Annotated in this window: 58 protein-coding genes and 1 tRNA gene (2 of these 59 cut by a window edge); 17 read left to right on the top strand and 42 right to left on the bottom strand. The window is 59.3% G+C overall.

The genetic code is table 11. The features are described from left to right. Together HUW52_RS20790 and HUW52_RS20795 are read right to left on the bottom strand one after the other, a co-directional pair. Positions 1-278: the 5' portion of a hypothetical protein gene (locus HUW52_RS20790; RefSeq protein WP_175554774.1), read on the bottom strand. The gene continues 118 nt to the left of window position 1, outside the view; the window shows 278 of its 396 coding nt (coding positions 1-278); its start codon is at positions 276-278; its stop codon lies off the left edge, out of view. A 249-nt stretch (positions 279-527) separates the two neighbouring features. Next, complete coding sequence (locus tag HUW52_RS20795) at positions 528-1,403, bottom strand: LysR family transcriptional regulator (protein WP_175554775.1); 876 nt, start codon at positions 1,401-1,403, stop codon at positions 528-530. A gap of 111 nt (positions 1,404-1,514) precedes the next feature. On the opposite strand from HUW52_RS20795, the gene HUW52_RS20800 reads away from it, so the two are divergent. The 3 genes from HUW52_RS20800 (at position 1,515) to HUW52_RS20810 (ending at position 4,830) form a co-directional block, all read left to right on the top strand. Continuing rightward, on the top strand, positions 1,515-2,714 hold the full coding sequence (locus HUW52_RS20800) for a YbfB/YjiJ family MFS transporter (protein ID WP_175554776.1): 1,200 nt from the start codon (positions 1,515-1,517) through the stop codon (positions 2,712-2,714). A 60-nt stretch (positions 2,715-2,774) separates the two neighbouring features. Next, positions 2,775-3,773, top strand: a complete 999-nt coding sequence (locus HUW52_RS20805) for an NAD(P)H-quinone oxidoreductase (RefSeq protein ID WP_175554777.1) — start codon at positions 2,775-2,777, stop codon at positions 3,771-3,773. Between the two features lie 112 nt (positions 3,774-3,885). Continuing rightward, complete coding sequence (locus HUW52_RS20810) at positions 3,886-4,830, top strand: alpha/beta hydrolase (RefSeq protein WP_175554778.1); 945 nt, start codon at positions 3,886-3,888, stop codon at positions 4,828-4,830. Here HUW52_RS20810 and HUW52_RS20815 read toward each other — a convergent pair. Beyond that, a complete protein-coding gene (locus HUW52_RS20815) occupies positions 4,827-6,638 on the bottom strand; it encodes an ABC transporter ATP-binding protein (protein ID WP_175554779.1) in 1,812 nt (603 codons plus the stop codon). The genes HUW52_RS20810 and HUW52_RS20815 overlap by 4 nt on opposite strands. Positions 6,639-6,861: 223 nt before the next feature. On the opposite strand from HUW52_RS20815, the gene HUW52_RS20820 reads away from it, so the two are divergent. Continuing rightward, positions 6,862-7,275, top strand: a complete 414-nt coding sequence (locus HUW52_RS20820; protein WP_175554780.1) for a VOC family protein — start codon at positions 6,862-6,864, stop codon at positions 7,273-7,275. Positions 7,276-7,332: 57 nt separating this feature from the next. Here the strand turns inward: HUW52_RS20820 and HUW52_RS20825 are convergent, their stop codons facing one another. The 5 genes from HUW52_RS20825 to HUW52_RS20845 form a co-directional block, all read right to left on the bottom strand. Further along, on the bottom strand, positions 7,333-7,662 hold the full coding sequence (locus HUW52_RS20825) for a hypothetical protein (RefSeq protein ID WP_016987808.1): 330 nt from the start codon (positions 7,660-7,662) through the stop codon (positions 7,333-7,335). A gap of 151 nt (positions 7,663-7,813) precedes the next feature. Continuing rightward, positions 7,814-8,839, bottom strand: coding sequence for an RNA 3'-terminal phosphate cyclase (rtcA, locus tag HUW52_RS20830; RefSeq protein ID WP_175554781.1), 1,026 nt, complete (start codon positions 8,837-8,839; stop codon positions 7,814-7,816). 8 nt (positions 8,840-8,847) lie between these two features. Next, the gene (locus HUW52_RS20835; RefSeq protein WP_175554782.1) at positions 8,848-9,636 is read right to left on the bottom strand and encodes a nucleotidyltransferase domain-containing protein; all 789 of its coding nucleotides are present in this window, start codon (positions 9,634-9,636) and stop codon (positions 8,848-8,850) included. A gap of 14 nt (positions 9,637-9,650) precedes the next feature. After that, entirely contained in the window at positions 9,651-10,877 is a 1,227-nt protein-coding gene (locus HUW52_RS20840) for an RtcB family protein (RefSeq protein ID WP_150729427.1), read from the bottom strand. A gap of 336 nt (positions 10,878-11,213) precedes the next feature. Then, complete coding sequence (locus HUW52_RS20845) at positions 11,214-12,761, bottom strand: RNA-binding protein (RefSeq protein WP_175554783.1); 1,548 nt, start codon at positions 12,759-12,761, stop codon at positions 11,214-11,216. 205 nt (positions 12,762-12,966) lie between these two features. On the opposite strand from HUW52_RS20845, the gene rtcR reads away from it, so the two are divergent. Continuing rightward, positions 12,967-14,568: an RNA repair transcriptional activator RtcR gene (gene rtcR, locus HUW52_RS20850; protein WP_175554784.1), complete on the top strand. Its 1,602-nt coding sequence runs from the start codon at positions 12,967-12,969 to the stop codon at positions 14,566-14,568. Positions 14,569-14,668: 100 nt separating this feature from the next. Next, positions 14,669-14,947, top strand: coding sequence for a hypothetical protein (locus HUW52_RS20855; RefSeq protein WP_008079695.1), 279 nt, complete (start codon positions 14,669-14,671; stop codon positions 14,945-14,947). A gap of 8 nt (positions 14,948-14,955) precedes the next feature. On the opposite strand, the gene HUW52_RS20860 is transcribed toward HUW52_RS20855, so the two are convergent. From HUW52_RS20860 to HUW52_RS20900, 9 genes are all read right to left on the bottom strand, one after another. Continuing rightward, positions 14,956-16,773, bottom strand: coding sequence for a glycosyl hydrolase family 28 protein (locus tag HUW52_RS20860; protein ID WP_175554785.1), 1,818 nt, complete (start codon positions 16,771-16,773; stop codon positions 14,956-14,958). Positions 16,774-16,786: 13 nt separating this feature from the next. Then, complete coding sequence (locus HUW52_RS20865) at positions 16,787-17,155, bottom strand: 5-carboxymethyl-2-hydroxymuconate Delta-isomerase (protein ID WP_175554786.1); 369 nt, start codon at positions 17,153-17,155, stop codon at positions 16,787-16,789. 23 nt (positions 17,156-17,178) lie between these two features. Next, positions 17,179-17,955 (bottom strand): ABC transporter ATP-binding protein, encoded by a 777-nt coding sequence (locus HUW52_RS20870; RefSeq protein ID WP_175554787.1) that lies wholly within the window; start codon positions 17,953-17,955, stop codon positions 17,179-17,181. Between the two features lie 10 nt (positions 17,956-17,965). Further along, entirely contained in the window at positions 17,966-18,805 is an 840-nt protein-coding gene (locus HUW52_RS20875; protein WP_026000816.1) for an ABC transporter ATP-binding protein, read from the bottom strand. Between the two features lie 11 nt (positions 18,806-18,816). Further along, entirely contained in the window at positions 18,817-19,734 is a 918-nt protein-coding gene (locus HUW52_RS20880) for an ABC transporter permease (RefSeq protein WP_038364768.1), read from the bottom strand. 62 nt (positions 19,735-19,796) lie between these two features. Next, positions 19,797-21,407, bottom strand: a complete 1,611-nt coding sequence (locus HUW52_RS20885) for an ABC transporter substrate-binding protein (RefSeq protein WP_175554788.1) — start codon at positions 21,405-21,407, stop codon at positions 19,797-19,799. A gap of 46 nt (positions 21,408-21,453) precedes the next feature. Then, the gene (locus tag HUW52_RS20890) at positions 21,454-22,467 is read right to left on the bottom strand and encodes an ABC transporter permease (protein WP_371929264.1); all 1,014 of its coding nucleotides are present in this window, start codon (positions 22,465-22,467) and stop codon (positions 21,454-21,456) included. 84 nt (positions 22,468-22,551) lie between these two features. Continuing rightward, positions 22,552-24,162: an ABC transporter substrate-binding protein gene (locus HUW52_RS20895; protein ID WP_175554790.1), complete on the bottom strand. Its 1,611-nt coding sequence runs from the start codon at positions 24,160-24,162 to the stop codon at positions 22,552-22,554. Between the two features lie 72 nt (positions 24,163-24,234). After that, positions 24,235-25,389 (bottom strand): mandelate racemase family protein, encoded by a 1,155-nt coding sequence (locus HUW52_RS20900; protein WP_008079679.1) that lies wholly within the window; start codon positions 25,387-25,389, stop codon positions 24,235-24,237. Between the two features lie 360 nt (positions 25,390-25,749). On the opposite strand from HUW52_RS20900, the gene HUW52_RS20905 reads away from it, so the two are divergent. The 3 genes from HUW52_RS20905 to HUW52_RS20915 all read left to right on the top strand — a co-directional run bounded on the left by HUW52_RS20905 (position 25,750) and on the right by HUW52_RS20915 (position 28,303). Continuing rightward, entirely contained in the window at positions 25,750-26,475 is a 726-nt protein-coding gene (locus tag HUW52_RS20905; RefSeq protein ID WP_034152649.1) for an oligogalacturonate-specific porin KdgM family protein, read from the top strand. A gap of 95 nt (positions 26,476-26,570) precedes the next feature. Beyond that, complete coding sequence (locus HUW52_RS20910; protein WP_175554791.1) at positions 26,571-27,413, top strand: NAD(P)-dependent oxidoreductase; 843 nt, start codon at positions 26,571-26,573, stop codon at positions 27,411-27,413. Further along, positions 27,410-28,303: an SMP-30/gluconolactonase/LRE family protein gene (locus tag HUW52_RS20915; protein WP_175554792.1), complete on the top strand. Its 894-nt coding sequence runs from the start codon at positions 27,410-27,412 to the stop codon at positions 28,301-28,303. Before HUW52_RS20910 ends, HUW52_RS20915 begins: the two co-directional genes overlap by 4 nt. A 4-nt stretch (positions 28,304-28,307) precedes the next feature. Here HUW52_RS20915 and HUW52_RS20920 read toward each other — a convergent pair whose 3' ends face one another. Then, positions 28,308-29,063 carry a FadR/GntR family transcriptional regulator gene (locus HUW52_RS20920; RefSeq protein ID WP_038364752.1) on the bottom strand — a complete coding sequence of 252 codons (756 nt, stop codon included), beginning with the start codon at positions 29,061-29,063 and terminating at the stop codon, positions 28,308-28,310. A 198-nt stretch (positions 29,064-29,261) separates the two neighbouring features. Here HUW52_RS20920 and HUW52_RS20925 point away from each other — a divergent pair, with 198 nt between their 5' ends. Then, positions 29,262-30,404 carry a polysaccharide lyase family 1 protein gene (locus tag HUW52_RS20925; protein WP_175554793.1) on the top strand — a complete coding sequence of 381 codons (1,143 nt, stop codon included), beginning with the start codon at positions 29,262-29,264 and terminating at the stop codon, positions 30,402-30,404. 245 nt (positions 30,405-30,649) lie between these two features. On the opposite strand, the gene gspF is transcribed toward HUW52_RS20925, so the two are convergent. Genes gspF through gspG form a run of 7 tightly spaced genes read right to left on the bottom strand, consistent with a single transcriptional unit; the run spans position 30,650 to position 38,784 of the window. Next, positions 30,650-31,861 carry a type II secretion system inner membrane protein GspF gene (gene gspF, locus HUW52_RS20930; protein ID WP_175554794.1) on the bottom strand — a complete coding sequence of 404 codons (1,212 nt, stop codon included), beginning with the start codon at positions 31,859-31,861 and terminating at the stop codon, positions 30,650-30,652. Continuing rightward, positions 31,861-33,267, bottom strand: a complete 1,407-nt coding sequence (gene gspE, locus HUW52_RS20935; protein ID WP_175554795.1) for a type II secretion system ATPase GspE — start codon at positions 33,265-33,267, stop codon at positions 31,861-31,863. Before gspE ends, gspF begins: the two co-directional genes overlap by 1 nt. Then, positions 33,264-35,633 carry a type II secretion system secretin GspD gene (gene gspD / locus HUW52_RS20940; protein ID WP_175554796.1) on the bottom strand — a complete coding sequence of 790 codons (2,370 nt, stop codon included), beginning with the start codon at positions 35,631-35,633 and terminating at the stop codon, positions 33,264-33,266. Before gspD ends, gspE begins: the two co-directional genes overlap by 4 nt. Beyond that, positions 35,630-36,172 (bottom strand): type II secretion system protein GspM, encoded by a 543-nt coding sequence (gene gspM, locus HUW52_RS20945; RefSeq protein WP_175554797.1) that lies wholly within the window; start codon positions 36,170-36,172, stop codon positions 35,630-35,632. The genes gspD and gspM overlap by 4 nt, the downstream gene beginning before the upstream one ends. Further along, entirely contained in the window at positions 36,165-37,343 is a 1,179-nt protein-coding gene (gene gspL, locus HUW52_RS20950; protein ID WP_175554798.1) for a type II secretion system protein GspL, read from the bottom strand. The genes gspM and gspL overlap by 8 nt, the downstream gene beginning before the upstream one ends. Then, positions 37,340-38,326, bottom strand: a complete 987-nt coding sequence (gspK, locus tag HUW52_RS20955; RefSeq protein ID WP_175554799.1) for a type II secretion system minor pseudopilin GspK — start codon at positions 38,324-38,326, stop codon at positions 37,340-37,342. The genes gspL and gspK overlap by 4 nt, the downstream gene beginning before the upstream one ends. A gap of 8 nt (positions 38,327-38,334) precedes the next feature. Further along, entirely contained in the window at positions 38,335-38,784 is a 450-nt protein-coding gene (gspG, locus tag HUW52_RS20960; protein WP_116031066.1) for a type II secretion system major pseudopilin GspG, read from the bottom strand. A 146-nt stretch (positions 38,785-38,930) separates the two neighbouring features. On the opposite strand from gspG, the gene gspI reads away from it, so the two are divergent. After that, complete coding sequence (gspI, locus tag HUW52_RS20965; RefSeq protein ID WP_175554800.1) at positions 38,931-39,317, top strand: type II secretion system minor pseudopilin GspI; 387 nt, start codon at positions 38,931-38,933, stop codon at positions 39,315-39,317. A 6-nt stretch (positions 39,318-39,323) separates the two neighbouring features. On the opposite strand, the gene HUW52_RS20970 is transcribed toward gspI, so the two are convergent. Continuing rightward, positions 39,324-39,755, bottom strand: a complete 432-nt coding sequence (locus tag HUW52_RS20970; protein WP_016984956.1) for a type II secretion system protein N — start codon at positions 39,753-39,755, stop codon at positions 39,324-39,326. A 114-nt stretch (positions 39,756-39,869) separates the two neighbouring features. On the opposite strand from HUW52_RS20970, the gene HUW52_RS20975 reads away from it, so the two are divergent. From HUW52_RS20975 to HUW52_RS20985, 3 genes are all read left to right on the top strand, one after another. Then, a complete protein-coding gene (locus HUW52_RS20975) occupies positions 39,870-40,331 on the top strand; it encodes a GspH/FimT family pseudopilin (RefSeq protein ID WP_175554801.1) in 462 nt (153 codons plus the stop codon). Then, positions 40,328-40,939 carry a type II secretion system protein J gene (locus tag HUW52_RS20980; protein WP_175554802.1) on the top strand — a complete coding sequence of 204 codons (612 nt, stop codon included), beginning with the start codon at positions 40,328-40,330 and terminating at the stop codon, positions 40,937-40,939. The genes HUW52_RS20975 and HUW52_RS20980 overlap by 4 nt, the downstream gene beginning before the upstream one ends. Before the next feature lie 77 nt (positions 40,940-41,016). Then, a complete protein-coding gene (locus tag HUW52_RS20985) occupies positions 41,017-41,574 on the top strand; it encodes an NADAR family protein (RefSeq protein WP_175554803.1) in 558 nt (185 codons plus the stop codon). Between the two features lie 98 nt (positions 41,575-41,672). On the opposite strand, the gene HUW52_RS20990 is transcribed toward HUW52_RS20985, so the two are convergent. The 10 genes from HUW52_RS20990 to thrS all read right to left on the bottom strand — a co-directional run bounded on the left by HUW52_RS20990 (position 41,673) and on the right by thrS (position 50,765). After that, positions 41,673-41,912, bottom strand: coding sequence for a YceK/YidQ family lipoprotein (locus HUW52_RS20990; RefSeq protein ID WP_175554804.1), 240 nt, complete (start codon positions 41,910-41,912; stop codon positions 41,673-41,675). Between the two features lie 1,400 nt (positions 41,913-43,312). Then, positions 43,313-43,389 (bottom strand) — tRNA-Pro (locus HUW52_RS21000). Positions 43,390-43,477: 88 nt separating this feature from the next. Then, positions 43,478-43,834 carry a MerR family transcriptional regulator gene (locus HUW52_RS21005; RefSeq protein ID WP_003179985.1) on the bottom strand — a complete coding sequence of 119 codons (357 nt, stop codon included), beginning with the start codon at positions 43,832-43,834 and terminating at the stop codon, positions 43,478-43,480. Continuing rightward, on the bottom strand, positions 43,815-44,117 hold the full coding sequence (ihfA, locus tag HUW52_RS21010; protein ID WP_002553164.1) for an integration host factor subunit alpha: 303 nt from the start codon (positions 44,115-44,117) through the stop codon (positions 43,815-43,817). Before ihfA ends, HUW52_RS21005 begins: the two co-directional genes overlap by 20 nt. Positions 44,118-44,120: 3 nt before the next feature. After that, on the bottom strand, positions 44,121-46,499 hold the full coding sequence (gene pheT, locus HUW52_RS21015) for a phenylalanine--tRNA ligase subunit beta (RefSeq protein WP_175554806.1): 2,379 nt from the start codon (positions 46,497-46,499) through the stop codon (positions 44,121-44,123). 26 nt (positions 46,500-46,525) lie between these two features. After that, a complete protein-coding gene (pheS, locus tag HUW52_RS21020) occupies positions 46,526-47,542 on the bottom strand; it encodes a phenylalanine--tRNA ligase subunit alpha (RefSeq protein WP_003226365.1) in 1,017 nt (338 codons plus the stop codon). A 109-nt stretch (positions 47,543-47,651) separates the two neighbouring features. Then, positions 47,652-48,008 (bottom strand): 50S ribosomal protein L20, encoded by a 357-nt coding sequence (rplT, locus tag HUW52_RS21025; protein ID WP_007913489.1) that lies wholly within the window; start codon positions 48,006-48,008, stop codon positions 47,652-47,654. A 28-nt stretch (positions 48,009-48,036) separates the two neighbouring features. Beyond that, the gene (gene rpmI, locus HUW52_RS21030) at positions 48,037-48,231 is read right to left on the bottom strand and encodes a 50S ribosomal protein L35 (RefSeq protein ID WP_002553160.1); all 195 of its coding nucleotides are present in this window, start codon (positions 48,229-48,231) and stop codon (positions 48,037-48,039) included. 60 nt (positions 48,232-48,291) lie between these two features. Then, on the bottom strand, positions 48,292-48,843 hold the full coding sequence (gene infC, locus HUW52_RS21035) for a translation initiation factor IF-3 (RefSeq protein ID WP_170947229.1): 552 nt from the start codon (positions 48,841-48,843) through the stop codon (positions 48,292-48,294). Next, positions 48,843-50,765, bottom strand: a complete 1,923-nt coding sequence (gene thrS / locus HUW52_RS21040) for a threonine--tRNA ligase (protein WP_007913488.1) — start codon at positions 50,763-50,765, stop codon at positions 48,843-48,845. Before thrS ends, infC begins: the two co-directional genes overlap by 1 nt. A 371-nt stretch (positions 50,766-51,136) precedes the next feature. Between thrS and HUW52_RS21045 the strand changes: the two genes are divergently transcribed. Both HUW52_RS21045 and HUW52_RS21050 read left to right on the top strand, forming a co-directional pair. Continuing rightward, positions 51,137-51,439, top strand: coding sequence for a hypothetical protein (locus HUW52_RS21045; RefSeq protein ID WP_095111728.1), 303 nt, complete (start codon positions 51,137-51,139; stop codon positions 51,437-51,439). A 290-nt stretch (positions 51,440-51,729) separates the two neighbouring features. Beyond that, a complete protein-coding gene (locus HUW52_RS21050) occupies positions 51,730-51,942 on the top strand; it encodes a cold-shock protein (protein WP_003179963.1) in 213 nt (70 codons plus the stop codon). 72 nt (positions 51,943-52,014) lie between these two features. On the opposite strand, the gene HUW52_RS21055 is transcribed toward HUW52_RS21050, so the two are convergent. Both HUW52_RS21055 and HUW52_RS21060 read right to left on the bottom strand, forming a co-directional pair. Beyond that, positions 52,015-52,329 carry an I78 family peptidase inhibitor gene (locus HUW52_RS21055; RefSeq protein WP_016984945.1) on the bottom strand — a complete coding sequence of 105 codons (315 nt, stop codon included), beginning with the start codon at positions 52,327-52,329 and terminating at the stop codon, positions 52,015-52,017. 169 nt (positions 52,330-52,498) lie between these two features. Further along, the gene (locus HUW52_RS21060) at positions 52,499-52,804 is read right to left on the bottom strand and encodes a hypothetical protein (protein WP_175554807.1); all 306 of its coding nucleotides are present in this window, start codon (positions 52,802-52,804) and stop codon (positions 52,499-52,501) included. Positions 52,805-52,935: 131 nt separating this feature from the next. Between HUW52_RS21060 and HUW52_RS21065 the strand changes: the two genes are divergently transcribed. Beyond that, complete coding sequence (locus HUW52_RS21065; protein WP_016984943.1) at positions 52,936-53,142, top strand: hypothetical protein; 207 nt, start codon at positions 52,936-52,938, stop codon at positions 53,140-53,142. 33 nt (positions 53,143-53,175) lie between these two features. Here HUW52_RS21065 and HUW52_RS21070 read toward each other — a convergent pair whose 3' ends face one another. The 4 genes in view from HUW52_RS21070 to HUW52_RS21085 are tightly spaced (at most 31 nt apart) and all read right to left on the bottom strand, a layout consistent with a single transcriptional unit that may run on beyond the window. Continuing rightward, a complete protein-coding gene (locus tag HUW52_RS21070) occupies positions 53,176-54,204 on the bottom strand; it encodes a nucleoside hydrolase (protein WP_175554808.1) in 1,029 nt (342 codons plus the stop codon). A 31-nt stretch (positions 54,205-54,235) separates the two neighbouring features. Then, positions 54,236-54,640, bottom strand: a complete 405-nt coding sequence (gene rbsD, locus HUW52_RS21075) for a D-ribose pyranase (protein ID WP_016984941.1) — start codon at positions 54,638-54,640, stop codon at positions 54,236-54,238. Beyond that, a complete protein-coding gene (gene rbsK / locus HUW52_RS21080; protein ID WP_175554809.1) occupies positions 54,637-55,554 on the bottom strand; it encodes a ribokinase in 918 nt (305 codons plus the stop codon). Before rbsK ends, rbsD begins: the two co-directional genes overlap by 4 nt. 24 nt (positions 55,555-55,578) lie before the next feature. Continuing rightward, positions 55,579-56,181: the 3' portion of a LacI family DNA-binding transcriptional regulator gene (locus HUW52_RS21085; RefSeq protein ID WP_016984939.1), read on the bottom strand. It continues 417 nt past the right edge of the window; only the last 603 of its 1,020 coding nucleotides appear in the window; its start codon lies off the right edge, out of view — the gene reads right to left on this strand; it ends in the stop codon at positions 55,579-55,581.

Here is a 56,181-nt window from a genome sequence, read left to right on the forward strand (position 1 = left end):
AAGTGCGCCCCCACGACGACGGTGATCATTCCGAGAAAATGGACGGCTGTCGTCGCCCAGTAATGCGCCTTCACTGTCGAGGCTTGTTTGATGGCTTCTTTTGAGTCTTCGGCGATTTTTTGTACGCCGTCCCACATCAAATCGTACCGTTTGTCCCTCTCCGCCTGAGTCAAAAGATAAGCATCGATTTTTGCCGACACACCCTCGAACCGAGCATCCATCCTCGTCTCAATGGTCTCGATCCTGGCATTGAACTCTTCACGGCTTATAGCGTTCATGGTTTGAGCATTCCGACCTTTACTCGATAGATCACTGATTGGATTTTTACTGAATTCCGTGGTTCTCAATTCGGCACCTTCCTGGGTTTACCAATACCTTCCCTGGTATCAATATCAGTGCGAGCCCTGCGCCCCTCACCGACATGCCGAAACAATAGGCCCCATCCAACAGGCTCACAAGCCGGGAGGTTCTGCCTCTGGTGTAGGCCGTTTCGTCAGAGGTTGTAGCCCTGCCAAAACAGCATCTACCTACTCATTCTCCGACGCGAACACGTCGACAATCTGCTCAATCACCGCCCTCACCCGCGCGGTATGGCGCAGGTCCGCATGGGTTACCAGCCATACCTCATACGGGAGCGGCGTAGTGCGCTCCGGCCAGAGCCTGATCAGGCCATCGCGCGCGCCCATGTACACCGGGATTTCTCCTACACCCAACCCTGCGGCAATCGAACGACGGACGAGCAAACTGGAACTGAGGCTGGCGACGATCCGACCGCGACTCATTGGCTCCGACACCAGCGTCAGGTCCTTTTTGCCTTGCAGATACGGTTGATAAACCACCAGGTCATGCCCTTCAAATGCCGTGCCCGGCGGCGGTACTCCATTGGCGTCTATATAGGCTTGAGAGGCGAACAGCCCCACTGGCCATCGGGCAATTCGCCGGGCGATCAGGTCAGGGTTGTCCGGCCGGGTGTTGCGCACGGCGATATCCGCCTCACGCTTGGCCAGGCTAAGGATTTGCGTGGACGCATCCAGTTGCACTCGCACGTCCGGGTGCTGCTCGTGCAAACGGGCAATCGCCGGGATCAGAAAATCGATGGCCAGCGAATCTGTGGTGCTGACGCGTACAGTTCCAGTCAGGCGATCGTCCAGGCCTTGAATCTGCCGCTCCAGTTCCAACGCCGAATGCTCCATCTTCTCCACGCTTTTGAGCGCCGCTTCGCCGACGGCCGTCAACGCGTAGCCGTCGGAGGTGCGTAAAAACAACGTCGCGCCCAGAGACTTTTCCAGCGCCGAGATCCGCCGCCCGACGGTCGCCTGATCGACCCCCAGAATCCGTGCGGCCCCGCGCAGTGTCGATTCGCGGCAAACGGCGAGAAATACCCGTGCGTCATCCCAATTCATGCTGTCTCCCAATGATGCAAATTCGCATCGCTGTGCCGCTTAATCGCTGCATTAACGCAGCAACGATAGCCGATATGCTGAACGCCATAAACCTTCCGCGAGATCGCTATCATGCGCACTTCAACCTCCACCGGTATCTGGTTGCCGATCTTTGCTGGCCTGTGCGCCAGCCTGGTCAGCATCGGGCTGGCGCGTTTCGCTTACACGCCGTTGATTCCTTCGCTGATTGAAGCGCAGTGGTTCAGCGCCAATGATGTGGTCTACCTCGGTGCGGCCAATCTGGTGGGCTACCTGATCGGCGCGCTGCTCGGCCGGCCGACAGCGCGCCAGCTCGGCAATAAAAATGCCTTGCGGTTGATGATGCTGATCGTCACCGCCGCATTTTTTGCCTGTGCATTTCCCTTGTCGGTGAGCTGGTTCTTCGGCTGGCGGCTGCTGTCGGGGATTGCCGGTGGCGCGATCATGGTGTTGGTGGCGGCGACGGTATTGCCGCATGTTCCAGCCGCACGCAAAGGGTTGGCCAGTGGCGCGATTTTTCTCGGCATCGGTCTCGGCATTGCCGGCTCCGGGACGCTGGTGCCGCCGCTGTTGAGCCTGGGTTTGCAGGCGACATGGCTGGGTCTGGGCGCATTGGCCCTGTTGCTGACTGCACTGAGCTGGTTCGGCTGGCCGTCTGATGTCCTGCACCCGGTCGTTGCACAAGAAACAGTGTCTGCAGAACCGACACCACGCGGTGTGTACTTGCTGTTCGCTCAATACGCCTTTATGGCCGCAGGCCTGGTGCCCGCCATGGTGTTTCTGGTGGATTACGTGGCGCGTGGACTCGGCGCCGGGGCGCATGTCGGCGCGTTGATCTGGGTGATGTATGGCTTGGGCGCTATTGTTGGTCCGGTGAGTTATGGCTTTCTCGCCGATCAGCTTGGCGCGCGATCCGGCATTCGTCTGGTGCTGGTGGTGCAAGCGATTGCCCTTGGGCTGCTGGCGCTGACTCACTCTTTTCTGGCGTTGGCGTTGCTGGCGGTGATTCTCGGTTCATTTCCGCCCGGCATCGTGCCGCTGGCGCTGGCGCGAGTGCATGAGCTGGTGCCGGAGCACCATCGCCAGCAAATTGCCTGGAGCCGTGCCACGGTGTCGTTCGCTACGTTTCAGGCGCTGGCCGGATTTGCCTATTCCGCGCTGTTCAATGCCAGCGGCGGCCACCACGCGTTGTTGTTCGTTATTGCCGCTGGTGCGATCGTCGTGGCGCTGCTGCTGGAGCAAGCCATGAAATGGCTGCCCGCCCCGGTTGAGCCGCGCTGCTGCGCAAATTGAAGGGAATCATTGCCTGCTCGGCAGGCTCCCACTAACACAACTCAAGCCAAGAGAAACGATATGTCCCTGCCCAATGAAATGACCCGAATCGAAATTACCGAACCTGGAGGCCCCGAAGTCTTGCAACCGCGACGCGTGCCGCTGCCGGTCGCCGCAGATGGCGAAGTGCTGATCCGCGTGCACGCCGCCGGGATCAACCGGCCAGACGCCTTGCAGCGAGCCGGCAAATATCCGATGAAACCCGGCATGAATCCAATCCCCGGACTGGAGGTTGCCGGCGAAGTCGTGGCACTCGGGGCGGGGGTCAATCAATTCGCCGTGGGCGACAAAGTCTGCGCGCTGACCAATGGCGGCGGTTATGCCGAATACTGCGCAGTTCCGGCCGGCCAGACCCTGCCGATTCCCGCAGGTCTGGACTGGGTGCAGGCGGCGGCAATCCCGGAAACGTTCTTCACCGTGTGGGCCAACCTGTTCGGCCTTGGCGGCGCCAGCCGTGGTCAACGCGCGCTGATTCACGGTGGCACCAGCGGCATCGGCACTACCGCACTGATGCTCTGCCGCGAATTCGGTATAGAAGCGTTCGCCACCGCCGGTAGCCCGGACAAATGCGCAGCGATCAGCCAGCTTGGCGGCTTGCCGATCAACTATCGCGAGGAGGAGTTTGCCCAAGTCATCGCCGATAAAACCGCAGGCCAGGGCGTCAATGTGATTCTCGACATCATGGGCGGTTCGTACCTCAACGCTAACGTCAGCGCTCTGGCGATGGATGGCCGTCTGGTCATGCTCGGTTTCCTCGGCGGTGCGCGGGCCAACGACTTTGATCTGTTGGCAATGATGGCCAAACGCGCGGTCATTACCGGATCTCTCCTTCGCGCCCGCAGCGCTGCCGAAAAAGCCGCGATTGCCGATCAACTGCGCGAGCACGTTTGGCCGGCGCTGGCTGCCGGGCGCTGCCTGCCGATGATCGACAAGGTTTATTCACTCAACGACGCGGCTCAGGCCCACGCGCACATGGAGGCTGGCGACCATATCGGCAAGATCGTGCTGCAGGTCGTGTGAGTCTTTGCAGCATTTGGTAATCGTTGCGCCGGGGCGGTGGTCGAAAAGTTCACGCGCAGGCCGAGCCATCTGGTAAAAAGCGTTCTTTGGCTGCGCCTTGGTGAAACGTTTAATGTTCCAGTCCTTCATGACGCGTCTACGACGCCGCCGTTTGGCGTTCGCCTGCATGGCCGCGCTGATTATCGGCGTGCCGGCGAGTTGTGGTGTGCTGCAACACACCGAGCGCAAATTGCTGTTTCGCATTGAGCCGGGCACCGCTGGCTGGTATCACGGCTTGCCCGGCAGCGTGCAGGAACTCGACCTGCAACCGAAGAGTTTCAAGGCCGGGCAGAACATTCATGCCTGGTGGTGGCCAGCGGAAAAAGCCAATGCGCCGGCCATTCTTTATCTGCATGGGGTGCGCTGGAATCTGACCGGGCAGTTGTTCCGCATCGAACAATTGCGCGCGGCAGGTTATTCGGTACTGGCCATCGATTACCGTGGGTTCGGCCAGAGCAAAGGCGACTTGCCCTCGGAAAGCAGTGTTTACGAAGATGCGCGAGTGGCGTGGGAGCGTTTCAAGCTGCTGCAACCGGACCCAGCCAAACGGCTGATCTACGGACACTCTTTGGGTGGCGCTGTGGCCATTGATCTGGCCGCTGAACTCGGGCAGACCGCCGCACGCGATCATTCCGCGCTGCCAGTGCGCGGGCTGGTGATCGAATCCACCTTCACCACGCTGGCCGATGTCGCTGCCTCCGTGGCCAACACGTCACTGCCGGTGCGCTGGCTGCTGTCGCAGAAATTCGATTCGATCGACAAGATCGCTGATATCCACATGCCGCTGCTGGTGGTGCACGGTCTGGCTGACGCATTCGTGCCACCACGTTTCAGTGAGCAATTGTTCAACGCTGCGCAACAACCCAAGCGCCTGCTGTTGGTGCCAGGGGCAACGCACAACAACAGCATGGCATTGGGCGGGCAGAATTATCGCAAAGCGCTCGACAGCCTGATGCAGAGCAAGCCCGTCCCTCGGGTGGCCGGGCCGACAACCGTGCGCAGCGGCCGGGACACTTAGCGGTAGCCGCGAGCCTGCAAATCGAATAATTGCGCGTAATGCCCGGCAGCGGCGACCAGTTGATCGTGACCGCCCTGCTCGAGGATTTGGCCGTGTTGCAGGACGATGATGTGGTCAGCATTGCGCACGCTGGAAAAACGATGGGAAATCAGCAAGGTCATGCGCCCTTCGCTGTGCTGGCTGAAATGCTCGAATACCGCCGCTTCAGCTGCCGGGTCGAGCGCCGAAGTCGGCTCATCGAGGATCAGAATGTCGGCCTCACGGCGCATGTACGCGCGGGACAAGGCAATCTTCTGCCACTGCCCGCCAGACAACTCCTGGCCACCGGCAAACCAGCGTCCCAATTGCGTGGCATAACCCTTGTCCAGTCCTTCGATAAAGGGCGCCGCCATCCCTTGGGCAGCCGCCTCTTTCCAGCGTTGCGAATCGTTGAACGCCAAGGTATCGCCGACGCCGATGTTTTCGCCGACGCTGAACTGGTAGCGGATGTAGTCCTGAAAAATCACGCCAATTCGTCGACGTAACGCGGTTTCCTGCCAATCCTGCAAATCGCTGCCGTCGAGCAGGATGCGCCCTTGATCGGGACGATAGAGCCGGGTCAGTAATTTGATCAGCGTGGTCTTGCCTGAACCGTTCTCGCCGACCAGCGCCATGCTCTGGCCTGGCACCAGTTGCAGGTCAATGTTTTCCAGGGCCGGTCGACTGGCACCCGGATACCGGAAACCGACGTTCTCGAAACGCAAACCATCGCCCGGGCAGGCTCCGATCGTCAGGTGGCCGGTATCGACCTGCACCGGTTCGGCCAGGTATTCATAAAGACTCGTCAGGTAGAGGCCATCTTCGTACAAGCCGCTGATCGCACTCAGACTGCTGCTCACCGCGCTTTGGCCTTGCTTGAACAGCACCAGATACATGGTCATCTGGCCGAGGCTGATCTGGCCGTGCACGGCATCGATCACCACCCAGGCATAGGCCACGTAAAAAGCCGCAGTGCCGAGCAGGCCGAGACCGAAACCCCAGCCGTCGCGCCGCAACGTCAAACGGCGGTCTTCGGCATACAGCCTGGCGAACGTGTCGCGGTAACGTTGCAGCAACAGCGGTGCAAAGCCGAACAGCTTGACCTCTTTGATATAGGTTTCGTGGGACAGCAAGGTTTCGATATAGCTCTGCTGTCGACTCTCTGGTGCGCGGCGGGTGAACAGACGAAAGGCGTCACCGGAAAAATGCGCCTCGGCAAAGAACACGGGCAACGCCCCCACCACCAACAGCACCAGCGCCCAAGGAGAGAAATGCACCAGCAGCACACCGAAGCTGATCAACATGATCAGGTTTTGAATCAAGCCCAACGACTTCATCACCAGCGCCAGTGGCCGGGTCGAAGCCTCGCGCCGGACACGCACCAGTTTGTCGTAGAACTCGGAGTTCTCGAACTGCACCAGTGACAGGGTCTGCGCTTTTTCCAGGATCAGCGTGTTGACCTTCTGCCCGAGCTGCACCCGCAGCAGCGACTGCTGCACCGACAGTGCCCGTTGCGTGCCGGACAACATTGCCAACACCCCCGCCTCCAACAATACGTAACGCAACACGGGCCACAGCGGTGCACTGCCGTGTTGCGCGTGCAACTGCATCGCGGCAACCACGGCATCGACAATCCGCTGCCCCAGCCATGCCGCCAGTGCCGGCAGCAGCCCGGCCACCAACGTTGCCAGCACCAGCCCGAGAAACAAGCCACGCGATGTCCCCCAAACCAAGCGCAAGGCTCGCTGCGCCTGATCGAACAAGGAGGTGAAACGCGATAGATCAGGCATGGGGCATTGGGCTCGGCAGGTGATGGCGGTGCGTTATGGTACTCCAGCGCTACGACTGAATTTCACACGACGAGCGCGTTATCGTCGACGCGCTTTTCAGAACAAAAACATCTGGAGGACTCAGGCCTTTCCGACGTCCAACGCTCTGCTATGTTTTAACCGCCCTACGCGGAACCCGGCGAACCCCCGCCACGCTCCGCGCCTGACTGCCGGGAGCAGAGACATGAGAATCAACCCGTACCTGATCTTCAATGGTGACTGCCGCGAGGCGTTCACCTTTTACGAGCAAGCCTTGCAAGGAAAGCTCGAAGCGATGATGACGTTCGGCGAAACACCTGCTGCCGAGCATGTGCCCAAGGAACATCATGGTCTGATCATCCATACCTGCCTGAAGGTCGGCGATCAGAGGATGATGGCCTCGGACACCACACCCGACCGCCCCACCCAGGGCATGAGTGGCTGCTCGATTTCGCTGAACGTCGACAGCATTGCTGAAGCTGAGCAGGTGTTTAACGCTCTGGCCAAGGACGGGCGCATCGATATGCCGCTGGAAGCGACCTTCTGGGCCGCACGTTTCGGCATGCTGGTGGATCGCTTTGGCGTGGCGTGGATGGTCAATTGCGAGAGCGAAAAGTAACGCTGAGATTTCGTCAGCCATGAAAAAGCCCAACCTGAAAAGATTGGGCTTCCTGCGTTATCGCTGGGCCAGTTCGTGGCGTACGCATTGTTCGTAATAGGTCTGTTTGACCGCCGCCGGCTTGAGCTTCGACGTGCTGTTGTAGGTTTGCTCGGTAATCCCCATCGCGGTCATGCGCATCCACGGTTGCTGGAAGCGGCGCACCTGCAATTGTTTGCGTGCGCCGTACAGCGAGACGCCCGACAACTTCGATTGCTGGGCACCGGCAGCAATGTCCGAGCCCCAGGTGCAGGCAAAGCGATGGCTTTTGCTCAGTTCTTTTGCCTGCACTCCCACCGCGAAAACAGCCAGGGAAAGCGTTGCAACGGTGATGACAATCGTCCGCATAGAGCCAACCTAACCTTTTGAAAAAAGGCGATTTTGCCGGGGAAGCGAAAAGCCGGGGGCCAGCAATTTGCCGCCTTTCGCGAGTTTTTTACGGACGTAAAAAAGGGCGGTGGGATTTCCTTATGAAATCCCACCGCCCCTGGCCTGACGATCAGTTGGCGCTGACCTCAACGTGCAATCGATCCGCGCCCTCCTCCCGACAATAGATGCGAACCGGCAAAAACACCTCGATCACCGCGATATTGCTGTGCAGATGCTCGGTCATGCGCGGCGTAGTGAAGGAGCCACCACCGGCCAGCGCCATTGGCAACAGCAACTGATCGGCAAGGTGCTCGGCGACCGCAGCACCACTGCGCAACCAGTCGGCGGCCTGATTGATCGCGGCGTCGGCTACTTTTTCTGCCCGTAACGACACTTGACCAAACGCGCTGAACACCTCGGTGACGTGCTCGAATGCATACTCCAGCAACAACACATTGCCCGGCCCCCGCGCCGGATCGAGCGTGACATGTTGCAGCGCCGCAGGCGGCAGACTCAAACGCTTGGCCACCTGGCTCAACTCACGTTCGGCCACCGTCGGTGCCAGCCCGGCAGTCAGCGCCGATGCCTGTTGCGAAATCGCCTCGCCGCGTTCACACAGGTCCAACCGCGTCAGGTTCGACGGCTGCACGTTCACTTCAATCTCACCACCGCCTGCCGGCACAAATCCATGTCGCACCAAATCCAGCTCGACGTTGGCGCCCATACGCCGTAGCAGCGGCAGCCAACTGCGCGTGAGAAAGTCGGTCGGCGGCGCCAGCGGATTATGCGTGCCACCCGAGATGCGCACCCGGCTCGCCTGCGCTGCCCGCAACAGTGCCGGCAACAAAGTCTGCAACACCAGCGTGCAACTGCCGGCCGTGCCGATGGCGAACTGATAATCGCCAGAGCGAATCGCGCCGGGTTCAAAGCTCAACGCTTGCGAGCCCAACTGCGCACCGGAAACCGTCGCGCCGCAGACCTCAGCCGCCGCCATGACCGCCGTCAAATGTTGCCTCAGCAGTCCCGGACGGCTGCGTTTGGCGCGAATCTGTTTAATGCGAAACGCCCGGCCTGTCACCATCGACAGGCTCAAGGCACTGCGCAATACCTGGCCGCCACCGATGGCGCCGTCCAGTTCTATCACTTCCTGTTTCATTGCATTCCTTACGCGTATCGCCCGACGGTATCCCTGAGGTACCGATCCAGACGTCGCGAGTCTTCCTGAGTTCTGAGTAATGTGGGCACTTCGCGCTCAAGTTCAGCGGCGATGAACCCGTGCAGCGCCGGACGACGCGGCCCGTAGGCGCTCTCGTCGGCATTGCGTTTGAGGGCGAGCAGTTCGTCGACTTCAGCGAGCAACGCGCGGTCGTCGACGGTGGTCAGCAGGTCGGCGAACGTCATCGGCGGCCGCCCTCGGCCCTGATCAATCCAGCGCACCGCCAGCAGTGGCCGCAGCACGTAGAAGTACTTCTTGAAACGGACGGTTTCACCTTGCAGGTAACCGCGAAAGTTCTTCTTCGCCATCGACAGATAGTGATTGCGCGCCGCTGGCGGGCTGTAGAACGCTTCGGCGAGTTCGCGCAGCTGTGCCACCTGAGCGGTTTCTCTGCGATAAACCAGCGGCGAGTCGAGCCACTCCAATAACGTCGGATTGGATTTGCGCAACAAACCGAGGGTCTTGCGCAGCTCCCAGCCACTGACGTCGAGTTCATCGTCCAGCGGACCTTCGATCACATCACGCGGCGTATCGACCTGGACGAACCACTCGGGCTTCTCCACATAAACAAACCGCACGTCGTAATCGCTGTCGGTGGAGGCAAAACCCCAGGCCCGGCTGCCGGACTCGCAGGCATATAAAACGGTGACATTGCGTTCGCGCTCTATGCGCGCCAGCTCTTCCAGTACCCGCGCACGCATCGTGGCGCACAGCGGATGACGCTCTTGCAGTTCCATGACCTGCTTTCCTTTTATCCTTTGACGCACACCACCTGACGCAAGGTGTGCAGCACTTCCACCAGCTCACGCTGGGCGTGCATGACTTTGTCGATGTCCTTGTAGGCCATCGGAATTTCGTCGATCACCGCTTCGTCCTTGCGGCACTCGACATGGGCAGTGGCGCGGATCTGATCCTCGACGGTGAAGGTGTTCTTGGCCTTGGTGCGGCTCATGGTGCGGCCGGCGCCGTGGCTGCAGGAGCTGAACGACTCTTCGTTGCCCAGACCGCGAACGATGAAACTCTTGGCGCCCATCGAGCCCGGAATGATCCCCAACTCGCCCTTCTTCGCCGACACCGCGCCTTTGCGGGTGACCAGCACCTCTTCACCAAAATGCCGTTCTTTCTGCACGTAGTTGTGGTGGCAGTTGACCGCTTCCAGCGCCACTTCAAACGGCTTGCGAATAATCTGTCGCGTCGCCTGAATCACTGCGCGCATCATCAGCTCACGGTTTTGCCTGGCGAAGTCCTGCGCCCAACCCACCGCCTCCACATAATCATCAAAGTGCTGACTGCCTTCTTCGAAGTAGGCCAGGTCACGATCCGGCAGGTTGGCGATGTGCTGACGCATATCCGCCTGAGCCATCTGGATGAACAGGTTGCCGATAGCGTTGCCGACGCCGCGCGAGCCACTGTGCAACATGAACCAGACCCGGTTGGCTTCGTCCAGGCACACTTCGATGAAGTGGTTGCCGCTGCCGAGCGTACCGAGGTGCCCACGGTTGTTGGTGTTGGCCAGTTTCGGGTACTTGTCGGTGATCAATTTGAACCGAGGCTGCAGCCCCGCCCAGGCCTGATCGGCTTGCTGCGGGATTTCATCCCAGGCGCCCTTGTCGCGTCGCGAACGGTTTGAACTGCGGCCATGCGGCACGGCTTGCTCGATGGCGCTGCGCAGACCGAGCAGGTTGTCCGGCAAATCAGCGGCGGTCAGCGAAGTACGCGCGGCGATCATGCCGCAGCCGATGTCGACGCCGACCGCTGCCGGAATGATCGCGCCGACTGTCGGGATCACGCTGCCGATGGTCGAGCCCTTGCCCAGGTGCACGTCCGGCATGACCGCCAGATGTTTGAAGATGAACGGCATTTTCGCGGTGTTCATCAACTGCTCGCGGGCCTCGTTTTCCACCGGGACGCCTTCGGTCCAGAGTTTGATCGGTTTGCCGTTGGCGACTTCGAGCAGTTGGTAAGTATGTTCTTTCATGTCTTCATTCTTTATTCATTGGCCGATGATTCGGCGTAGTTCTATAAGTCGCAGCGACAAAAACACAGGCACTGTGGCTCTGCCAGTTGAGCCCCCGTTGCCGGGGCGGGAGTCGAACCCGCGTTCCGATGGAGTACCTGTCGCATTCGCTGCCAATAACTGCAAAAAAGGTGGCACGACAAAAGTTGATGACTGTTGCGCGTTGCCGCGCTCCGGACTTAACCGGCCTTGGATGTAAAGCCATCAGGCATTCGTGCCGTCACTGGCGCTGACAAGGGCTTGATGAGACGTCTTGGATGTAGTCCCATCGGCATTCAGCGCCGGTGATCAATCAATTCATGACGCGCTTTCGATCGCCTCGACCCAGTGCTGCGCACTGTATTGGCCGCTGGTGAACTGCTCGATCACGTCGAACACCGCATCGCTGAAACCGCCGACATTCAAGATGTCATCGCGATCCGCCGCCTGTGTTGCAGGGCCTGGCTGGATGTCGATGCACACCAGCCGAGCCTGTGGGTTGAGCTTCTTGATCCGCTCCCATTGACGCATCGTCTCGCTGGCACCGCGACGCTGCGAATCGATCCACGATTCGTTGTCCGAGACCATGATCAACGTATCGACCCTGGCCTCGCTGTCCGCCAACCTCTTCAGCGGTGCCGAGCAGTTGGTGCCGCCGCCAAAAATGCCGGCGAGCTTCTCGGCATTGCTGATCACACTGTCACGCGGATTGAGCTGGATACCTACCACGTTGATCTCGAACGGCATCACCCGGGCAGCCGGCTGCTTGCGCAATACCGCTGCAGCCACCAGCGCCGCCACGTCGATGCAGCGCACCTGCGAGGTCGCACCAGGGCGATAACCGGTCACCGGGCTGCCCATCGAACCCGACACATCCGGGCAAACCACCACCGCGCCCTCAAGCTTGGGCACGTTGGCCAGCGACAACTCCAGCGCCTCCTGCAAGGCTTCGCGGATCGCCGCCGGGGTGGTTTCGCCGATCATCCGATAAGCCGACAACAACTGGTACGGATACACCCGCGCCTTCGCCACTTCCTGTGGATCAGCCAACCGCGCCGCGACATATTCGATGCAACCCGGTACTTCAAACGCGCCGTGGCGCGCCAGACTGTTGAGGTTGATGCGCAATCCCTGCCAGCCCATGTTGCGGGCTTGATTGGCCCATTGTTCCTTGCTCAGTGTTTCGTTGCCGAGCAACTGAAACGGCACCGCCGGCACTTCATCACTCGCGCCGCTGCGAAACGCCAGCAAATCGCGGGTCAGCTCGGGCAAGGCCTTTGCCTCCACCGGTTTGCCAATCAACCAGGCGAAAAACGCTTCGCGCCACGCTTCGGCAGGCTTTGGGTGAACCATCTTCACCACGTCCGCCAATGACGGTTGATTGCCAATCGACGCTTGCAGCAGTTGCCGCTCGGTCGCGCTGTTCAGCCAGTTCTGCACCAGACGCTTGGGTTGCGAGCCAAGGGATTTACGCCCGGTGGCACCACTACGGAGGATCTGTACAAAGTTGCGCAGCATCTTGCCGCTGTCGATCACTTGCTCGAAAACCTCTGGCACCAGACTTGAGCGCTGCGCGGTCAATGCCGCCAGCAACAATGCCGGCATGTCTTTCATGTGACCTTTCTTGCGAGCGTAGATCGCGGCTTTCGCCACGAAGCGATTGTCCAGTTCGGCCACCAGTTTCAACACTTGATCCAGCTGACTTTCTGCGGAGGCGTAAAAGGTCTGGTTCAGGCAACCGGTGACGGCCAATTGCGCCAGTTGGTGCTTCGGGCTGTAGGCATAAGCGCTGGCACCGGAGGCATTCAAAGTATCGCAGGCCGGCAGGTGATTCGATTGCGTGTTAAAGAGATTTGAGTTGGCCATCTTGGCGTCTCGCTGTGTTGTCCTGTTCGTTGCGATAGGTAATGCAGCGGCTGTGCCAGTTTTTTTATTTTCATCGAAAAATATTTATATCTTATTGATTTATATAGATTTTATTTAATCATCCGTTTTTCATCGAATGAATTGACGACAAGACTCTCACCGAATATTTATCATTGGGTATCGTCTTTTATCTTTTGAGATAAACATGCCAAACAAGCACACCGTCGCTATCGGTTTTATCGGCGCCACCCTCGATCGCGTCGGCAAAGGCGCCAATCGCTGGAGCCATTGGCGCCCCAGCGTTGGCTTGTGCCAACAGCAAGACGTGCTGATCAACCGGCTCGAGTTGATTCACGGCATCGACGCCCGCGACGTCAGCCTGGCCGAGCGGGTGCGCGCCGACATCCAGCAGGTTTCGCCGGAGACCGAGGTGCGCTTGCACCCGATGTCGTTGCGCAACCCATGGGATTTCGAAGAGGTCTACGGTGCGTTGCACGACTTCACCACCGCCTACGATTTCGACACCGAGCGCGAGGACTACCTCGTCCACATCACCACCGGCACCCACGTCGCGCAGATTTGCTGGTTCCTGCTGACCGAGGCGCGCTATCTGCCGGCGCGGCTGATCCAGACCTCCCCGGCCAAGCGCAACGAAGGCGATCACGCCATCGGCACTCACGCCCTGATCGATCTCGACCTGTCGCGCTACGATCGCATCGCTTCGCGCTTCGCCAACAAGCGCCTCGAAGGCCTGGAGTTCTTGAAGTCCGGCATCGCCACACGCAACGCCGCTTTCAACCGCTCGATCGAACAGATCGAGCGCGTGGCCGTGCGCTCGAAGGCGCCGATGTTGCTGATCGGCCCGACCGGCGCCGGCAAATCGTTCCTCGCCCGACGCATCTACGAACTGAAACGCAGTCGCCACCAAATGCAGGGACGTTTTGTCGAAGTGAACTGCGCCACCTTGCGTGGCGATGGCGCGATGTCGGCGTTGTTCGGTCATGTCAAAGGTGCCTTCACCGGCGCACAGAACGCCCGTGACGGCCTGTTGCGCGCTGCCGATGGCGGCATGCTGTTTCTCGATGAGATCGGCGAGCTGGGCGCAGACGAACAAGCGATGCTGCTCAAGGCGATTGAAGAAAAACGCTTCTTTCCGCTGGGCTCGGACAAGGAGGTCGAAAGTGATTTCCTGATCATTGCCGGCACCCACCGCGACCTGCGCAGCCGGGTCGCTGACGGCCTGTTCCGCGAAGATTTGTACGCGCGCATCAACCTGTGGACGTTTGACCTGCCCGGCCTCGCCGGCCGCCGGGAGGACATCGAACCGAACATTGATTTCGAGCTGGAACGTCACGCCCGCGAACACGGGCAACTGGTGCGCTTCAACCTCGAAGCCCGGCGCAGTTATCTGGCGTTCGCCAGCTCTCGTGAGGCGGCGTGGCTGGGCAACTTCCGCGAACTGTCGGCCTCGATCACGCGCATGGCGACCCTGGCCGACAGCGGACGGATTGATGAGGCGCAGGTGCAGGAAGAGATCGACCGGCTGCGTTATGCCTGGGGCTTGGCGCAACCGCAGGCGATTTCAGGAGAGTTGCCGGGGGACGCCGAAACCATGGATCTGTTTGACCGCTTGCAATTGAAGGCAGTGATCGAGGTATGCCGGCAGGCAGACAGCTTGTCCGATGCCGGCCGCCAACTGTTCGGAATTTCGCGCCAGGCCAAGGCACAACCCAATGATGCCGATCGACTGAGGAAATACCTCGGCCGATTCGGGCTCGAGTGGGGCCAGATTATCGAGCCCAAGTGAGGCGAACTTTAGCGACAGACCGCCCGTCCAGCAGCGGGCACCTTTGCTTGCCGGGCGCTTCCAATGAATCACCATCCGCTTGAACCGGAAGACGCCCATCATGAACAGCAAAATTGCAGCAATCACCCTGGCCGGCCTGCTCGCGGCCTGCCCGCTTTTCGCCTCGGCAGCCGCGAAGACCGCTGACGAGTCTGCCGCGCCACCGACCGCGCTTCCCGGCGTAAACCAGGCCGGCAAAGCTCAATCCAATGCAGACAAGGCCGACAAGAAAGGTGAAGAGGCGTCGGGCTCGAATTCCGGCGCCGAGTCGCATGAAACGGCAAAAGATGCCGCTACTTCGAGCGACTCGGAAGACCTCGGTAAATCGCCGAAACCTTGATCAGGGTTCTACGGTGGTGGTGGCTGCACATCCTTGAACGTCAGCCCGACACTCCCGGTGATTTGCCACGGGTTGGCAGCGCCATGCTCGCTGAACGACACATGGTCGAACAGCGAATCCTTCAACCCGTCGATCTGCGCTTTGGCCGGACCACTGAAGCGCACGCGCTCGAACACTAACCCCTGATGCCAGGCATTGTGCTGACTGTCACCCTTGACCTCGATCGCCTTGCCTTGAGCATTTTCCACGCTCACGTCGGCGACGCGGATATCGCGGAACTGCCCGGGAATGGTTGAGCGCTGGTAATCCAGCTTGGCGTTCGGATCGTTGTAGTCAAGGGTAAAAATGAACGCCTGCTTGAGCGTATTGCGGATCGCCGAGTCGCGGAAGATCACGTTACGCGCGCCGCCGCCCATGAAGTTGGTGCTCTTCATGCGCAGGCCGGCATCGGTGCCATCGGAAACGTTGTCTTCGGCGAGGATGTTTTGAATCCACGCGCCGGTATGGCTGCCGGCAACCACCATGCCGTGGCCCTTGCGGAAGTAGTTATTGAAGATCCAGGCATCTTCCTGCGGCTTTTGCTGCACGGCATCAGCCCCGGTGCCCGCAGCAAAATTGACGCAGTCATCGCCGGTATCAAAGAAGTTGTTGAAGACCATCGCGCCCTTGCTGTTGGCGAATTCGATGCCGTCGCCGTTATTGGCGTCGTAGGTTTTATGCGTGGTATTGGCCAGCACTACGTTTTCGGTTTCCAGGTTCATGATTCCGTGGAAGGCCGGGTTCACCACGGTGAAGCCGCCGTAGAACACATTTTTTACGTTGCGCAGGGTGATCAGCGACGAGCGCATCTGCCCGTAGGCATCCTTGACGTTCATGCCGCGCGCGACCGCTTGCTCGACTTGCGCCTTGGCCAGAATGCCGTCCTGCTGGTAGCGGGTGTTGTCGCTGGGCAGGTAGAACGGCAATGGCTGACCGCGCTCGTCGACGACATCGGCGTGGCGCTTCCAGCCGTTGCCGTCAATCGTGCCTTTGCCAACGATGCGGATGTTTTCGAACGACTGGTGCTGCCGCGGATCGCGCGGCAAGGCATTGATCAGCGACGCCGGGCGCACGGTGCTCGAATAGGGATACTGGATGTAGCCGGCCAGCGGATAGTCTTCGGCACGCTCGGAACCCAACAGCGTTGCGCCCTCGGCGATTTCCACGGTGATGTTGCTCTTCAGGTAGAGCGCCCCGCTTTTGTAGGTGCCCCTGGGCAACAACACTTTGCAGCCGGGGGTGCAGGCATCGATGGCGTTCTGGATCGCCAGGGTATCGAGGCTTTTGCCGTCAGCCTTGGCGCCATATTTCCTCACATCGAAGACGGCCGCGACCTTGCTCGTCCGTTGCACAACGGGCGGGCTGTCGGCCGACTCCTTGCCATCGGTGCCCACCGAACGCACGGTGAACCGATAGGCCGTATCCGGTTTCAAGCCTTGTGCGGTGTAACTGTGAATGCCGATGCGATGGTGAAAACCAGCGACATCCTGTTCGTAGAAGCGGTCGATGTAAGGTTTGGCCGGCGAGACGCGGTCATTGTTGGCGTTGCTGCCGCCCAGCAACACACCGTTGGCGTAGACCCGGTAGTCGCTGATATCGGCGTGATCGGCGGGCTTTTCCCAGACCAGGATGATCTGTTGATCATCGAAGGCCAGGGTCGGCACCTGCAGTTTTGCCGGCGCCTCCAGCGCCCACGACGGCACGCTGCAAACCAGCGTCAACGTGGCTGCGAGCGACAAAGCCAAAGGCTGTTTGCGCTGCGTCGGAACAACATATCGATAAGGCATGAGCACTCCTTGTTCAGGCCGACAATCCGGCTTCTTGCAGATATTGGCTGCGGTTGACGAACATCTCGCGGGGCATTTCCACAACCTCCATCGACAGCGACTCGACGTCCGGCAATAAAGCGACCAGCGCCGCCACGGTCGCCGAGGCCAGACGCCGGCGCTGTTCAACGCTGCGCCCGGACAACACTGACAGCACGACGTGGACAAAATCGTCCGCGCCCGCGCCGCAGCGGTAATGCGCGAATGTATTGAGCCGCACCTTGATGTCGCCGGCCTTGAACAGGCCGAAGGCATCGAGGGCGTCATGCACGGTAGCGAGCAGGGTTTGCTCGCCAACACGTCGGGCCAGGGTTTGCGGGCAATCGATAAGGCAATGCGGCATGTCGCGCTCCTTGATGGATCGGTTCAACCAGCGAGCTGGCGCACCGATTCCTGACTGAAATCACGACTGGCCTGCACCAGCATCCGCGTGTAGGCGTGGCTTGCCAGATCCTGGCTGAGCGCCTGACTGTCGAGCAGCTCGACGATCTTGCCCTGCTGCATCACCGCCACCCGATCACACAGGTGCGTGACCACGCCCAGATCGTGAGTGACCATCAGGTAGGTGAGTTTCTCGCGTCGGCGCAAATCCGCCAGCAGATTGAGAATCTCTGCCTGCACCGAGACATCCAGCGCCGAGGTCGGCTCATCGAGCAGCAACACGCGTGGCTCGAGAATCAGCGCACGGGCAATCGCCACCCGCTGGCGCTGGCCACCGGACAACTGGTGCGGATAGCGAAAACGGTAACTGTCGTTCAGACCGACCTTGAGCAGGATCTCGTTGATCCGGTCGTCCTTGTCGCGCACGCCGTGAATAATCAGCGGCTCACGCAGGGCCGTGTCGACGGTGTGGCGCGGATGCAGCGAGCCGTAAGGGTCCTGGAACACCATCTGCACCTGACCGAAATGCTCCTTGGGAATCTTGTGCTGCAACGGCGCGCCGGCAATGCTCAACTCGCCGGTCCAGTGCCGGTACTGCCCGGCCAGGCAGCGCAATACGGTGGTCTTGCCGGAGCCGGACTCCCCCACCAGGCCGAAGGATTCGCCGTCGGCGACACTGAGGTTGACGTCGTGCAGCACCTGATTGAGGGCCGGGCCGGCGCCGAAACTCAGGTTCAGCGCGTGTGCTTGGATCATGGACATGGTCGATTCCTCAGCAAGTCAGCCACAGTGGATCGCGTTGCAACACCGGCAACCGTTCGCGACGGTTGTCCATGCTCGGCAATGCCGCCATCAGGCCTCGGGTATAGGGATGTTGTGCATGTTGCAGGTCACCGGCGGCCAGCGATTCGACCACCCTGCCGGCGTACATCACCAACACGCGGTCGCAGTAATTGCGCACAAGGTTGAGGTCGTGACTGACGAAAATCAGACCCATTTCCTGCTGCTCGACCAGTTCTTCCAGCACGTTGAGCACTTGCTGACGCACCGACACATCAAGGGCCGAGGTCGGCTCGTCGGCGATGATCACTTGCGGACGGGTAATGACCATCATCGCGATCATGATGCGCTGGCCCATACCACCGGAGACCTCATGCGGGTACAGGTTGTAGACCCGTTGCGGATCACGGATATGCACTTTTTCGAGCATTTCCAGCACCCGCTCGCGGGCCTCGCTGCGGCTGGCCTTGTGGTGCGCCAGATACGCCTCGGCAATCTGATCGCCGACCTTGACCACCGGGTTCAGCGAGTATTTCGGGTCCTGCATGATCATCGAAATGCGCTGGCCACGAATCTTCTGCATGACCTTTTCGCCGGCCGACAGCAGATCGACTTCACCGAACTGCATGGCCTTGGCAGTGATCCGCGCGCTGGCCGGGTGCAGCTTGAGCAGGCTGCGACCGACCGTCGATTTGCCCGAGCCCGACTCACCGACAATGGCGAGTTTTTCCCGCCCGAGGGTGAATGACACGTCACGCACGGCGTGGGTTTCTTTCTGAGCATTGACGAAGCGCACATTGAGCCCTTCGACGTTCAATTTGATTGCAGACATACAGCCTCCGATTACTCGCTGCGCGGATCAAGAATGTCCCGCAGGCCGTCGCCCAACAGGTTGAAAGCCAGGCTGACCAACATGATTGCGGCCCCCGGAACAGCCACCAGCCACCAGCACTCGAGCATGTAGCGGCGCCCGGTGGAAATCATCGCGCCCCACTCCGGCGACGGCGCTTGCGCACCGAGACCAAGAAAGCCTAAAGCCGCTGCGGTGAGGATGATCCCGGCCATGTTCATGGTCAGGCGGATGATCACCGACGACATGCACATCGGCACGATGTGCCGCAGGATGATTCGCGTGGACGAAGCCCCTTGCAGCTCGACCGCCACGACGAAGTCAGCCTTGCGCAACGACAGGGTTTCCGCCCGCGCCAGTCGCGCGATCGGTGGCCACGACGTCAGCGCAATCGCGACCACCGCGTGTTCCAGGCCCGGACCGAGCGCAGCGATGAACGCCAGTGCCAGCACCAGGCTGGGGAAGGAAATGAAGATGTCGGTCAGGCGCATGAACACCGTGTCGACCACACCACCGTAGTAGCCGGAGACGGTGCCGATAAACAGCCCGATCGGGCCGACGATCACGGTCACCAGGGTGATGATGTACAGCGTGATGCGCGAGCCGTAGACCAGCCGACTGAAGATATCCCGGCCGTATTCATCGGTACCGAACCAGTGGGCAGCGCCCGGCGCCTGCAGGGCATTGGCGAGGTTTTGCGCCACCGGATCATGGGTGGCGATCCACGGCGCAAACAGCGCCACCACTACCAGCACCAGCGCGACCAGCAATCCGGCCAGGGTCATCGGGTTGCGCAACAAGTGCCGCAAGACTTTCAGGGCACTTTTGCAGAAGGCGTCGAAGCTGGATCCGGGGGTACGATCCAACCGCCGCTTGGCGCTCGAATCTGTAGAAGACATGTTGGCAATCATGGGCATGTTCTCGGATTGAATTGAGGATCACCCGGCGCATACGCCGACGCACCGGGCAGCGTTCAGCGTTGTTTGTAGACACCCAGATAACGCGTCGCCTCGGCATCATCACCGGCAAAACCCTTGACGTCGGCGGCGCTGACCACGGTGTCGGTCATCTGCGAAATCATCATGATCGGGCCGACCTGCTCGTCGTAGATTTTCTGTGCCTGGTGATACAGGTTCAGGCGCTGGCCGGCATCGCGTTCGACCCCGGCCTGATCAATCAGGCTATTGAGCTGCGGGCTGAAAAACGACGCGCGCCAGCCCTGGAAATTCGGCAGGCCGGCGTCATCGCTGTTGTTGGGGTTGTAGGCAAACGTACGCAGGCTGAAATACGGATGCGGATAGCGCTCGGCCCCACGCGCAACGATGATGTCGAAGTTGCGCGCACGCATCGCGCCGTACACCTGGTTGCCAGTGCCGTTGACAATGCTGGCCTTGATCCCGCCCTCGGCCAGCGTCGCTTGCAGACGCGCGGCGATGTCGATGAAGGGCGGCTCTGACAATGTGCGAATGGTCGTGCTGAAGCCGTCCGGATAACCCGCTTCGGCGAGGAGTTTTTTCGCCTTGGCGACGTCCATGCGATACCCCGGATCCGGCAGGCGCGCCGCCAGACTGAGTTGCATCGGCTGCTGATTCAGCTGGCCGTAATACGGCATCACCTGTTCGTCGAGGCCCTTGTAGTCGATCAGGTTGCGCACCGCTTCGCGCACTTTGGGATTGGCAAATTCGGGCTGTTTCATGCTCAGCGCGACGTAGTACATAGTGCCGCGCGGCAGTGACTGCACGTGGATTTTTTCCGAACCGTCGATGGCGCGGATGTCCGGTGCGGCCATGCCGTACGCGAGATCGAGGTCACCGCGTTCCAGCATCAGGCGCAGCGACTGCGATTCGGTCATGTGCCGCACCACCACCCGTTTGAGCTTGGCAGCACCGCCCCAATAACCGTCGAAGCGGCTCAGCAACAGCGAGTCGTTCGCTGTCCATTTGCTCAGCACAAACGGTCCGCTGCCGGCCTCGTTGGTCACCAGCCAGTTAGCACCGAGGTCAGCGTTTTTCTCATGCGCCAACGCTGTTTTGCGATCGATCACCACCGCGCTTGGCGAGATCGCCAGCGAGTCGATCAATAACAGTGGGTCCATGGTTTGCGGCAAGTCGACGACCAGCGTGTGGGTATCGCTGGCGCGGATCAGTGACTGAATGTTGTCGACGTTATAACCGTAGGCTTTCCAGGTCGTGGCCAGACCGAAATTCAGCTTCATCACCCGGTACAGCGACCAGGCCACGTCTTCGGCGGTCAGCGGATTGCCGGAGTGAAACTTGACGTCCTGACGCAAATGAAAGGTTATCTGCTTGCCGTCGTCGCTGATCGTCCAGCGCTCGGCCAGTTGCGGCAGATGCTGTTCCGGATTGCCCTGATCTCGCTTGACCAGGGTGTCGTAAAGATTGGCATTGACGCCGGAAGCGTCGAGGCCCGGCGCGTTGGCCGGATCGATGGAAAACAGGTTGACCATGCTCATGCCGACGATCAGTTGATCGGCCGGCGTCTTGGCGCTGGCCTGGGTCATCGGCACCAGCGCCAGGATCGCCGCCAACAGGCCAGCGTGCAGTTTGGTAAATGCAGTCGTCATTGAAAAATCCTTCTTTTTATAATTTTTAGTGCTGCTGCCAAGCGTGTTAACGGGTGCGCGGGTCGAAGACCTTGTACAAGGCATCGCTGATCAGGTTGAGCGCGACAAAAATCAAACCGATCACCAGCACACAACCCATCACCGCGTTCATGTCGCCGAGCATCAGGCTGCTGGTCAGGTACTGGCCGAAACCCGGCCAGGCAAAGACCGTTTCGATCAGCACCGCGCCTTCGAGCAGCGAGCCGTAAGCCAGCGCCACTACTGTCAGCAGTTGCACGAGGATGTTGCGAAAGGCGTGACCCCAGACCACCTGGCGGCGCGACAAACCCTTGACCCGAGCGGTGATGATGTATTCCTGAGACAGTTGCTCGAGCATGAAGCTGCGGGTCATCCGACTGATGTAAGCCACCGAGTTCAGCCCGAGGATCAGCGCCGGCAAAACGATGTGGCGCAAGGCGCTGGCGAAGGCTTCCCAATCACCCGCCAGGCTCGTATCGATCAGCAACAGCCCGGTGACTTCGGGCACCATGCCGTCGTACGCCAGGTCGATGCGACCGGCACCCCCGGCCCAGCCGAGCCAGGCGTAAAACACCAGCAAGCCCATCATGCCCAGCCAGAAAATCGGCGTGGAATAGCCGAACAGAGTTATCACTCGCGCGACATGATCGCCCAGTCGCCCTTGATTACTCGCCGCGCAGACGCCCAGCGGCAAGCCGATCAGCACACCGAAAAGGATGGCCAGGGTCGCCAGTTCGATGGTGGCCGGGAACACCCGGCGGATGTCATCGAGCACCGGGTGCCCGGTCAACAGCGCGTTGCCGAAATTGCCGTGCAGCAAGTCGTTGAGGTATAGGCCGAACTGGGTCCAGATCGGCTTGTCCAGCCCCATCGCCCGGTACACCTGATCGTAGGTCGAACTGTCGGCATCCGGCCCGACCACCGCCAGCACCGGATCGAGCGGCATCACCCGACCGATGATAAACGTCAGCGCCAACAGGCCCAGTAACGTCACCAGTACCGTGCTGGCACGCCGCGCAGTATTGGAGGCGCGGGCTCCCATGGCAGAGGCAGTCATAACAAACATAGTCAGCTCCTGATAAAACGGTCACCGGTGCACCCGGCACGCGAAGTTCATCCGTGCATTTCAGCGTTTTTTGTAGACGTCTTTGTAGCGCGTGGTCGCGGCCGTGTGCCCTTGGAAATCGGCAACATCGGCGTAGACCAGCACCGTGTCGGTCATCTGCGAGACCGGCAGAATCGCGCCCACTTGCTGATCGAGTTGCTGCTGGATGTCCTGATACTGCGCCTGCTGTTTCTGCGCATCGGGCTCGACTTCGGCACTCTCGATCAACTGATTCAACTCGGGACTGTAGAACGAAGTGCGCCAGCCCTGGAAGTTGCTCAGCTTGGCTTCGTCACGGTTATCCGGGTTGTACACCAGCGTGCGCAGGCTCGAATGAGGATGACGTTCGGCGCCGCCACCGCCACGGCCGACGATGATGTCGAAACTGCGCTCACGCATGGCGCCGTAGATCTGGTTACCGGTGCCGGTGATGATGCTGGCTTCGATCCCGGCCTGCGCCAGCGTCGATTGCAGGTTGGAGGCAATATTGATGAACGGCGGCTCGGCCAGCACGCGAATACTGGTCTTGAACCCGTTGGGGTAACCGGCTTCGGCGAGGAGTTTTTTTGCCTCATCGACATTCAGTCGATAACCGGGATCCGGCAAGCGCGCGGCCAATCCCAACGGCATCGGCCGCTGATTGATCACGCCGTAGTGCGGCATGACAGTCTGGTTGATGCCTTGGTAGTCGATCAACGAGCGCACAGCCTTGCGCACGCGCGCGTCGGCGAACATCGGCTGCTTCACACTCAGTGCGACGTAATACAGCGTGCCGCGTTGCAGGGTTTGCGTGCGGACCTTGTCGCTGTTCTGCAAGGCCTGGATGTCCGGCGCCGACATGCCTTTGGCGATGTCGAGGTCGCCCCGTTCGATCATCAGACGCAACGACTGCGACTCGGTCATGTTGCGCATGACGATGCGCTTGAGCTTGGCCGGGCCACCCCAGTAACCGTCGAAACGGCTCATCAGAATCACATCGTTGGCCCGCCAGTCATTGAGCACGAAGGCACCACTGCCGGCGGCGTGCGTCACCAGCCAGGCGGCGCCCAGGTCATTGTTCTTCTGGTGTTCGAGGACTTTTTTGCGATCAAGAATGAAGGCGCTTGGCGACGTCGCCAGCGTGTTGAGCACCAACTGCGGGTCGGTTGGTCGCGGCAGTTCAATGACGAAGGTATTGGCATCGGTCGCGCGCATCGAACGCTCGACATTCTCGGCGGTAAACCCGTAAGCCTTCCAGGTCGACGCCAATGCGAGATTGAGTTTGAGCACGCGCTGCAACGACCAGGCGACGTCTTCGGCGCTCAAAGGGTTGCCCGATTGAAATTGCACGCCCTGGCGCAGATTGAAGGTCAGGGTCTTGCGGTCGTCGCTGACTTGCCAGCGCTCGGCGAGAGCCGGCAACAGCCGATCCGGCGCAGCGACGTCTTGCACCAGCAACATGTCATAGAGGTTGGCATTGATCTCCGACACGTCCAGGCCGGTGGCGGCTGCCGGGTCGAGGGACAGCAGATTGATCATGCTCATGCCGACGATCAATTGATCGGCCGGGGTTTTGGCATGGACGACAGGTAGCGCGGTCACCGTCAGGGTAGCCACCAGAACCCGCGCCCACAGCGAAGGAAGAATGTTCATAGAGAGAGTGCCTTTCTTATATTTATAGGGCTCTCGGACAGCCCGGCATGCACCGGGCAGCCCGCGTACACGTCAGAAGCTTTTAAGCGTGTTCATCTCGATGAAGTTGAAGTCGATGTCTTCGCCCAGACCCGGCAGGTCGGAAAGGTGCACAAAACCATCGCTGTCCATCGGGTCGACCAGGCGCTTGAGGTACGCCGGCACCTCGTCGTAATCCAGGTATGGGTGCAGCAAACCGCGCTCGTACCAGGTGCAGTTCTTGATCGCGCCGACCACCGTCAAGTTGGCTGCGCCGTTGCCATGGATTTCGCAATCCATGCCAAACGACTCGGCCATGTGCGCGACTTTCAGGCAAGGTCCGATCCCGCCGACCCCGGCGACGCCGGCACGCAGAATGTCGCAAACGTCGTGCTTGACCCAACTGGCCCGGCTCAGGTGTTTGCCGGACAAGGTTTCCGGCCCGAGTACCGGAATGTCCAGTTGCCCCGCCAGCCAGGCATAGGATTCGGCGGATTCTTCCATCATCGGTTCTTCGAACCAGGCGAAGTCGAGTTTTTCCAGTTCGCGTCCGATGTACAGCGCTTCGGTGCGGCTGTACCAGTGATAACCGTCGAGCATCAAGGCGATGTCCGGGCCCACCGCTTCGCGCACTGCCGCGCAGGCTTTGACGTCAATGCGCGGGCTCGGCGCGAACGAGACCGGCGGCATCCAGGTGTGCAATTTGATCGCCTTGTAGCCGCGCTTGACCAGCGTTTCGGCAAAGCGTCCGTAGTCTTCCGGCGTCGCCAGGCCCTCAGGCAATTCATCGCCGCACATGGTTGAACCGTAGGCCGGCACTTTGTCGCGAAAGCCGCCGATCAATTTGTGCACCGGTACGCCGAGCTTGCGCCCCGCCCAATCCCACAACGCCTGCTCGACCAACGCCAGCGCGCGATCAGTCAACTGGCTGGCGCTGCCACGCTGCCAGTGCGCCAGGTCATGCCAGATCTTTTCGCGATCAAAGGCGTTCTGCCCGACCAGCACCTTGCGCACAAAACCATCCAGCACATAAGGACGAATCAGCTCCGGCGCACCGAGGGCATAACCCTCCTTGCCGTCTTCAGTCTGGATGCGCAGCAACGCCATTTGCGCCTGACTGACATCACCGGGATGAGCATGACCGGCGCTGTCGACTGCGCGGCGGGTGGGATAGGAAAAAACCTGGACGTTGACTGCTGTGATTCTCATGGACGTCTTGAGCCTTCTTATTGGATTTGTGACAGGAGTGTCGTCGGTTGCGACCGATCATAGGTCATCGTACAACACTTGAAAAGACCCAATAACACCTCTTCTAATCGACGCCTTTGCGGCTAAACGTCCAGCAAAGCGCCATATTTAAAGATGACTACGGAATAACAGGACTTGCTTTATACCCCTATTCACAGGGCATATATGTATCAACATGTTTCTAAACTAGCAAAATCACGTAGACGAGTCATCTTGTCGTACGATAACTTATATCTGCGCCTCAAATGAGAGCCATACGCAACATCGCGGTGCCTGTAGTACTCGTCAAACGACCCTAACAAAAACAAAAAAGAAGACCGTATGAACACCACCCTACGCACGCTCGTCACTGTCGCGGCCCTCGGCCTGCCCTTCTCTGCCCACGCTGACTCTGCCAGTCTCAACTACCGCCATCAGTACACCGAAGAGGACAGCGCCCACGCCGACCGAATCAAGCTCAACTACCGCCTGGACAGTGGACTGGGGTTTGAGGCGGAGATGAAATACCGCACGGCCGGTGACCGCAAAGATGTCGCCTACGACAACATGGTCAACAACGGCCATGAGTTCACCGTGAGCTACAACTACAAGCTCAGCGCGCAGTCGACGCTGACCCCGGCGTTTCAGATGGACAGCTCCAAGGATGCGACCGCCTACAAGTTCGGCCTCAAGTACAACTACAAAATCGACGATGCCTTCTACGTAGCGACGCGCTATCGCCTGGACCTGCGCAAGCTCGATCGCGATCAGGTCAACAAAGACATGCCCGATCACTACAAGGATGACCAGACCACCCACCGCTTCGAAGGCTGGCTCGGCTACACGCCCGCCAACAAGTGGGCCTACGAATATCAGTTCATCTATTTCAAGACCGACTACATCCGCTACGACAACAAGAAGAACGACTACGAACAGAACCTGATCGTCAAATACAAGCTCACCAAACAATGGGCGCCCTTCATGGAAATCGGCGACATCAAAGTCGACTCCACCTCACCCGACCGCCAGGCTCGCTGGCGTCTGGGCGTGCAGTACAACTTCATGTAAGCCGCGCGCAGCTTTTGCCTGACGAGCGCGCATCGCTTGTCGGGCAGACACCCCGCCGCTCCCCCTTTCACCACCGCGTAATGGAAGACCCGAGCATGACCACACACGCTACGCAAGCCAAACCCTTCAACCGTATTCTGCTGACCGGCGCCGCCGGTGGGCTCGGCCAGATTCTGCGCGAAACCCTGCAGGTTCACGCCGACATCGTCCGCGCCTCGGACATCAGCGCGATGACGCCGAGCCGCGGCGCGCATGACGAAGTGATCAACTGCAATCTGAGCGACAAGGCCGCTGTCGCCGCGCTGGTCGAGGGCGTCGATGCCATCGTGCATTTGGGCGGGATCTCGGTGGAGCGATCCTTCGAAGAAATCCTCGAGGCGAATATTCGCGGCACCTTTCATGTTTATGAGGCCGCGCGCCTGCACGGGGTCAAGCGCATCGTGTTCGCCAGCTCCAACCACGTCACCGGTTTCTACTCGCAGGACGAACAGATCGACGCCCATTCGCCGCGTCGCCCGGACGGTTATTACGGCTTGTCGAAGGCTTACGGCGAGGACATGGCAACCTTCTATTTCCACCGCTATGGCATTGAAACAGTGAGCCTGCGCATCGGTTCCTCATTTCCCGAGCCGCGCAACGTGCGCATGCTGGCGACCTGGCTGAGCTATACCGATCTGGAGCATCTGATCGCCCGCGCACTATTGGCCAGCGATGTCGGGCACAGCGTGGTGTACGGGGTGTCCGCCAACCGTGATCAGTGGTGGAACAACCGGCACGCCGCGCATCTGGGCTTTGCACCGCAGGACAGCTCCGAAGCCTTTCGCGCACAGGTCGAACAACAACCGGCGCTCGCCGCCGACCATCCCGACCGCTTGTATCAGGGCGGCGCCTTTACCGCTGCTGGTCCGTTTGAAACGCCGGCGCAGACACGACCATGAATGCCGAACTGATTGTCGATGCGCGCAACGCCACCGGTGAAAGCCCGGTCTGGCAAGCCGATGAAAATGCTTTGTATTGGGTGGATATTCCGGCCGGTCGCTTGCATCGCTGGCAGTTCGACGGCCAGACCGACTGCTGGCAGGCGGACGAAATGCTCGCCTGTATCGCCCGCAGCGAAGCGGGACATTGGCTGGGCGCGCAGGAAAGTGGCCTGTTCAAACTGCGCCCGCAGGCTGACGGACGTCTGGCTGCGGAAGAGCTCATCGGCGTCGAGCACGCCCGCCCGCGCATGCGCTTCAATGATGGTCGCTGCGATCGTCAGGGACGCTTCTGGGCCAGCTCGATGCCAACCGCCATGGGTGCCGAAGCGGTCGGCGCGCTGTATCGCTACGACGCGCAAAACCCCAACGATGTATCGGTGCTGGCGCCGCAATTGGAGGAACTCGTGGTGCCCAACGGCCTGGCGTTCAGCCCCGACGGCCGCACCATGTACCTGTCCGATTCGCACCCGAGCCTGCAACTGATCTGGGCCTTCGATTACGACATCGACAGTGGCACGCCGCACAACCGCCGCGTGTTCGTCGACATGAACGACCACCCCGGTCGACCGGACGGTGCCGCCGTCGATTCACACGGCTGTTACTGGATCTGCGCAATTGATGCCGGCTTGGTGCTGCGCTTTACCCCGCAGGGGAAACTGGATCGCGCGCTGCCGGTGCCGGTGAAGAAACCGACGATGTGTGCCTTTGGCGGCCCTCGGCTCGACACTCTGTTTGTCACCTCGATTCGCCCGCAAGGCATCGACCTCGCCGATCAGCCACTGGCGGGCGGAGTCTTTGCCCTCAACCCGGGCGTTCAAGGCCTGCCCGAACCCAAGGCCCGCGCCTGAGGCTTCAGACGTTCAACGCCGCCGCGTCTGCAGCTTCGTAGGCACGGCGCAGACGCTCGCGGCTGTTGGACAGATGCAAACGCATGGCTGCGCGTGCGGCGTCGGAATCACGCCGGACAATCGCAATGTAAATGTCTTCATGCTCGCGACTGAGGCGCTCCAGATAGGGCTCCTTGCGGTCATTTTCCAGGCGCTTGGAATGCAGGCGTGTGCGCGGAAGAATGTTGGCGCCCAGGTGCAGCATGATGTCGGTGAAATAGCGGTTGCCGGTGGCCAGCGCAATTTGCTGGTGGAACTGGAAATCCGCCGACACGGCGTAGTCGACACTGACGGCGCGGGAATTGATGGCGTCCAGCGAATCACGCATCAATTGCAGCTGTTCATCGGTACGCCGCGCACACGCCAGGCCAGCGGCCTCGACCTCCAAAGTGATGCGCAATTCAAGCACCGCCAAGACATCCTGAAGCGTGACGATGCTGTCCGGATCAATGCGAAAACCGCTCGGGCTGGGTATGTCCTGAACAAAGGTGCCGATACCGTGACGGGTTTCCACCAGGCCTGCTGCCTGCAGACGCGATATCGCCTCACGCACGACCGTGCGACTGACGCCGTGCTCGGCCATGACCTGAGATTCAGTCGGCAGCTTCGTCGCGCGCGCGAGTTCGCCGCTGCAAATGCGTCGCGACAGCTCGGTGACCAGGTCCTCCGCCAGGCTGCGATGCCGGCGACGAACATTGGGTGTGGCGTTGGATCTGTCCATCAGCAACAAAAATCTCGAATTTTCGAATAATTACGCATCATAGCCCATTCAGTTGTACGACAACGCACCAGTTCAATGATAGGATTTCTCATGCAGCGGACGTTCGATTCGCTGCACTGGCGATAAGGACGTCCGCTCGAGAAACACGTGGAGACATCGCGTGTAAAACACTCAAGTTAATCAAGGATCTGATTACTCATGACAAAACCAACAACCTTCACGGCCTGCAAACTGGCCAGCGCCATCGTCGGCAGCCTGCTGTTTTCCAGCCTGCCTGCACAAGCGGCCGATATCTGGCTGGATGTTGCAACGACTGGCTGGGCCACGCAAAACGGTGGCACCAAGGGTGGCTCCAGAGCGGCAGCCAACAACATCTATACCGTGAAGAACGCTGCCGAACTGAAAGCCGCACTCAGCGCTTCGGTCGGCACCAACGGGCGCATCATCAAGATTACCGGGCCCATCGACATCAGCGAAGGCAAAGCTTATACGACGACCGCCGATATGAAAAAGCGCGGTCGTCTGGATATCCCGGGCAAGACGACCATCGTCGGTACGAGCAGCACGGCGGAGATCCGCGAGGGTTTCTTCTATGCCAAGGAAAACGATGTGATCATCCGCAACATCACCATCGAAAACCCGTGGGATCCGGAGCCGATCTGGGACGCCAATGACGGCAGCGCCGGCAACTGGAACTCCGAGTACGACGGGCTGACCATCGAAGGCGCCAACAATGTGTGGGTCGACCATGTCACCTTCACCGATGGCCGCCGCACCGATGACCAGAACGGCACCGCCAACGGTCGTCCAAAGCAACACCACGACGGCGCACTGGACGTGAAAAACGGTGCCAACTACGTGACCATTTCCTACTCGGCGTTCAAATCGCACGAGAAGAACAACCTGATCGGTTCCAGCGACAGCCGCACCACCGATGATGGCAAGCTCAAGGTCACGATCCACAACACCCTGTTCGAAAACATCTCCGCACGCGCGCCACGCGTTCGCTTCGGCCAGGTGCATCTGTACAACAACTATCACGTGGGCAGCACCAGCCATAAGGTCTACCCGTTTAGCTACGCGCACGGTGTCGGCAAAAACTCGAAGATTTTCTCCGAGAAAAACGCGTTCGAAATCTCCGGCATCAGCGGCTGCGACAAAATCGCCGGCGACTACGGTGGCAGCACCTACCTTGATCAGGGTTCTACGCTCAATGGCACCTTGCTGACCTGCAAGTGGGGCACCAACATCGGCTGGACCCCGCCTTACAGCTACACCCCGCTGAACGCGGACAAAGTCGCGGCCGACGTTAAGGCCAAGGCTGGCGCTGGCAAGATCTGATTGGTCGATGTAACCGCGTTAATGAAAAGCCCTCGGTGACGAGGGCTTTTTCATGTCTGCTTGAAGATGGTGCGGGGGTGGAGTCCTGACAAAAAATCTGGATTTTTGTTGCCCGGACTGGCCCCTTCGCGAGCAGGCTCGCTCCCACAGGGATTGATGTTGTTAATGCAGTTACTTCACACCACCGAACACTGTGGGAGCGAGCTTGCTCGCGAAGGGGCCCGATCAGACACCATCAAAACCGGCTACTGGACCAGTTGGTTGATCTCAATGATCGGCAACAACACCGCCATCACAATCACCAGCACCACCCCGCCCATCACCACAATCATCAGCGGTTCAAGCAGTGCCGTCATGCCCATCGCTCGCCGCTCGATATCACGCGACAGGGTCTGCGCCGCGCGCTCAAGCATTGGTGGCAGCGATCCGGTTTTTTCGCCACTGGCGATCAGATGAATCAGCACCGGCGGGAACACATTCTCCACGCGCAACGCTGCCGCCAGGTTCACACCCTCACGCACCTTGGCCGTGGCCTCAGTGACGCTCAAACTCAAGCGATCGTTGGACAAGGTCTGCCGCGCCGCTTCCAGCGCACGCAGCAACGGCACCCCGGCACCGCCAAGAATCGCCAGGGTCGAGGCGAAACGCGCAGTGTTCAGGCCGAGGATGAAGCGCCCGAACAACGGCAACTTCAGCACCCGATGATGCCAACTCAGGCGCGCCGCCGGATTACGCAAATACAGGCGCCAGCTCCAAAACGCACCAGCCATGATCCCGGCGCACAGCCAACCCCAACTGCGGATGAAATCGCTGGCATTGAGCATCGCCAGGGTCAGCCCCGGCAAATCCTGCCGCGCCTGGGAAAACGCACTGACCACTTGCGGCACCACATAACTGAGCAGGAAAATCACAATGCCTATCGACACCAGACCGACCACACCCGGATAGATAAACGCGGTGAGAATCTTGCCGCGCAGGTTGTTGCGCTCCTCGATGTAATCCGCCAGCCGCTCCATCACTTGCGCCAGATCGCCGGACTCCTCCCCGGCCGCAATCAACGCGCGGTAGATCTCGGGAAAGTCCCGTGGTCGCGCCGCTAGCGATTCCGCCAGGCGCATGCCGCTGCGCACATCCGCACGAACGGCACTGAGCGTATGGGTGATGTGTTTTTTCTCGGCCTGCTCGACCGTGGCACTGAGCGCCGCTTCCAGCGGTAGACTCGCGCCCAACAGACTCGCCAGTTGCCGCGTGGCCCAGGCCAGATCGTTGTCCGAGAGCTTGGCGCTGAACAGTCCGCCACCGCCGTGCTGGGCGACGTTGCTTTCCTTGTGCACCGACAACGCGGTCAACCCGCGCCCGCGTAATGTTGTGAAAGCGGCGCTTTGGCTGTCCGCCTCAAGGTGCCCGGATTCGATCTTGCCGGTGGCATCGGCGGCTTCAAAACGATAGCGGTTCATCAGGCGTCCCGTGTCACACGGAGGATTTCTTCGGGGGCTGTGGCACCGCTGCGGATCCAGCGTTCACCGTCCTCGCGCAGGCTGAACATCCCGGCTTTCGCGGCGGATGCCCGCAAGGCCTGCTCCCCTGCCCCTTGGTGAATCAGCGTGCGAATATCGTCGTCGATGCAGAACAATTCGTGGATGCCGGTGCGGCCGCTGTAGCCGGTTTGATTGCACGCCGGGCAACCGACCGGGCGCCAAGTGCCCGGTGCCGTTGGGTCTTCCTGTTTGCATTGATTGCACAGCCGCCGCACCAAGCGCTGCGCGAGCACGCCGAGCATCGACGAGGCCAGCAGAAACGGTTCGACGCCCATGTCGATCAAGCGGTTGACCGCCGACACTGCGTCGTTGGTGTGCAAGGTTGCCAACACCAAATGCCCGGTCAGCGAGGCTTGCACGGCGATTTGTGCGGTTTCCAGATCGCGGATCTCGCCGATCATGATGATGTCCGGGTCTTGTCGTAGGATTGCCCGCAGTGCGAGGGCAAAGGTCATGTCGATCTTGGCGTTGACCTGAATCTGGCTGATGCCCGGCAGGTCGTATTCCACCGGGTCTTCCACGGTGAGAATGTTGCTGGTGCTCGCATCGAGTCGCGCCAACGCGGCGTAGAGGCTGGTGGTCTTGCCGCTGCCGGTGGGCCCGGTGACCAGCACGATGCCGTGGGGCTGGCGGATCAGGTGGTCGAGTTTGGCCAGCACCTGCGCATCCATGCCGAGGGTTTCCAGATGCAGACGTCCGGCCTGTTTGTCGAGCAGACGCATCACCACCCTTTCACCATGCCCGGTCGGCACCGTGGAGACACGAATATCAATCGGCCGCCCGGCCACACGCAAGGCGATGCGACCGTCCTGCGGCAGCCGTTTTTCGGCGATGTCGAGCTGGGCCATGATCTTGATCCGCGACACCAGTGCGCCGTGCAACGCCTTGCGCGGCGAGACCACGTCACGCAGCGTGCCGTCGACGCGATAGCGCACCACTGAGTGGGTTTCGAACGGTTCGATGTGAATGTCGCTGGCCTCATCGCGCGCGGCTTGGGTCAGCAGTGCGTTGATCATGCGGATCACCGGCGCGCCGTCCTGAGTGTCGAGCAGGTCAGTGATTTCCGGCATGTCCTGCATCAGGCGGTCGAGGTCGACTTCGTTTTCTGCCGCGCCGACCACAGCGGCGGCACTGCCGGTGTCGGCGTATGCGCTGGCGAGCAAGCCATCGAGTTCGTCGTCGCGCACGCGCTGTATCGTGGTCGCACCGAACTGCCGTCGCGCTTCACTGATCGACCAGCCCGGCGTCGACGGACACACCGTCAACACGCCATCGCACAACAGAATGCGCTGCGCCTTGGCCCAAGCGTAAGGCAATGCACTCATTGGATCGGCACCGCTTTGATGGTTGCGCGCGGACCCGACCCAGGTAAAACCGCCGGCACACCCTGCGCCGCCGTCGGCAACTGCGGCGCCTGCATGTCCGGCATCGCCCAGCTGCGTTCCGGCTGCAACCCGCCCTGCGCGCGGCGCATGAAGTCGTAGCGGTTGAGGGTGATGCTGCGCCCCGCTTCGCTATCACGAATGATGTACGGGCGCAGGAATACCATCAGGTTGGTCTTGGTTATCGCCCGGCGTTCGTTGCGAAACAGTGCGCCAATCCCCGGCAGGCTGCCCAGCCACGGCACCGCGTCATTGCTCTGGCTGTAACCGTCCTGCAGCAAACCGCCGAGCACCATGATCTGGCCATCGTCGAGCAAAATACTGGTGTCGATTGCACGTTTGTTGGTGACGATGCCCGTCGATGTCGCGCTGTTGGAAGCGCGTTCGTCGATGCTGCTGACTTCCTGATAGATATCGAGCTTCACCGTGCCACCCTCGGAAATCTGCGGGCGCACGTTGAGCTTCAAACCGACCTCTTCCCGGGTCACGGTCTGGAACGGGTTGTTGCTGGTGCCCCCGCCGCCCGTCACATAACTGCCGCTGACAAACGGAATGGTCTGGCCAACAAAAATACTCGCCGCCTCGTTGTCGAGGGTCAGCAGGTTCGGCGTCGACAGCACGTTGGTGCCGCCCTTGCTCTTCAACGCGCGGGCCAGCACTTTCAGATCAAGAATCTTGCCGATGCCGGGGATGTCGACGGTGCCGTTGACGTAGCCCAGGTTCAAACCCTGCGGCAGCACATCAATGCTTGTCTTGCCGTTGGTGTTGATCCCCGAACCACCCAGATTCGCGCCACCGATCACGCCATTGCCACCGAGATTGCCGGTCTGCCACTGCACGCCGAACTCGCTGGCATCGTCCTCGCCGACTTCGACGATCAAGCTTTCGATCACCACTTGCGCGCGACGCTGGTCGAGCAGATCGATCACCTCGCGCAAGTTGCGGTACAACGGCTCCGGCGCAGAAATCAGCAAGGTGTTGGTGGTGGCGTCAGCCTGAATGGTCACGCCGCCGGCGCTGAAGGCAACGTTCTGTTCGCTGCTTTGCGCGCCGCTGCTGCCGGTTGCGCTGCCACTGCTGCCCTGCGCGTAACTACCGCCCGTGCTGCCGCTGCTGTTAGCAGATGTAGTGCCGCTGCTTTGCGTGCCGCTCTGGCCGTTCTGCCCAGCGCTGCCGCCGGTACTTGCGCCCATGGCACTGAGCACCGAACGCGCACTGTCGCTGGTGCCGCTGTCACTTTCACCCGTGAGCAAACCACGCAAGGCCTGCGCCAGTTTCGCCGCTTGCGCGTTACGCAGATAAACCACGTGCAGATTGCTCGGATTGCTCTGCGCGTTATCGAGTTTGTAGATCAGATTACGCGCCAGCTCCGTGCGCTCCGGGCTGCCGGCGCGAATGATGATGGTGTTAGAACGCGGATCACCAATCACCGCGATTTTCTGCGTCGGATCATTGCCCGGTGCATCGAGTAAATCCGCGACCATCGGCGCAATGTCGGCAGCGATGCCGTTCTGGATCTGCACCACATCCGTGTCGATCGCGCTCGGCGAATCAATGCTCGCAATCAACTGCGCAACGCGGGTCAGGTTCTCGGCGTAATCGGTGATAACGATGGTGTTGTTGCCCGGATAGGCGTTGATCGGATTGTTCGGTGACACGATCGGCCGCAGCACCGGAATCAGGTTCACCGCGTTCTCGTATTGCAGACGAAACGTGCGCGTGAGCATGCCATTGCCGGCCGGTTTGTCGGCACTGTAAATCGGCCCGCCAAGCAGCTTCGCATCCGCCTCCGGCACCACCTGCGCCACACCGCCAACATCGACCACACTGAAACCCTGCATGCGCAACGCAGCCAACAACATGTCGTAAGCCTGCCGCGCCGGCACCTGACCTTCCGAGACCAGCGTCAACGTGCCCTTCACCCGAGGATCGACCAAAAACTGTTGGCCGGTCGAACGCGACAACGCCCGCACCACCGCTTGAATATCGGCGTCGACAAAATTCAGCGTCACCGGTTGATCACCCAACGGATTACTCGGCAAGGCAATGCCCGACGGTGCCGCGCCGCTGCGCGCACTCTTGCTGATGTTGTGCAATGGCTTCGGTACAGGTCGCGCCTGAGCCTGCGCACGTTCGCGGTCGAGCACCGCGTCGCCGCTGCGCTGGGTGTTGGCCAGCGGCCGGCCGAGCTCACTGTCGACCAACAACGGCGGCTGATTCTGTGGCGGGGTGGTGTTGCTGCATGCGCTCAGTACCAACAACAGAAACGGCGCGGCCGTACGTACATAATTGGAACCTGACCACTTCATGAAGCTTCCTTAGCGCCCAGCGCCTGATCCATGCGAACGGTTCCCGACAGAGTGCCTGCCGTATCATCGACCTTGACCCCACTTGCACGCTGCAAACGAGCCTCGACCACTTCAAGTGAAAACTGCACGGGGTGGATTAACAGCCAACTGATGACGGCATCAGCGGGCGCATCCTCGAACGTCAACTGCCAAGCGGTGCCAATTGCCTGCAACTGGTAGTGACCAAGCAGCCCGTTGCCATCGAGAGATTGCTGCAATGACCGCTCGAAGTTTTGTCCGATGGGTGCTGTTGCCACCTCGCGCAACAACAGATCCAGCGCTTCGGCCTGGCCACGCAACTTCGGCGTTTCGGTCTGCCAATGTTGAATTTTTTTCAGCGGTGGCTGGAGGAGCAGCAGCCAGATCAGCACGCCCCCCAACATCAATGCGGTGCCCGCGACCAGGCGTTTTTCGCGCAAGCTCAGCGGCGCCCAATGCCGATGAATCTGTGCACGCAGCAGCAGCCAGCGAGCCCGATAGATCGCCAGTAAATTATTCATCGTCGCTGTCCATGACAGCATCGTCCTCAACCGCTGCCGGCTCAATCTGCGGGCTGAAAATCCACACGTTGTCTTCGCGTCTGGCGACCAACCCTGCCTGCGTCAGCGCTCCCGGCAATGCGCCGTCGGCGGGTGCCTGCGCAGTGTCGGCGGCCAACTCCAACTGCAAACGTCCCTGCTCATAGGTCATGCGCTGGACGCTGCCCGCCATAAACGGCAGCGCGCTCGCTGCGTGTTGCACCAGATAGGCAAACCCGTGATTCGCGTCGGCCGTCACACCACTGTGCCGGGCTGCCAGTTGCTGGCGAGCCTGCTGCAACGGATTGAGGATCACCGGTAACTCTGGAAAAGCCTGCTTTACCCGCTGGCTCATTTGCGCCTTGAGCTGCTCTCCCCGAGTCACTTCACGGGCCGCGTAAAGGTTCAGCCCAGACACCCAGATCGCAATCGCCAAGGCACAACAGAAAGCTGCCCTGCCCCAACCGATTGTGTGTCCGACAGCCTTGCCGATGCCTGTATGCAACCCCCATCCCGGCGCAACGCCACACCAGCGCTGCGCCGCAGGTCGTGGTTCGACGACTGTTGCAGGAGCATCCGCGCCGATCCACTGCAAGCCGCGACCACTGGTGACGAGTTCATCCAGACGCTCCTGCGCCAAGGGTTCTACCGAAGCCTGCGCACGGCTGAAGCGCAGCAGCAATTGCCCGTCCAACACGCACGCGCTGACCTGCCCCTGCGCGGGCACCGGCAAAGCATAAGGTGCCGGGTAAAGGCCTCGCAGCTTCAATCGGTGCTGAGCCAATAACAGCCCGAAACGATCCAGAGATACCTGCGCGAGCCACGCCAGCGACACTTGCCCCGAGACCTCACGAGCACTGTGTGCAACGTACATCTGTTCAGTGCCACCCAGAATCAGCGCCTGCGCGGCACACTTCACCGCCGCCTCGATCTTCACCGGCGCCAGCGGTGGCAACTGCAAACTGGTCAGTACGCTGTCCGCCGGATGCAGAAAAAACTCGACGGGCTGTAACGGCGACTCCTGCTCAATCAGCAACAGCGTACTGACACCGACCTGACTGACCTGGTCGTGCCGATCCAGGCGCGCAAATTCAACCTCAGAGTCTGAGGTCAAACCCGCCAGCGGCGGCAAGGCGACGCGCAGGCGAGTCATACGCCGAGCCTCGACCAGACCACTTTCGGCAGGTCGTCGGCGGGTTGATGCAGCAACGCATCCAGGCTGACGCGGCGCTGGTCACGACGCGCGTGTCCGCGCAGCAGAAACCAATCGCTGCTGATGCCGACGTTCAGTCCGTCGACGGTCAGATGCGGCAAGTGCAGACGGTTGGCGAAGTCCCCGCGATTGATGAACCACTGGCCCCGATCGCGCTCCGCCACCACGGCCCTGGCCTGCGCCAGCGATAAACCCGGCACCACCGCCACCAATACCTCGGCGCTGGCAGTATTACCGTTGACCCAGGTCTTGGCCGGAATCAGGCTGACATACTGATTCAAACGCCCAAGCAGCTCCTCGTTCATGCCTTCGAGGCCACGTAAATCATCAAGGCTGCGCAACATCGGCTGAGTGGCCGGCAATGGCTGGCGACGCGCACTCGGTGACGTCGCGCGGACGCTGCCAAAACCTGCCTGCGCCATGCTTTGCCCGACGGCTTGCAGGTCGGGCATTCTCGGGTAGGAGGCAATGACTCGCTGGCTGATGCGCTGGCTGAGGGCAGCATCGATTCCGATCATTTCGCAGAGGCGTTCGAAGCTGCGCAACTGTCCGCCATCGACGCGCTCATTGCTGAGTAAATTGCGCAAATTGAACTTGCCCTGCTGATCCTCGATGCGCCCCTCGAAACCGCCCCCCGGCGAATTCAACAAATGGCTTTTGACAGGCTGCGCCCAAGGTTGATCGAGCCGGGTCAGCACGTCCTGTTGACGCGTGTCCCTGAGCACTTGCCGACTGAGCTCGAGCCCCGCCAACAGCGCGGCAGCGCCCTGCACTCGGGACTGTTCCGCTTCAAGAGAACGGGTAAAGACGCTCTGCCGGGTGAGCATGCCAGCGGCGATCACCGCGACCACAGCGGCAATCAGCAAGGCGCTGATAATGGCCATGCCGCGCTGTTTCTGCGCCTGTGGCGAGGATGATTTCATGGCCGCTCTCAGAGCTGCCAGGAACCAATATCGGCATTGACGCCGTCGCCGTCGGGTTGGCCGTCTGCGCCGAGGGAGAAGATGTCGATCTCACCGTTCGCGCCAGGATTCAGATAGTTGTAAGGACGACCCCACGGGTCGTTGGGCAAGCGCTCCAGATAAGAGCGCCAGTTACTGTTTTTCGCATCCGCCGGGCGCTCCACCAGCACTTTCAAGCCCTGATTCAGGGTCGGATAAGTGCCGTGGTCGAGGCGATAAAGTTTGAGCGCCTGCATCAGGCCGGCGATGTCTTGTTTCGCCGCAGTGGCTCGGGCCTGATCAGGTCGGTCGAGCACCTTGGGCACGACCATCGCCGCCAGAATGCCGAGGATGACCACCACCACCATGATTTCGATCAGGGTGAAACCCTGCTGACCTCGACGGTCTGCGGACTGAGATTTGACGCGCGCGAAATCCATTTCAACCTTCCTTGGCATGATTACATTCGGCGCGCAGTGTAACAAAAGCCAGTCATCGTACAACAATCATTAACGCACTGTTTTTCTGCACATTCGCCAAAGGACGGGTGTTATTCTGCGGGCCGGTTTCAACCGCAGAGACAAGCATGGAAGCGTTGCGCAAGGAGCGAGGTTTCACCCTCATCGAGGTTCTGGTGGCCTTGGCAATCATCGCCGTGGCCATGTCTGCGGCCGTTCGCGTTGCGGGTCTGATGACCCAGAGCAATGGCCTGTTGCGCGATCGCTCGATCGCTTTGCTGGCGGCGCAAACCCGGCTCGCCGAATTGCGTCTGGAGGAAGATTTTGCCCCGGGAGTGAAAGCCTTCGACTGTGATCAAGGTCGCCTGCAACTGCGCTGTGATCAACGCGTAACGCCGAGCACCGACGGACGACTGCTGCGCGTGACGCTGCTGGTTTCCGATCGCGAACGTCAGGCGCCACCCCTTGCGCGACTCGAAACCTTACTCGGCCGGCCGCAGGAAAAGCGCCAATGACACAACTCAGGGTCGAGTCAACCGAGGCAGCGACGGGGAGTCTGGCAGCGTGCTGACTTTTAATCGGCTCTGTTCTGCGCCACGCTCAATGACCACCGCATCCTGTTCAATGGCGATCACGCGCACACCCTGGGTCAAGCGATCACCCACCAGAAAACTGCGCGGCGGACCGTCGTTGAGACTTAGAATTGCCACCGCGGCGTGCGCCCCTGCCAGCACTCCGGAAACCTTGATATCCAACGGTGCCGGCTGGTTGGAAAACCACTGCAAAGCCGCTGTGTCGGCGCGCGTCGGCAGCACTTGGGGGTCCACCGCCGGAACGTGGGATTGTGCCGGCGTCAGCAACAGCGCAGACCAGAACAGTCCCCCTGCCAGTGCAGCGATCAGCGCCGCCGATTGCACAAGCTGCGTTGCGGATAAGCGAAAAGTAAATGCCAAGACCCAACCTCCCTGTTGTCTTGCGTCGCAGTTTACAGGACAACATTCGCTTTTCTATCGGGATTGATGGTTCGAATCCGCCAGGATGGATTCACAACGAAGGAACGTTGCGGTATGACCAAGGACAGACAAACAGGCTTCACCCTCATCGAATTGATGGTGGTGTTGATCATCATCGGCATTGCCAGCGCTGCCGTCAGCCTGAGTATCAAGCCTGACCCGGCGCAACTGCTGCGCAAGGACGCCAATCGCTTGATCCAGTTGCTGCAAATCGCCCATGCCGAAGCCCTGGCCGATGGACGCCCGATCACTTGGCTGGCGGACAAAAACGGCTTTCGTTTCAGCCGTCGCAATGAACAAGGCCCCGGCTTCGATCACTTCCTCGCCGATCCGCAACTGCGTCCGCGTCATTGGGAAACGCCGTCAATGAAGGTGCGAGTGACACCCAGGCAGCCGCTGATACTGAGCGCCGAGTGGTTCGATTCACCCGTGCAACTGCAACTCTCGGACGGCCAGAACACGCTCACCGTGCAACGCACCGCCACGGGTAAATTGACCTTGGCCAACCAGCCATGAATAACCGGCAAGAGGGTTTTACCCTGATCGAAGTGATGGTCGCGATCCTGCTCATGGCGATCGTCAGCCTGATTGCCTGGCGCGGTCTGGACAGCGTGACCCGCGCCGACACGCACCTGCAGGCGAGCACCGAACACACCGAAGCACTGCTGCGCACGCTGCATCAACTGGAACGAGATATCGCCTTGCGCGCCAGCATCGAACTGCGCGAACCACTGTTGAACGACAACGATGACGAACGATCCGAGCAGCCAGCGGCAATCAGCGTGCGCAGTGCCGACGACCAGAGCTTTCGTCTTGACGTGATCCGCAGTGCAGCCACCTCGCAGAACGGCTTGCAGCGCGTGCGCTGGTGGTTGAAAGATCAAACCCTGTACCGCGCCGCCGCCACGCCACGTGATCGCTACCCGCTGCCTGCGCCGAAACAGGCAGTGGCGGTGCTCGACAGAATCAGCGACCTGCAAGTGCGCGTCTGGGAACCGCAGATGGGGTGGCGCCAACTCAGCGGCAACCGCAAAGAAAATCCCCAAGGCCTGGAAATCCGCCTGACCCGGCAGACGCCTCAAGGCGAAGAACACTACCGCCAGGTCTTGGGCCCACTGGATTAGTCTCTGGGCGATATTGCGTATTGCCCTGACACGCACAGCAACTGTAACGTCGAACGTCAGTTACCGAGGAAATCTCATTGCACGACTCTAAACTTCTTGAAGATCTACGCGCTCGCTTCAACGCTGGAGAGCCTCTGGATTTCACCTTTTTCTGGGGACACCAGCGAAGCAAAAGCGCCGTCACGGCTTCGTGCTTCAGCCAGTGGTACGAAGCCGAATTCGTTGTCGAGGGGCAACGCTACCCGACAGCCGAACACTTCATGATGGCCGAGAAGGCAGCCTTGTTCGACGATCAGGAAATTCGTGCACAAGTGTTGCAGGCCCCGACCCCGAACGCCGCCAAAGCCCTCGGCCGCAAGGTGCGCGGGTTCAACGACCCACTCTGGCTGCAACACCGATACGACATCGTCGTCCAGGCAAACCAAGCCAAGTTTTCCCAGAATCCGGAGCTGGACGAATTCCTGATGCGCACTGGATCTCGGATCATTGTCGAAGCGAGCCCGGTTGATGGCATTTGGGGAATTGGGCTCGCGCAAGATCACCTAGATGTGAACGATCCGAATCTGTGGAAAGGCCTGAATCTTTTGGGGTTTGCACTGATGCAGGTGCGGGACGGCAGGGTTGGATTGTCCTGAGATTTATTGGCGGTGGCGTCGGAAACGAAAAAGCCTTGGTGCATGCCAAGGCTTTTTTACGGGAGCTTTATACCGCTTTAGGTTGCACTACCTGCCAGTCATAAATTGCAGGTGTATTGATATTCGAAGGGGAAGAAGACTGTATCGACCACCAATGAAAATGGCGCGTCGATCAGTAGAAAGGGAATCAACTTGCCTTTGGATGTACCGACCAACCACCAGTCGAATCGAACACCGATGTAAGGACATCGGTGCTTGTCATAATCCATTCGCATTGCGGTTGCTGCACAGCCGCTTGAACTGGCGATCAATACCAGTAACATCAGTTTGCGAAACACTTAACGTCCTTATTACTTATTGATACTGAGCTGCGTGAACGGGGTTGCAGATGACTTTCCCTCTACGACGGGCCACTCACACAATGAATTCCTCGCCATCAGTACCAACAAAAAGGTAGCGAAGCGGTATCCGCCACGAAGGTAAAAGGTAAGTCGATAAGTGCGAAAGGGCCGATAAACTGCGCAAGCTGATACTCAGCCTCAAGCCCGTCGTAGCAATCATAACGTCCATAGGTCACAGCCCCGAGCCATGCGCAGCCGGTGAGTTGTGACGAGACCAATAGCAAAATGAGCTTCCGTAGCACGTAATGTCCTTATAACCTTCTGATACCCGGGGTGTAGACGCTATCGCGAAACGTTAGTCACCCTCTCCATGGCTTACTCACCGAGAAAAGTACTGATACTCCTCTGTGGGTGGAGTAGAGCCCTACGCCAACTACCGAGGCCGATCGTTAGGATAATGAGAGATCTCAACCAGATTGGAATTGGCAAGATGCATGAAGCACGCAGGCGAGGATGCGGATCTGATGGACTTTATTGATTTTCTGGGAAACCTTTGCAGCGCATTCAGTAACTATCAAGGCTATGAAAAGCCTCGCCGGGTGTTTACCTGAAGATTCGTTGCTGTGAGTTAGCAGCGGATTTGGCACCGACCAGGACCTTGCAAGAGATTCCGAGCTGACCGCTAGAAGCCGCGGCCGACGGATCTTTCGAGGGTTCAGCGGCACTCAATCGGTGCCAACTACCTGCAAAATGGTTTGTCACCAAAACAGCAAGAAGTCGGGTGAATTTGCGGTCTGTTTGGCACTGCGGTTTGGGCCCAAAAACGTCGAATTTGGAGGTATGAGGCAGGCTCTCGGACGCGATGGTTTGATTCCAAATCGGCCCCTGGGCCTTGTGATCAAAGGGTCTTCAGGAGGCCCACAGCCCGTCAGCAATCAATTCGAATAGATGCGCCCTCCCCGCGCTCTGTTCCGTTTCCCGAGCGCACAATCGGAAGTCAGGCCTAAAGGTGCTTTCGCTGCTTCCGTTTGTCTTCAAAGGCACGGCCCGCGTGACGTACAGCCGGTTTCGATGATTTGGGATGGTGACCTTTAAGAACGAAGAATCGGAACTGAGCTTCCAGGGTTTAGCGTCGCGGAGCGGGTGAGGGAAAACGCCCTAATTGCCCGGAAACAAGGCGTTAGGCAAGACCATCTGACATGCGAAAAAGCTGAGAAAGGAAGAGAAATATCAAACAGTATTGGTGCCAAAGGCAGCGCGAAAAAGGGCCAAAAACGGCGTGAACTCACACCGGAGCGGATCCAGATCTTATTAAGAAACTACCGTGTAGTTTCGCGCGGGTACAAAAAAGCCGATCCATCTGATCGGCTTTTGTGTCTGATTTCACTCAGGAATTATGGTCGGGACGGAGTGATTCGAACACTCGACCCCTAGCACCCCATGCTAGTGCGCTACCGGACTGCGCTACGCCCCGACTGATTTTGCAACCGTTCTTCACCTCGAAGAACGCTCAAGAATATAGCGCAAGCTTTTGAAAACTGGAAGTATTCAAACGCTGCTTTTTATTTCTTGAGAACCACCAGTACGTCTTCCAGTTCGGCAATCATCTGCCGAATCATCTGCTTGTACTGAGTCGTGTCGTCTTTGGCTTCATCGCCGGACAAACGCAGTCGTGCGCCGCCGATGGTGAAACCCTGATCGTAGAGGAGCGCGCGGATCTGCCGGATCATCAGCACATCCTGGCGCTGATAATACCGGCGGTTTCCGCGGCGTTTGACGGGGTTGAGCTGAGGAAACTCCTGCTCCCAGTAGCGCAGCACGTGTGGCTTTACGGCACACAGCTCGCTGACTTCACCGATGGTGAAGTAGCGTTTGCCCGGGATGACGGGTAGTTCGTCGTTATGACTTGGTTCCAGCATAAGCCTCAACTCGGGCCTTCAACTTCTGCCCTGGACGAAAGGTGACCACACGGCGAGCCGTGATCGGGATTTCTTCCCCCGTTTTCGGGTTGCGGCCAGGCCGCTGGCGTTTGTCCCGAAGGTCGAAATTGCCGAAACCGGACAATTTGACCTGCTCGTTGTCTTCAAGAGCGTGCCTGATTTCCTCGAAAAACAGTTCGACCAATTCCTTGGCTTCCCGCTTGTTCAGGCCCAGCTCTTCATACAGACGTTCCGCCATCTCAGCTTTCGTCAAAGCCCCCATACGTCACTTCCTTAACGTGGCGTTCAACCTTTGTTCGAGCGAGGTGAGGATATTTTGCGTCGTCGAATTCACCTCATCGTCATTAAGAGTGCGCGATGGATGCTGCCAGGTCAAGCCAACTGCAAGGCTTTTTCTATCAGGATCAATGCCTTTACCCTGATACACGTCAAACAGCCTGAGATCTGTGAGCCATTCGCCTGCATTTTCACGGATTACGTCCAGTACGGCTGCGGACGCGACGTCTTTGTGCGCAATCAGTGCAAGGTCACGACGCACTTCAGGAAAGCGCGACAACTCGTGGAATTTCGGCATTTTACCCAGTGCCACTTCAGCCAGAACCAGCTCGAAAACGAAGACTGGACGATCCAGACCCAGGGCTTTCGACAATTCCGGGTGGATGGCGCCGATGAAACCGACTTCACGCCCTTCGCGCTCGATGCGCGCGGTTTGACCCGGGTGCAGCGCCGGGTGCTTGCCCGGAGCGAAAGTGAACGAATCCAGTGCACCGGCGAAGCCGAGTACTGCTTCCACGTCAGCTTTGACGTCGAAGAAGTCAACGGTGTCGCGACCCTGCGCCCAACCTTCCGGCAGACGACTACCGCAAACCACACCAGACAGCATCGGCTCTTGCTTCAGACCTTCGAGCTGACCAACGAAGCGCAGACCGCTTTCGAACAAACGCACGCGATCTTGCTGACGATTGAGGTTGTGCTGCAGCGCTTTGACCAGCCCCGGCCAAAGCGACGAACGCATGGCAGCCATGTCATTGGAGATCGGATTGGCCAGCAACAGCGGCTCAACGCCCGGATTGAACAGTTCGAACTGACGCGGATCGATGAAGCTATAAGTGATTGCTTCCTGATAACCACGCGCTACCAGCAGGCGACGCAGCTCCGGCAGATCGCTACGCGCTTCAGCCTTGGCTTGTGGCGCCAGGCGCGCTTGCGGGTAACGAACCGGCAGACGGTTGTAGCCGTACAGACGGGCCAGTTCTTCGATCAGATCGACTTCCAGGCTGATGTCGAAGCGATGGCTTGGCACTTCTACGCGCCACTGGCCTTCACCGTCGGCGGAAATACCGAGACCCAGGCCGCCGAGCAAACGCTCAACCTGGGCGGAGTCCATTTCCATACCGAGCATCTGAGTGATGCGCTGGGAACGCAGAGTGATCGGCGCGATCGACGGCAGGTGCTGCTCGCTGACGGTCTCGATGATCAGGCCGGCTTCGCCGCCAGTGATGTCCAGCAGCAGGCCGGTGGCGCGCTCCATGGCTTCACGGGCCAGTTGCCAGTCAACGCCACGCTCGTAGCGGTGCGATGCGTCGGTGTGCAGGCCGTAGGAACGAGCCTTGCCAGCGACAGCGATCTGGTCGAAGAATGCGGATTCCAGGAATACGTCGCGAGTGGTCGCGGAGACACCGCTGTGCTCGCCACCCATGACACCGGCAATCGCCAGCGCGCGGGTGTGGTCGGCAATCACCAGCGTATCGCTACGCAGGCTGACTTCCTGACCGTCGAGCAGTACCAGCTTCTCGCCCTCTTCCGCCATGCGCACACGGATGCCGCCATTGATTTCGGCGAGATCGAAGGCGTGCAGCGGCTGGCCCAGTTCGAGCATCACGTAATTGGTGATGTCAACGGCAGCGTCGATGCTGCGCACGTCGGCGCGACGCAGACGCTCAACCATCCACAGCGGCGTTGGCTTGGACAGATCAACGTTACGGATAACGCGGCCCAGGTAACGCGGGCATGCCGCCGGAGCCAGCACTTCTACCGAACGTACTTCGTCGTGCACGGCAGGAATGCTCATGACCACTGGACGGGTCACCGGCGCGTCGTACAGCGCGCCGACTTCACGGGCCAGACCGGCCAGGGACAAGCAGTCGCCGCGGTTCGGGGTCAGGTCGACCTCGATGCTGGCGTCTTCCAGATCCAGGTACACACGGAAATCTTCGCCCACCGGCGCATCGGCCGGCAGTTCCATCAGACCGTCATTGCCTTCACCGACCTGCAGTTCGGCTTGCGAGCAGAGCATGCCGTTGGACTCAACGCCGCGCAGCTTGGCTTTCTTGATTTTGAAGTCGCCCGGCAGCTCAGCACCGATCATGGCGAACGGAATCTTCAGACCCGGACGCACGTTTGGCGCACCGCACACGACCTGGAAGGTTTCCGCACCATTGCTGACCTGGCAAACGCGCAACTTGTCGGCATCAGGGTGTTGCTCGGTGCTCAGCACCTCGCCCACGACCACGCCGCTGAATACACCGGCGGCCGGGGTCACGCTATCGACCTCCAGGCCAGCCATCGACAGACGAGCAACCAGCTCGTCGCGATTTACCTGCGGGCTGACCCAGCCACGCAGCCATTGTTCACTGAATTTCATCCTGCTCTCCTAAGAATTCGTTACGACTAGCGAAATTGCGCGAGGAACCGCAAGTCGTTGTCGAAGAACAGACGCAAGTCGTTCACGCCGTAACGGAGCATGGCCAGACGCTCGACGCCCATGCCGAAAGCAAAACCGGAGAACTCTTCCGGATCGATGCCGGACATACGCAGCACGTTCGGGTGAACCATGCCGCAGCCCATCACTTCCAGCCAGCCAGTCTGCTTGCAGACGCGGCAGCCTTTACCGCTGCACATCACGCATTCCATGTCTACTTCAGCGGATGGCTCGGTGAACGGGAAGTACGAAGGACGGAACCGTACGGCCAGCTCTTTCTCGAAGAACACCCGCAGGAATTCTTCGATGGTGCCTTTGAGATCGGCAAAATTGATGTCGCGATCAACCAGCAGGCCTTCGACCTGGTGGAACATCGGCGAGTGGGTGATATCGGAGTCGCTGCGGTACACACGACCAGGACAGACGATGCGGATCGGCGGCTGTTTCGATTCCATGGTGCGGACCTGTACCGGCGAGGTATGGGTGCGCAGCAGCATGTTGGCGTTGAAATAGAAGGTGTCATGCATCGACCGGGCCGGGTGATGGCCTGGGATGTTGAGCGCTTCAAAGTTGTGATAGTCGTCTTCGACCTCAGGGCCTTCGGCAATGCCGTAGCCGATGCGGGTGAAGAACTGCTCGACACGTTCCAGAGTCCGGGTCACCGGATGCAGACCACCGGAGGTCTGGCCACGGCCCGGCAATGTCACGTCAATGGATTCGGCAGACAGTTTGGCAGCCAGTTCGGCTTCTTCAAACAGAGCCATGCGCGCATTGAGAACGCCTGTAACACGCTCCTTGGCAACGTTGATCAGCGCACCGACTTGCGGACGCTCTTCTGCCGGCAAATTCCCCAGGGTCTTCATCACCTGAGTCAATTCACCCTTTTTGCCAAGGTATTGAACCCGGATTTGCTCCAGGGCATTGATATCTTCAGCGCTTTGCACAGCCTCTAGTGCTTGAGAGACCAGCGCATCCAGGTTTTCCATGTACAGACTCCAGATACAAAATAGGGGAAGAGCTTGAAGGCTCTTCCCCTATTTAAGACGTTTACCACCTGGCCCCACGGAAGTGAGACCGGGTGATTGTCGGGGGTACTTAAGCCAAGGTGGCTTTAGCTTTCTCGACAATCGCAGCAAACACCGCTTTTTCGTTCACTGCCAGATCAGCCAGAACCTTACGGTCGATCTCGATGGACGCTTTTTTCAGGCCAGCGATGAAACGGCTGTAGGACAGACCGTTAACACGAGCACCAGCATTGATACGAGCGATCCACAGAGCGCGGAACTGACGTTTTTTCTGACGACGGTCACGGTAGGCGTATTGGCCTGCCTTGATTACCGCTTGCTTGGCAACACGGAATACGCGGGAGCGTGCGCCGTAGTAGCCTTTAGCAAGTTTCAGAATTTTTTTGTGACGCTTACGGGCAATGACGCCACGCTTTACACGAGCCATGAGTTACTTCCTCTATTCTTGACTAAAATTAACGAAGGCGCAGCATGCGCTCGACTTTTGCCACGTCAGACGGATGCAGCAAGCTGCTACCGCGCAGTTGACGCTTACGCTTGGTCGACATTTTAGTCAGGATGTGGCTCTTGAAAGCGTGCTTGTGCTTGATACCGTTAGCAGTTTTCAGAAACCGCTTAGCAGCACCACTTTTGGTTTTCATTTTTGGCATGTTCGGATACTCCGCATTCAGTTGATAAACATAATCAGAAGGCCTGCCGTGCCCTGTTGATTACTTCTTCTTTTTCGGGGCGATGACCATGATCAGCTGGCGTCCTTCCATCTTAGGATGCTGTTCGACCGAACCGTACTCGAGCAGGTCAGCTTCAACCCGCTTGAGGAGTTCCATCCCCAGCTCCTGGTGGGCCATCTCACGGCCGCGGAATCGCAAGGATACCTTGGCCCTGTCCCCATCACTCAGGAAACGTACCAGGTTGCGCAGTTTTACCTGGTAATCCCCTTCCTCCGTCCCTGGACGAAACTTGATTTCTTTAACCTGAATCTGCTTCTGGTTTTTCTTGGCTGCGGCAACCTGTTTCTTCTTCTCGAAGATCGATTTGCCGTAGTCCATCAGTTTGCAAACAGGGGGTACTGCATCGGCGGAAATTTCCACCAAATCCAGTTTGGCCTCTTCAGCCTTAAGAAGCGCGTCTTCAATTGACACAATCCCAAGCTGTTCACCTTCAGCCCCAATTAACCGAACCTCGCGTGCCGAGATATTCTCGTTGATCGGGGCTTTCGGTGCAGCTCGTTTATCTTGTCTCATTTCACGCTTAATAATAATTACTCCGAATCTGGGCGACCACGCCGGGAAACCGCTTGCGCGAGAAACTCAGCGAACTGGGCGACGGGCATCGAGCCCAGGTCAGCACCTTCACGAGTACGCACAGCGACAGTCTGCATCTCGACTTCCTTATCTCCGATTACCAAGAGATAGGGAACCTTGAGCAAAGTATGCTCGCGGATTTTAAAGCCGATCTTTTCATTTCTCAAGTCGGACTTGGCACGAAATCCGCTTTCGTTGAGAGTTTTTTCAACTTCTGCAACAAAATCTGCCTGTTTATCAGTGATATTCATGATCACCGCCTGCGTTGGCGCGAGCCATGCAGGGAACGCACCTTCGTAGTGCTCGATCAGAATCCCGACGAATCGCTCGAAGGAACCGAGGATCGCACGGTGCAACATCACCGGGTGTTTGCGGCTGTTGTCTTCAGAGACGTATTCAGCGCCCAAACGGACAGGCAGGTTAAAATCGAGCTGCAGAGTACCACATTGCCAGACCCGACCAAGGCAGTCTTTCAGCGAGAACTCGATCTTCGGACCGTAGAACGCCCCCTCACCCGGCTGCAGATCGTACGGCAGGCCCGCAGAATCGAGGGCTGCAGCCAGTGCAGCCTCAGCGCGATCCCATAGCTCGTCGGAACCGACGCGTTTTTCCGGACGAGTGGACAGCTTCATCTCGACATCGGTGAAGCCGAAGTCACGATAAACGTCCATGGTCAGCTTGATGAACGCAGCGGATTCGGCCTGCATCTGCTCTTCGGTGCAGAAGATGTGGGCGTCGTCCTGAGTGAACGCACGTACGCGCATGATGCCGTGCAGCGCACCTGACGGCTCGTTACGGTGGCAGGCACCAAATTCCGCCAGACGCATCGGCAACTCGCGGTAGCTCTTCAGGCCCTGATTGAACACCTGCACGTGGCAAGGGCAGTTCATCGGCTTGATGGCGTAGTCGCGGTTTTCCGACTGCGTGGTGAACATGTTGTCGGCGTAGTTGGCCCAGTGCCCGGATTTCTCCCACAGGCTGCGGTCAACGACTTGAGGGGTCTTGATCTCAAGATAGCCGTTGTCGCGCTGGATCTTGCGCATGTACTGCTCGAGTACCTGGTACAGAGTCCAGCCGTTCGGGTGCCAAAACACCATGCCCGGGGATTCTTCCTGGGTGTGGAACAGGCCCAGACGCTTGCCGATCTTGCGGTGATCGCGCTTTTCAGCTTCTTCAATACGCTGGATGTACGCCGCCAGCTGCTTCTTGTCCGCCCAGGCAGTGCCGTAAACGCGCTGCAATTGCTCGTTCTTGGCGTCGCCGCGCCAGTAGGCACCGGACAGCTTGGTCAGCTTGAAGGATTTCAGGAAGCGCGTGTTCGGCACGTGCGGGCCACGGCACATGTCGACGTATTCTTCGTGATAGTACAGACCCATGGCCTGTTCGTTCGGCATGTCCTCGACCAAGCGCAGCTTGTAGTCTTCACCACGGGCCTTGAACACTTCGATCACTTCGGCGCGCGGAGTGACTTTCTTGATGACGTCGTAATCTTTCTCGATCAGCTGCTGCATGCGCTGTTCAATGGCAGCCATGTCGTCCGGAGTGAAAGGACGTTCGAAGGCGATGTCGTAATAGAAGCCTTCGTCGATGACCGGGCCGATGACCATTTTCGCGGTCGGATACAGCTGCTTGACCGCATGACCCACCAGGTGAGCGCAAGAGTGGCGAATGATCTCCAGCCCCTCTTCATCCTTTGGCGTGATGATTTGCAGGGTCGCGTCGCTGCTGATGATGTCGCTGGCGTCGACCAGTTGGCCATTGACCTTGCCGGCCAGAGTGGCTTTGGCCAGACCGGCACCAATGGATGCGGCGACCTCGGCTACGGAAACCGGGTGATCGAATGAACGTTGACTGCCGTCGGGAAGAGTAATAGTTGGCATGGCGCCTCCTCTCCTAGTGGTGACCCCTACCAAAGGTCACGTGGGTTGGGATGAGCCAGTACAAGATCCGATCCAGGCCATTCAATGACGAACGCCTGCCTTACAGCGGCAGGAGCCTTGCGGCCAACCGGAAAACCGAACCAGAGTGACTGGGATTCAAATCGAAATATTCGCACGTTGACCGCTGTCGGGACTGAAGGTCATCCGGAGCCTGAGAACGCTTGAGCCCGGCATCCTAGCACAGATGAGCGGTCACTTACGCCTCTGTTTGATCACAAGGCAAATCGTCTGTTTTTATGCCAGAGTGCTGAACTTGATGGGCTCTTCAGCCCTCAGATAACAAGACATTGACCCATAAGGAGCATCCTCGCATGCGTCTGAATACCCTGTTCGCCGTCGTCGCCCCTATCGTTATGCTGCTGCCGCTCAGCGCCCACGCCGACTGGCCGAAGGGCGAGCGTGAGAAGTACATGGCGCAGTGCACCCAGGCGGCTACTCCGCAAATTGGTGCCGCGGCGGCCAAATCGCACTGCGCTTGTGGCGCTGATGCCATCAAGTCCTATCCTGCCGCTGACATTCAGGCACTGATGGACAACAAGGCCTCCCCTGAATTGCAACAGAAAGCGTTGGGCCAAATTGCCAAATGCAAGGCAAATACCCCGGCTAAAAAGTGATCAAAAAGGTCTTTTGAGTCGGCTCAGCGCCTCTGAAAAGGGCTGAATTTGAGCCTTTTCGGAGGATTTATGCAGGTTTTACAGGTTTTTTTATCGTCTTTACGTTCCGCTCAAAGCCTTGTAAACCGGGGCTTTCAGCAGAAACAGGCAGTAAAGAAAACACGACTGATTGGCAAACAGCACGTCCGGGGGGCTACCAAAGCGAACATTTCGACTATGATATCCCCGTGTGCCCAGTTGGCCTGAGCAGCACAGTACTACTGAAAATATATGTTTCTTGGAGATACACCATGTCTAATCGCCAAACCGGCACCGTTAAATGGTTCAACGATGAAAAAGGCTTCGGCTTCATCACTCCTCAAGGTGGCGGTGACGACCTGTTCGTACACTTCAAAGCTATCGAATCCGACGGTTTCAAAAGCCTGAAAGAAGGCCAGACCGTTTCCTTCGTGGCTGAGAAAGGCCAAAAGGGTATGCAAGCTGCACAGGTTCGCCCAGAGTAATTTCTCGGCGCGCTAAAAAAACCCCGTCCATGTGACGGGGTTTTTTATGCCTGCAACAAAAGGGTTGTCTGATCAGCCGCAGTTGACGCGAGTGATCACCAGATTGTTGTCAGTGTTCAGATTCAGGCGATCAGAGCGGTATTCCAGAGTGATCATGTCATCGGGCTTGAGGAAACGGGCATTTTGCGCGCCGGCTTTGGCACGCGCCTGCTCCAGCAATGCGGGCGAAGCTTTCTTACCAATGGCGAATTCCGCCGCCGTGGCTTCACAGCGGCTACCGGCTTCTGGTGCCACAGGATCCTTTGCCGACTCGCTGGAGGTCGTACTGCAGCCTGCCAACATGGCAGCGGCCATAAGTGCACCCAGTGTCGCGAACTTCAAAGGCATGAAGCCTCCTTGTTTTCAAAATGGTTAAGCTGAGATCGTGCGACCGCCATTCCGGCGTTTGGTTTCACGGCCAAGGCCATCACCCTGCCCCACGATTGGAAAAACGCCGAGTGTGCCTGAGCGGCATGCGTCACTTCATCAATCAATCGTGACTGAATATTAACGGCGCTCAGTAGACGTCGATGTAGTCAAACGGTGGATTCGGCCAGTTATCCTTCAGCGCATTGAAAATCTGCATCACCCACACCTCGTCACTGGCCGCGACATTGCCCACGTAGCCCGACCCCTTGGCCCAGGTTTCCAGGCGAAACAGCAAGCCGTCAATTTCCTGCCCACCGGTAACGCCGGAGGAAATGTAAGCAATACCGCCCTTGGTCACGCGCAACTGCGTGTGCTCGTCATCACTGGCCGAGGCAAGCAACTGGCGCACAGCGTCGAGCGTGAGGCCGTCAGGGGTGTTCAAATCGATCTGCACAGCACGATCCTTGAAAAGCCTTAAAAGACCAAGTGTCGCATAGCGCTCCGCTCATGCCTAAGTCGCAGTGCCAAACGCCCGACAAAATGGTTAACTCGAAACTCAGACTTTCCGACTTTTCGAGCGCTCCCATGACCACCATCAGCATCGACGCCGCCATTAATGCCAAATGGGCAGACGGACACAGCTCTTACAGCCCGGGAACCACCGAGGAGCTTGCGCTGATTGGTATCGATCTATTGGTAAAGGAGCTGGGCACTGAAGCGGCCAAGCAATTCATCAAGCAGATTTTCGAGCGCTACCCGACCGAACACGACGAACACACTGAAAGGGTGTAAAAACCCGCAGGCTGGCACCTGCGGGCAAATGATTTACTTCAGGCGCTTCAGGCGCTCGGTCAGCAAGTCAAAGAAGCCTTGCGCGTCGCCATTTTCCACCCAGAAGGCGTTTTTTGGCGCTTTCAGGCCATCGTACCAATCGACGATGGTCTGACCGAAAGTCGGCCCCTCACGACTATCCACCACGACATTCACCGAGCGACCGGTGAACAGTTCCGGCTTGAGCAGATAAGCCACTACGGTAGCGTCATGCACAGGACCACCCGGAATACCGTAGTGCTCCATGTCGCCTTTGATGTACTCATTGAGGATATCACCGACAATCTTGCTGGCATTGTTGTTCAGCGCAGCGATCTGCTTGAGGCGTGCGTCACTGGTGAGGATCTTGTGCGTCACGTCCAGCGGCAGGTAAGTCAGTTTCACGCCGCTTTTCAGCACGACCTCAGCCGCTTGCGGGTCTGCAAACAGGTTGAATTCGGCCACCGGAGTGATGTTGCCGCCATTGAAGTGCGCCCCGCCCATGATCACCACTTCCTTGATGCCCTGAACGATTTCAGGCTCCTGGATCAGCGCCAGCGCCAGGTTGGTCTGCGGACCGAGCATGGCGATCGTGATGCTGTGCGGCTTGGCTTTTTTCAACGTATCGATCAGATAGTTGACCGCATTGCCTTCAGCCAGTCCCTTTTTCGGTTCGTGCACCGTGACACCCGACAGGCCTTCCTTGCCATGGATGTTCTCGGCGTAGATTGGCGTACGCATCAGCGGCTTCGGCGCGCCGGCGTAAACGGGCACATCTTCGCGCCCTGCCCACTCGCGAGCCAGCCGTGCATTACGCGACGTCTTGTCGAGGCGCACGTTGCCAGCCACGGTGGTCAGCGCGCGAATATTCAGTTCGTCCGGCGAGGCCAGTGCGAACAGCAAGGCGACCACATCGTCGGCTCCTGGATCGGTATCGATGATCAGGTCGATTTTTTCCGCCGCCTGAGCGCCGGTCGCAGCGATTACGGACAAAAGCAGTAAACCCCGGATGAGTTGATGCAGTTTCTCAGCATAGCGTTGCATGGCGCATTCCTTGTGCTTGTGAAATCAAAAGTTAAAAGGTGACTCCAGCGACCAGCACGATGTTGCAGTACGGCTGGCATTCGCCTGTGCGAACAATCGCCCGTGCCTGCCGGCTGAGCACCTTGAATTGCTCATGACTGAGCAGATCGCGACGCCCCAAAGCGCCCTCTTCATTCAACCCGTCCAGCGCAGTCAGTGCGGTCGGTTGCTTGTCGAAGATTTCTTTGGCCAACGCATGGCTTTCCACCTGCATCTCGCTGAGCACGACTTTCAGGGTGCTGACGAAATCGGGGACGCCGTGGGTCAGCGCCAGATCAATCAACTCGACACCTGGCGGCACTGGCAGCCCGGCATCACCAATGACCACCATGTCGCCATGGCCCAGGGATGCGATCAGCCGCGACAGCGCGACGTTAAGCAGGGGAGTCTTTTTCATGCGGGTTTAAAGGCCTGTACGTCGGATTGGGTAGGAATGGACGGTTGCGCACCGGCGCGGGTTACCGACAGCGCGGCGGCAATCTGTCCGTAGCGAATCGCCTCGACCTCGGATTTGCCATTGGCCAGCGCCGCCGCGAAGCCACCGACAAAAGTGTCTCCGGCGGCGGTGGTGTCGACAGCCTTCACTTTCGGCGCCGGGAAATGCTCAAAGCTCTGGCCATTGGCGAACAGCGAACCTTGTGCACCGAGGGTAATGATGACTTTGCCCGCCCCCATGGTGATCAGTTGGCTGGCGGCACTTTCTGCGCTTTTCAGCGAGTCCACTGGCGATCCGCTCAACACGGTCGCTTCGCTCTCGTTGGGGATCAGGTAATCGATTGCGGAAAACCAGTCTGCCGGCAGTGGGCGACTGGCCGGGGCCGGATTGAGGATGACGATTTTGCCAAGCGCACGCGCACGCTTGAGCGCATGTCCCACCGTGGCATCCGGAATTTCGAGCTGGCAGATGATCACGTCGGCGGCTTGCAACACTGCATCAAACCGGTCGATCACTGCGGGTGTCATGGCACCGTTGGCACCGGCGACAATGACAATTGCGTTCTGACTGTTGTCATCGACCACAATCAACGCCACACCACTGGAATCCTCGACCGTACTCACGGCCTGACAATCGATCTGCTCAGCCAGCAGAGCGTCACGCAACTGCACGCCATAGTCGTCATTGCCAACGCAACCGACCATCGCCACCTGCGCGCCCAAACGCGCTGCGGCCACTGCCTGATTGGCGCCCTTGCCACCGGAAACCGTGGCAAAGGAATGACCGATCAGCGTTTCACCGCCGACGGGAAGTCGCGGCGCGCGAGTCACCAGATCCATGTTCAGGCTGCCTATTACCACTACATTTGCTGGCATACATCATTACTCGTCAATTCGGTTTCAGCGGTATTCGGTGAACACGCCGGACAACGGTGCGGTCGATTCGCGCAAGACAATACTCGGGGTCACGATTCGCTGATCAGTCCCCACATTCGGCGTCGCAATCCGTCGCAGCAACACTTCGGCGGCCATCTCACCCAATTGCAGGATCGATTGGCCCACGGTAGTGAGTGCCGGATACACGTAACGGCTCATCTGGATATCGTCGAAACCGATCACCGACAGCTCGCTCGGCACTCGCACGTTACGTTCCGCCGCTGCGCGCAGCACGCCGATACCGATCATGTCGTTACCGGCAAAAATAGCGCTGGGTGGATTGCGCTCGAGCAGAATCGCCGCCGCGCTGTATCCGCCAGTACTGGTGAAATCACTTTCCAGCATGCGCTCCCGCCGGACTTCAACACCCGCCTCTTTCAGCGCCCGGCAATATCCGGCCAGACGCATCTGCGCAACACTGGTACTGGCCGGACCGCCAATGGTGGCGATGTCGCGGTGACCCAATTCCAGCAAGTGTCGGGTGGCGAGGTACGCGCCGTATTCGTGGTCGATGCGCACCAGGTCGGCATCGACACCATCCAGACTACGGTCGACGATGACCATCGG

Source organism: Pseudomonas sp. 43A (genome assembly GCF_013363935.1).
Classification (GTDB): Bacteria; Pseudomonadota; Gammaproteobacteria; order Pseudomonadales; family Pseudomonadaceae; genus Aquipseudomonas; species Aquipseudomonas crudilactis.

Coding starts and splice junctions, on each gene's coding strand:
- ihfA (WP_002553164.1), bottom strand. CDS start 44,117: ATGGGGGCTTTGACGAAAGCTGAGATGGCGGAACGTCTGTATGAAGAG.
- HUW52_RS20835 (WP_175554782.1), bottom strand. CDS start 9,636: ATGGAACTGCAAGAGCGTCATCCGCTGTGCGCCACGATGCGTGCGCGG.
- gspK (WP_175554799.1), bottom strand. CDS start 38,326: ATGAAATCATCCTCGCCACAGGCGCAGAAACAGCGCGGCATGGCCATT.
- HUW52_RS20900 (WP_008079679.1), bottom strand. CDS start 25,389: ATGAGAATCACAGCAGTCAACGTCCAGGTTTTTTCCTATCCCACCCGC.
- HUW52_RS20820 (WP_175554780.1), top strand. CDS start 6,862: ATGAGAATCAACCCGTACCTGATCTTCAATGGTGACTGCCGCGAGGCG.
- HUW52_RS20870 (WP_175554787.1), bottom strand. CDS start 17,955: ATGTCCATGATCCAAGCACACGCGCTGAACCTGAGTTTCGGCGCCGGC.
- rplT (WP_007913489.1), bottom strand. CDS start 48,008: ATGGCTCGTGTAAAGCGTGGCGTCATTGCCCGTAAGCGTCACAAAAAA.
- gspD (WP_175554796.1), bottom strand. CDS start 35,633: ATGAAGTGGTCAGGTTCCAATTATGTACGTACGGCCGCGCCGTTTCTG.
- HUW52_RS20845 (WP_175554783.1), bottom strand. CDS start 12,761: ATGGCCAACTCAAATCTCTTTAACACGCAATCGAATCACCTGCCGGCC.
- HUW52_RS21070 (WP_175554808.1), bottom strand. CDS start 54,204: ATGCAACGCTATGCTGAGAAACTGCATCAACTCATCCGGGGTTTACTG.
- HUW52_RS20840 (WP_150729427.1), bottom strand. CDS start 10,877: ATGAAAGAACATACTTACCAACTGCTCGAAGTCGCCAACGGCAAACCG.
- HUW52_RS20855 (WP_008079695.1), top strand. CDS start 14,669: ATGAACAGCAAAATTGCAGCAATCACCCTGGCCGGCCTGCTCGCGGCC.
- HUW52_RS20815 (WP_175554779.1), bottom strand. CDS start 6,638: ATGCCTGATCTATCGCGTTTCACCTCCTTGTTCGATCAGGCGCAGCGA.
- HUW52_RS21055 (WP_016984945.1), bottom strand. CDS start 52,329: ATGCCTTTGAAGTTCGCGACACTGGGTGCACTTATGGCCGCTGCCATG.
- pheT (WP_175554806.1), bottom strand. CDS start 46,499: ATGAAATTCAGTGAACAATGGCTGCGTGGCTGGGTCAGCCCGCAGGTA.
- HUW52_RS20925 (WP_175554793.1), top strand. CDS start 29,262: ATGACAAAACCAACAACCTTCACGGCCTGCAAACTGGCCAGCGCCATC.
- HUW52_RS21050 (WP_003179963.1), top strand. CDS start 51,730: ATGTCTAATCGCCAAACCGGCACCGTTAAATGGTTCAACGATGAAAAA.
- gspL (WP_175554798.1), bottom strand. CDS start 37,343: ATGACTCGCCTGCGCGTCGCCTTGCCGCCGCTGGCGGGTTTGACCTCA.
- rpmI (WP_002553160.1), bottom strand. CDS start 48,231: ATGCCAAAAATGAAAACCAAAAGTGGTGCTGCTAAGCGGTTTCTGAAA.
- HUW52_RS20905 (WP_034152649.1), top strand. CDS start 25,750: ATGAACACCACCCTACGCACGCTCGTCACTGTCGCGGCCCTCGGCCTG.
- HUW52_RS20920 (WP_038364752.1), bottom strand. CDS start 29,063: ATGGACAGATCCAACGCCACACCCAATGTTCGTCGCCGGCATCGCAGC.
- rbsD (WP_016984941.1), bottom strand. CDS start 54,640: ATGAAAAAGACTCCCCTGCTTAACGTCGCGCTGTCGCGGCTGATCGCA.
- HUW52_RS21045 (WP_095111728.1), top strand. CDS start 51,137: ATGCGTCTGAATACCCTGTTCGCCGTCGTCGCCCCTATCGTTATGCTG.
- thrS (WP_007913488.1), bottom strand. CDS start 50,765: ATGCCAACTATTACTCTTCCCGACGGCAGTCAACGTTCATTCGATCAC.
- gspM (WP_175554797.1), bottom strand. CDS start 36,172: ATGAATAATTTACTGGCGATCTATCGGGCTCGCTGGCTGCTGCTGCGT.
- HUW52_RS20860 (WP_175554785.1), bottom strand. CDS start 16,773: ATGCCTTATCGATATGTTGTTCCGACGCAGCGCAAACAGCCTTTGGCT.
- HUW52_RS20825 (WP_016987808.1), bottom strand. CDS start 7,662: ATGCGGACGATTGTCATCACCGTTGCAACGCTTTCCCTGGCTGTTTTC.
- HUW52_RS20915 (WP_175554792.1), top strand. CDS start 27,410: ATGAATGCCGAACTGATTGTCGATGCGCGCAACGCCACCGGTGAAAGC.
- gspG (WP_116031066.1), bottom strand. CDS start 38,784: ATGGATTTCGCGCGCGTCAAATCTCAGTCCGCAGACCGTCGAGGTCAG.
- HUW52_RS20880 (WP_038364768.1), bottom strand. CDS start 19,734: ATGATTGCCAACATGTCTTCTACAGATTCGAGCGCCAAGCGGCGGTTG.
- HUW52_RS20975 (WP_175554801.1), top strand. CDS start 39,870: ATGACCAAGGACAGACAAACAGGCTTCACCCTCATCGAATTGATGGTG.
- HUW52_RS20980 (WP_175554802.1), top strand. CDS start 40,328: ATGAATAACCGGCAAGAGGGTTTTACCCTGATCGAAGTGATGGTCGCG.
- rtcA (WP_175554781.1), bottom strand. CDS start 8,839: ATGAAACAGGAAGTGATAGAACTGGACGGCGCCATCGGTGGCGGCCAG.
- HUW52_RS20805 (WP_175554777.1), top strand. CDS start 2,775: ATGTCCCTGCCCAATGAAATGACCCGAATCGAAATTACCGAACCTGGA.
- pheS (WP_003226365.1), bottom strand. CDS start 47,542: ATGGAAAACCTGGATGCGCTGGTCTCTCAAGCACTAGAGGCTGTGCAA.
- gspE (WP_175554795.1), bottom strand. CDS start 33,267: ATGAGTGCATTGCCTTACGCTTGGGCCAAGGCGCAGCGCATTCTGTTG.
- HUW52_RS21065 (WP_016984943.1), top strand. CDS start 52,936: ATGACCACCATCAGCATCGACGCCGCCATTAATGCCAAATGGGCAGAC.
- HUW52_RS20885 (WP_175554788.1), bottom strand. CDS start 21,407: ATGACGACTGCATTTACCAAACTGCACGCTGGCCTGTTGGCGGCGATC.
- HUW52_RS20895 (WP_175554790.1), bottom strand. CDS start 24,162: ATGAACATTCTTCCTTCGCTGTGGGCGCGGGTTCTGGTGGCTACCCTG.
- gspF (WP_175554794.1), bottom strand. CDS start 31,861: ATGAACCGCTATCGTTTTGAAGCCGCCGATGCCACCGGCAAGATCGAA.
- HUW52_RS20800 (WP_175554776.1), top strand. CDS start 1,515: ATGCGCACTTCAACCTCCACCGGTATCTGGTTGCCGATCTTTGCTGGC.
- HUW52_RS20890 (WP_371929264.1), bottom strand. CDS start 22,467: ATGGGAGCCCGCGCCTCCAATACTGCGCGGCGTGCCAGCACGGTACTG.
- HUW52_RS20865 (WP_175554786.1), bottom strand. CDS start 17,155: ATGCCGCATTGCCTTATCGATTGCCCGCAAACCCTGGCCCGACGTGTT.
- rtcR (WP_175554784.1), top strand. CDS start 12,967: ATGCCAAACAAGCACACCGTCGCTATCGGTTTTATCGGCGCCACCCTC.
- HUW52_RS20910 (WP_175554791.1), top strand. CDS start 26,571: ATGACCACACACGCTACGCAAGCCAAACCCTTCAACCGTATTCTGCTG.
- gspI (WP_175554800.1), top strand. CDS start 38,931: ATGGAAGCGTTGCGCAAGGAGCGAGGTTTCACCCTCATCGAGGTTCTG.
- HUW52_RS20795 (WP_175554775.1), bottom strand. CDS start 1,403: ATGAATTGGGATGACGCACGGGTATTTCTCGCCGTTTGCCGCGAATCG.
- rbsK (WP_175554809.1), bottom strand. CDS start 55,554: ATGCCAGCAAATGTAGTGGTAATAGGCAGCCTGAACATGGATCTGGTG.
- HUW52_RS20810 (WP_175554778.1), top strand. CDS start 3,886: ATGTTCCAGTCCTTCATGACGCGTCTACGACGCCGCCGTTTGGCGTTC.
- HUW52_RS20875 (WP_026000816.1), bottom strand. CDS start 18,805: ATGTCTGCAATCAAATTGAACGTCGAAGGGCTCAATGTGCGCTTCGTC.
- HUW52_RS21005 (WP_003179985.1), bottom strand. CDS start 43,834: ATGCTGGAACCAAGTCATAACGACGAACTACCCGTCATCCCGGGCAAA.